At 69.7% G+C, this 40,768-nt stretch carries 49 protein-coding genes and 1 pseudogene; 22 read left to right on the plus strand and 28 right to left on the minus strand.

Annotated elements, in window-relative coordinates:
• Positions 1-504 (plus strand): acetyl-CoA carboxylase biotin carboxyl carrier protein subunit (locus ACWIGU_RS14055; protein ID WP_454400578.1); only part of this gene is annotated, 504 nt, incomplete at its 5' end.
• 120 nt (positions 505-624) lie between these two features.
• Here the strand turns inward: ACWIGU_RS14055 and ACWIGU_RS14060 are convergent.
• A complete protein-coding gene (locus ACWIGU_RS14060) occupies positions 625-1,164 on the minus strand; it encodes a YbhB/YbcL family Raf kinase inhibitor-like protein (RefSeq protein WP_454400580.1) in 540 nt (179 codons plus the stop codon).
• Between the two features lie 246 nt (positions 1,165-1,410).
• Here ACWIGU_RS14060 and ACWIGU_RS14065 point away from each other — a divergent pair, with 246 nt between their 5' ends.
• The 3 genes from ACWIGU_RS14065 (at position 1,411) to ACWIGU_RS14075 (ending at position 4,655) form a co-directional block, all read left to right on the plus strand.
• Positions 1,411-1,869: a MarR family winged helix-turn-helix transcriptional regulator gene (locus ACWIGU_RS14065; RefSeq protein WP_454400582.1), complete on the plus strand. Its 459-nt coding sequence runs from the start codon at positions 1,411-1,413 to the stop codon at positions 1,867-1,869.
• A gap of 79 nt (positions 1,870-1,948) precedes the next feature.
• Positions 1,949-3,673 (plus strand): MFS transporter, encoded by a 1,725-nt coding sequence (locus tag ACWIGU_RS14070; protein ID WP_454400584.1) that lies wholly within the window; start codon positions 1,949-1,951, stop codon positions 3,671-3,673.
• A 394-nt stretch (positions 3,674-4,067) separates the two neighbouring features.
• Entirely contained in the window at positions 4,068-4,655 is a 588-nt protein-coding gene (locus ACWIGU_RS14075) for a TerD family protein (RefSeq protein WP_454400586.1), read from the plus strand.
• A gap of 27 nt (positions 4,656-4,682) precedes the next feature.
• Here ACWIGU_RS14075 and ACWIGU_RS14080 read toward each other — a convergent pair whose 3' ends face one another.
• Positions 4,683-6,005 (minus strand): phosphoribosyltransferase family protein, encoded by a 1,323-nt coding sequence (locus tag ACWIGU_RS14080; RefSeq protein WP_454400587.1) that lies wholly within the window; start codon positions 6,003-6,005, stop codon positions 4,683-4,685.
• A gap of 183 nt (positions 6,006-6,188) precedes the next feature.
• Here ACWIGU_RS14080 and ACWIGU_RS14085 point away from each other — a divergent pair, with 183 nt between their 5' ends.
• Positions 6,189-6,992 carry a PP2C family protein-serine/threonine phosphatase gene (locus ACWIGU_RS14085; protein ID WP_454400589.1) on the plus strand — a complete coding sequence of 268 codons (804 nt, stop codon included), beginning with the start codon at positions 6,189-6,191 and terminating at the stop codon, positions 6,990-6,992.
• 48 nt (positions 6,993-7,040) lie between these two features.
• Here ACWIGU_RS14085 and ACWIGU_RS14090 read toward each other — a convergent pair whose 3' ends face one another.
• From ACWIGU_RS14090 to ACWIGU_RS14100, 3 genes are all read right to left on the minus strand, one after another.
• A complete protein-coding gene (locus ACWIGU_RS14090; protein WP_454400591.1) occupies positions 7,041-7,604 on the minus strand; it encodes a dihydrofolate reductase family protein in 564 nt (187 codons plus the stop codon).
• A gap of 193 nt (positions 7,605-7,797) precedes the next feature.
• On the minus strand, positions 7,798-8,229 hold the full coding sequence (locus ACWIGU_RS14095) for an SRPBCC family protein (RefSeq protein ID WP_454400593.1): 432 nt from the start codon (positions 8,227-8,229) through the stop codon (positions 7,798-7,800).
• Between the two features lie 32 nt (positions 8,230-8,261).
• Complete coding sequence (locus ACWIGU_RS14100; protein ID WP_454400595.1) at positions 8,262-9,272, minus strand: aldo/keto reductase; 1,011 nt, start codon at positions 9,270-9,272, stop codon at positions 8,262-8,264.
• Between the two features lie 144 nt (positions 9,273-9,416).
• Between ACWIGU_RS14100 and ACWIGU_RS14105 the strand changes: the two genes are divergently transcribed.
• Positions 9,417-10,331, plus strand: a complete 915-nt coding sequence (locus tag ACWIGU_RS14105; protein WP_454400597.1) for a LysR substrate-binding domain-containing protein — start codon at positions 9,417-9,419, stop codon at positions 10,329-10,331.
• On the opposite strand, the gene ACWIGU_RS14110 is transcribed toward ACWIGU_RS14105, so the two are convergent.
• Entirely contained in the window at positions 10,324-11,571 is a 1,248-nt protein-coding gene (locus ACWIGU_RS14110) for an MFS transporter (RefSeq protein ID WP_454400599.1), read from the minus strand. The two genes, ACWIGU_RS14105 and ACWIGU_RS14110, sit on opposite strands and share 8 nt — an antisense overlap.
• Before the next feature lie 289 nt (positions 11,572-11,860).
• Complete coding sequence (locus ACWIGU_RS14115) at positions 11,861-12,388, minus strand: DUF1062 domain-containing protein (RefSeq protein ID WP_454401579.1); 528 nt, start codon at positions 12,386-12,388, stop codon at positions 11,861-11,863.
• A 359-nt stretch (positions 12,389-12,747) separates the two neighbouring features.
• Between ACWIGU_RS14115 and ACWIGU_RS14120 the strand changes: the two genes are divergently transcribed.
• The gene (locus tag ACWIGU_RS14120; protein ID WP_454400601.1) at positions 12,748-13,707 is read left to right on the plus strand and encodes an NAD(P)H-dependent flavin oxidoreductase; all 960 of its coding nucleotides are present in this window, start codon (positions 12,748-12,750) and stop codon (positions 13,705-13,707) included.
• Between the two features lie 27 nt (positions 13,708-13,734).
• On the opposite strand, the pseudogene ACWIGU_RS14125 reads toward ACWIGU_RS14120, so the two are convergent.
• The 7 genes and pseudogenes from ACWIGU_RS14125 to ACWIGU_RS14155 all read right to left on the minus strand — a co-directional run.
• A pseudogene (locus ACWIGU_RS14125) lies at positions 13,735-13,995 on the minus strand (SAM-dependent methyltransferase); the annotation flags it as partial.
• 118 nt (positions 13,996-14,113) lie between these two features.
• Entirely contained in the window at positions 14,114-14,740 is a 627-nt protein-coding gene (locus tag ACWIGU_RS14130; protein ID WP_454400603.1) for a glyoxalase, read from the minus strand.
• Between the two features lie 5 nt (positions 14,741-14,745).
• Positions 14,746-15,192 carry a helix-turn-helix transcriptional regulator gene (locus ACWIGU_RS14135; protein ID WP_454400605.1) on the minus strand — a complete coding sequence of 149 codons (447 nt, stop codon included), beginning with the start codon at positions 15,190-15,192 and terminating at the stop codon, positions 14,746-14,748.
• Between the two features lie 67 nt (positions 15,193-15,259).
• Complete coding sequence (locus ACWIGU_RS14140; RefSeq protein WP_454400607.1) at positions 15,260-15,670, minus strand: VOC family protein; 411 nt, start codon at positions 15,668-15,670, stop codon at positions 15,260-15,262.
• Between the two features lie 119 nt (positions 15,671-15,789).
• The gene (locus ACWIGU_RS14145; RefSeq protein ID WP_454400609.1) at positions 15,790-16,845 is read right to left on the minus strand and encodes a chitinase; all 1,056 of its coding nucleotides are present in this window, start codon (positions 16,843-16,845) and stop codon (positions 15,790-15,792) included.
• A 163-nt stretch (positions 16,846-17,008) separates the two neighbouring features.
• A complete protein-coding gene (locus ACWIGU_RS14150) occupies positions 17,009-17,581 on the minus strand; it encodes a hypothetical protein (RefSeq protein ID WP_454400611.1) in 573 nt (190 codons plus the stop codon).
• 121 nt (positions 17,582-17,702) lie between these two features.
• On the minus strand, positions 17,703-18,887 hold the full coding sequence (locus tag ACWIGU_RS14155) for a cytochrome P450 family protein (protein WP_454400612.1): 1,185 nt from the start codon (positions 18,885-18,887) through the stop codon (positions 17,703-17,705).
• Positions 18,888-19,237: 350 nt separating this feature from the next.
• On the opposite strand from ACWIGU_RS14155, the gene ACWIGU_RS14160 reads away from it, so the two are divergent.
• Together ACWIGU_RS14160 and ACWIGU_RS14165 are read left to right on the plus strand one after the other, a co-directional pair.
• The gene (locus tag ACWIGU_RS14160; protein ID WP_454400614.1) at positions 19,238-19,708 is read left to right on the plus strand and encodes a hypothetical protein; all 471 of its coding nucleotides are present in this window, start codon (positions 19,238-19,240) and stop codon (positions 19,706-19,708) included.
• 132 nt (positions 19,709-19,840) lie between these two features.
• Complete coding sequence (locus ACWIGU_RS14165; RefSeq protein ID WP_454400616.1) at positions 19,841-20,209, plus strand: VOC family protein; 369 nt, start codon at positions 19,841-19,843, stop codon at positions 20,207-20,209.
• Positions 20,210-20,340: 131 nt separating this feature from the next.
• Here ACWIGU_RS14165 and ACWIGU_RS14170 read toward each other — a convergent pair whose 3' ends face one another.
• A complete protein-coding gene (locus tag ACWIGU_RS14170) occupies positions 20,341-20,922 on the minus strand; it encodes a cysteine hydrolase family protein (protein ID WP_454400618.1) in 582 nt (193 codons plus the stop codon).
• A gap of 169 nt (positions 20,923-21,091) precedes the next feature.
• On the opposite strand from ACWIGU_RS14170, the gene ACWIGU_RS14175 reads away from it, so the two are divergent.
• The gene (locus ACWIGU_RS14175) at positions 21,092-22,090 is read left to right on the plus strand and encodes a GlxA family transcriptional regulator (RefSeq protein ID WP_454400620.1); all 999 of its coding nucleotides are present in this window, start codon (positions 21,092-21,094) and stop codon (positions 22,088-22,090) included.
• A gap of 70 nt (positions 22,091-22,160) precedes the next feature.
• Positions 22,161-22,805, plus strand: a complete 645-nt coding sequence (locus ACWIGU_RS14180; RefSeq protein ID WP_454400621.1) for a TetR/AcrR family transcriptional regulator — start codon at positions 22,161-22,163, stop codon at positions 22,803-22,805.
• A gap of 201 nt (positions 22,806-23,006) precedes the next feature.
• On the opposite strand, the gene ACWIGU_RS14185 is transcribed toward ACWIGU_RS14180, so the two are convergent.
• The 5 genes from ACWIGU_RS14185 to ACWIGU_RS14205 form a co-directional block, all read right to left on the minus strand.
• Positions 23,007-23,729: a DUF899 family protein gene (locus tag ACWIGU_RS14185; RefSeq protein ID WP_454400623.1), complete on the minus strand. Its 723-nt coding sequence runs from the start codon at positions 23,727-23,729 to the stop codon at positions 23,007-23,009.
• 138 nt (positions 23,730-23,867) lie between these two features.
• On the minus strand, positions 23,868-25,115 hold the full coding sequence (locus tag ACWIGU_RS14190) for an RNA polymerase sigma factor (RefSeq protein ID WP_454400625.1): 1,248 nt from the start codon (positions 25,113-25,115) through the stop codon (positions 23,868-23,870).
• Entirely contained in the window at positions 25,112-25,447 is a 336-nt protein-coding gene (locus tag ACWIGU_RS14195; RefSeq protein ID WP_356290791.1) for a YciI family protein, read from the minus strand. Before ACWIGU_RS14195 ends, ACWIGU_RS14190 begins: the two co-directional genes overlap by 4 nt.
• Before the next feature lie 504 nt (positions 25,448-25,951).
• Positions 25,952-27,256, minus strand: a complete 1,305-nt coding sequence (locus ACWIGU_RS14200; RefSeq protein ID WP_454400627.1) for an MFS transporter — start codon at positions 27,254-27,256, stop codon at positions 25,952-25,954.
• Entirely contained in the window at positions 27,253-27,741 is a 489-nt protein-coding gene (locus ACWIGU_RS14205) for a MarR family winged helix-turn-helix transcriptional regulator (RefSeq protein ID WP_454400629.1), read from the minus strand. The genes ACWIGU_RS14200 and ACWIGU_RS14205 overlap by 4 nt, the downstream gene beginning before the upstream one ends.
• Before the next feature lie 146 nt (positions 27,742-27,887).
• On the opposite strand from ACWIGU_RS14205, the gene ACWIGU_RS14210 reads away from it, so the two are divergent.
• The 3 genes from ACWIGU_RS14210 (at position 27,888) to ACWIGU_RS14220 (ending at position 29,464) form a co-directional block, all read left to right on the plus strand.
• Entirely contained in the window at positions 27,888-28,208 is a 321-nt protein-coding gene (locus ACWIGU_RS14210) for an ArsR/SmtB family transcription factor (RefSeq protein WP_454400631.1), read from the plus strand.
• Positions 28,205-28,597 (plus strand): VOC family protein, encoded by a 393-nt coding sequence (locus tag ACWIGU_RS14215; RefSeq protein ID WP_454400633.1) that lies wholly within the window; start codon positions 28,205-28,207, stop codon positions 28,595-28,597. The genes ACWIGU_RS14210 and ACWIGU_RS14215 overlap by 4 nt, the downstream gene beginning before the upstream one ends.
• A gap of 165 nt (positions 28,598-28,762) precedes the next feature.
• Entirely contained in the window at positions 28,763-29,464 is a 702-nt protein-coding gene (locus ACWIGU_RS14220; protein WP_454400635.1) for a haloacid dehalogenase type II, read from the plus strand.
• Between the two features lie 344 nt (positions 29,465-29,808).
• On the opposite strand, the gene ACWIGU_RS14225 is transcribed toward ACWIGU_RS14220, so the two are convergent.
• The 5 genes from ACWIGU_RS14225 to ACWIGU_RS14245 form a co-directional block, all read right to left on the minus strand.
• Positions 29,809-30,417 (minus strand): MBL fold metallo-hydrolase, encoded by a 609-nt coding sequence (locus tag ACWIGU_RS14225; protein ID WP_454400637.1) that lies wholly within the window; start codon positions 30,415-30,417, stop codon positions 29,809-29,811.
• Between the two features lie 323 nt (positions 30,418-30,740).
• On the minus strand, positions 30,741-31,430 hold the full coding sequence (locus tag ACWIGU_RS14230) for an HAD family hydrolase (protein ID WP_454400639.1): 690 nt from the start codon (positions 31,428-31,430) through the stop codon (positions 30,741-30,743).
• Between the two features lie 82 nt (positions 31,431-31,512).
• On the minus strand, positions 31,513-32,394 hold the full coding sequence (locus tag ACWIGU_RS14235; protein ID WP_454400641.1) for a hypothetical protein: 882 nt from the start codon (positions 32,392-32,394) through the stop codon (positions 31,513-31,515).
• Positions 32,395-32,505: 111 nt separating this feature from the next.
• The gene (locus ACWIGU_RS14240) at positions 32,506-33,054 is read right to left on the minus strand and encodes a YciI family protein (protein ID WP_454401581.1); all 549 of its coding nucleotides are present in this window, start codon (positions 33,052-33,054) and stop codon (positions 32,506-32,508) included.
• Between the two features lie 155 nt (positions 33,055-33,209).
• The gene (locus ACWIGU_RS14245) at positions 33,210-33,683 is read right to left on the minus strand and encodes a carboxymuconolactone decarboxylase family protein (RefSeq protein WP_454400643.1); all 474 of its coding nucleotides are present in this window, start codon (positions 33,681-33,683) and stop codon (positions 33,210-33,212) included.
• Between the two features lie 136 nt (positions 33,684-33,819).
• Between ACWIGU_RS14245 and ACWIGU_RS14250 the strand changes: the two genes are divergently transcribed.
• Together ACWIGU_RS14250 and ACWIGU_RS14255 are read left to right on the plus strand one after the other, a co-directional pair.
• Positions 33,820-33,966, plus strand: a complete 147-nt coding sequence (locus ACWIGU_RS14250) for a hypothetical protein (RefSeq protein WP_454400645.1) — start codon at positions 33,820-33,822, stop codon at positions 33,964-33,966.
• 61 nt (positions 33,967-34,027) lie between these two features.
• Entirely contained in the window at positions 34,028-34,372 is a 345-nt protein-coding gene (locus tag ACWIGU_RS14255) for a VOC family protein (RefSeq protein WP_454400647.1), read from the plus strand.
• A gap of 30 nt (positions 34,373-34,402) precedes the next feature.
• Here ACWIGU_RS14255 and ACWIGU_RS14260 read toward each other — a convergent pair whose 3' ends face one another.
• Both ACWIGU_RS14260 and ACWIGU_RS14265 read right to left on the minus strand, forming a co-directional pair.
• A complete protein-coding gene (locus ACWIGU_RS14260) occupies positions 34,403-34,966 on the minus strand; it encodes a dihydrofolate reductase family protein (RefSeq protein ID WP_454400649.1) in 564 nt (187 codons plus the stop codon).
• A 155-nt stretch (positions 34,967-35,121) separates the two neighbouring features.
• Positions 35,122-36,075, minus strand: coding sequence for a class I SAM-dependent methyltransferase (locus ACWIGU_RS14265; protein WP_454400651.1), 954 nt, complete (start codon positions 36,073-36,075; stop codon positions 35,122-35,124).
• Between the two features lie 324 nt (positions 36,076-36,399).
• Between ACWIGU_RS14265 and ACWIGU_RS14270 the strand changes: the two genes are divergently transcribed.
• Together ACWIGU_RS14270 and ACWIGU_RS14275 are read left to right on the plus strand one after the other, a co-directional pair.
• A complete protein-coding gene (locus tag ACWIGU_RS14270) occupies positions 36,400-36,969 on the plus strand; it encodes a hypothetical protein (protein ID WP_454400652.1) in 570 nt (189 codons plus the stop codon).
• A gap of 305 nt (positions 36,970-37,274) precedes the next feature.
• Positions 37,275-37,691, plus strand: a complete 417-nt coding sequence (locus ACWIGU_RS14275) for a cytidine deaminase (protein WP_454400654.1) — start codon at positions 37,275-37,277, stop codon at positions 37,689-37,691.
• Here the strand turns inward: ACWIGU_RS14275 and ACWIGU_RS14280 are convergent.
• Positions 37,688-38,041, minus strand: coding sequence for a VOC family protein (locus ACWIGU_RS14280; protein ID WP_454400656.1), 354 nt, complete (start codon positions 38,039-38,041; stop codon positions 37,688-37,690). The genes ACWIGU_RS14275 and ACWIGU_RS14280 overlap by 4 nt on opposite strands.
• A gap of 239 nt (positions 38,042-38,280) precedes the next feature.
• On the opposite strand from ACWIGU_RS14280, the gene ACWIGU_RS14285 reads away from it, so the two are divergent.
• The 4 genes from ACWIGU_RS14285 (at position 38,281) to ACWIGU_RS14300 (ending at position 40,671) form a co-directional block, all read left to right on the plus strand.
• Positions 38,281-38,448, plus strand: coding sequence for a hypothetical protein (locus ACWIGU_RS14285; protein ID WP_454400658.1), 168 nt, complete (start codon positions 38,281-38,283; stop codon positions 38,446-38,448).
• Positions 38,445-39,002 (plus strand): phosphotransferase, encoded by a 558-nt coding sequence (locus ACWIGU_RS14290; protein ID WP_454400660.1) that lies wholly within the window; start codon positions 38,445-38,447, stop codon positions 39,000-39,002. Before ACWIGU_RS14285 ends, ACWIGU_RS14290 begins: the two co-directional genes overlap by 4 nt.
• A 131-nt stretch (positions 39,003-39,133) precedes the next feature.
• Positions 39,134-39,877, plus strand: a complete 744-nt coding sequence (locus tag ACWIGU_RS14295; RefSeq protein WP_454400662.1) for an ABC transporter ATP-binding protein — start codon at positions 39,134-39,136, stop codon at positions 39,875-39,877.
• Positions 39,874-40,671 (plus strand): ABC transporter permease, encoded by a 798-nt coding sequence (locus tag ACWIGU_RS14300; protein WP_454400664.1) that lies wholly within the window; start codon positions 39,874-39,876, stop codon positions 40,669-40,671. Before ACWIGU_RS14295 ends, ACWIGU_RS14300 begins: the two co-directional genes overlap by 4 nt.
• Positions 40,672-40,768 lie beyond the last annotated feature (97 nt).

Here is a 40,768-nt window from a genome sequence, read left to right on the forward strand (position 1 = left end):
TTCCACCGCGCCGTCGTCACCGACCCGGCCTTCACCAGCGACCCCTTCACCGTCCACACCCGCTGGATCGAGACCGAGTTCGTCAACGAGATCAAACCCTTCGCCGCCACCCCCGACACCGACCACGACGAGGAAACCGGCCGCGAGACCGTCGTCGTCGAGGTCGGCGGCAAACGCCTCGAGGTCTCCCTGCCCTCCTCCCTCGGCATGTCACTGGCCCGCACCGGCCTCGCCGCCGGCGCCAAGCCCAAACGACGCGCCGCCAAGAAGTCCGGCCCCGCCGCCTCCGGCGACACCCTCGCCTCCCCCATGCAGGGCACCATCGTCAAGATCGCCGTCGAAGAAGGTCAGGAAGTCAAGGAAGGCGACCTCGTCGTCGTCCTCGAAGCCATGAAGATGGAACAACCCCTCAACGCCCACCGCACCGGCACCATCAAGGGCCTCACCGCCGAGATCGGCGCCTCCATCACCTCCGGCGCCACCATCTGCGAGATCAAGGACTGAGCGCTGTCCCTCCCCCGACGACCCGCACCCGAGAGCCCGGGAGGACGACCTCCTGGGCTCTCGGGCTGCTCCTGGCCTGCGCGGCCACTCCTGGGCTTCCGCGCTGTCAGTCGTTGGTGCTCAGGCCGGATTCTCGAAAATCGGGGTGATCACGGCCCGCGCCACCGCGTGGGTGAAGAGCTGGAAGCCCAGCCAGGCCGGGGAAGCCGCCGTCGGCACATCCAGCTCGGGCGTGTCCAGCGCATGGACGGCGTACATGTATCGGTGGGGACCGTGCCCGGGAGGGGGCACCGCGCCGAGGAAGCTGTGCCCGCCCGCGTCGTTGGCCAGCATCTTCGCGCCGGCGGGGAGGTACTTCCCGCCCGGCGCCCCGGCACCGGCCTCCAGTTCGTGCACCGACGCGGGGATGTCGTACACCGCCCAGTGCCAGAAGCCACTCGCCGTCGGCGCGTCCGGGTCGAAGCAGGTCACCGCGAAGCTCTGCGTGTCGACCGGGAAACCCTCCCAGGACAGCTGTGGAGAGCGATCCTCGCCCGGGCCTCCGAAGAGACTGCTGCACTGTGCGACATCGAGGGGCTTCCCGTCCGCGATGTCCGTGCTGTGCAAGCCGAACTCCGGCAATGAGGGCAGGACGCTGTACGGATCGAAGGAGTGGGGCATGTGCTTCTCCTCTGGTCAGGCGGTCAGGTGCGCACGGAAGCGGTCGGTGACCGACCCGCCCTGATCGGTCACACCCTCCGACACTCGCACGACACCCACAGGCGCCGCACGCCGCAAATGGGCGACTTCTGTCCGGACGGCGTCCGTCCCTGTCGATATGCGTCCCGGAAAAGCGTGGCCACCGGAGATGAAACACCCCGCCCACGCGATATTGATTCATACTACAAGTAGATGCATAATGCGCTTATGGATAAGCGGGTTATGGAAGTCGACCCCCGGGCCGAGGGCCTGATGATCGCCGTGGAGCAGTTGGTCCGCTACGTGCGGCAGAGCGCCGTCGCCGGCGGCCTGAGCACGGCGGCCTCGTCCGCGATCGGCCGGCTGGGCCGCGAGGGCTCGTATCGGCTGAGCGAGCTGGCCAGGGCCGAAGGTGTCTCCCAGCCGAACATGACCCAGCTCGTCACCCGCATGGAACGCGCGGGCCTGGTACGCCGAGTGGCTGACCACAACGACGGCCGGGCCGTCCTCGTGGAAGCCACCGAGAGCGGCCTCGAGGTCTTCCGGCAGCGGCGCGCCGAGCGGACCCAGGCCCTCGATCTGCTCATCGGGGAGCTGACCGAGCCGGAGCAGCAGGCGGTGCGGACCGCGTTGCCCGCCCTGGCCCGCGCCATCCAGGACCGCCAGACCCGTACGGCCCACGACTGACCCGTCCCTCCGCAACCTGTCCGCTCCCCGCACCCCCTCCTCCCCACTCCTCTTCTCGACACTTTGGAGAGAACCGCGCATGAGTGCACCGCATGGAAAGGCCGCCAGTCCCTTCAAGCAGCCAAAAGCCGTCTGGGCCGTGGCGTTCGCCTGCGTGATCTCGTTCATGGGCATCGGCCTGGTCGACCCGATCCTGCCCGCCCTGGCCGAGAACCTGCACGCCTCACCGAGCCAGGTCTCCCTGCTCTTCAGCAGCTACCTGATCGTGACGGCGGTCGCCATGCTCTTCGTCGGCTGGATATCCAGCCGTATCGGCGCCAAGCGCACCCTGGTCGTGGGCCTGGTCGTCATCGTCGTCTTCGCCGCACTCGCCGGCACGGCCGGTTCCGTCAACGGCATCGTCGGCATGCGCGCCGGCTGGGGCCTGGGCAACGCGATGTTCATCGCCACCTCCCTCGCCGTCATCGTCGCCTCCGCGAGCGGCGGTTTCGGCGGCGCGATCATCCTGTACGAGGCCGCGCTCGGCCTCGGGATCGCCGTCGGCCCGCTGCTGGGCGGGGAGTTGGGCGGCATCAGCTGGCGCGGACCGTTCTTCGGCGTCGCCGTGCTGATGGCGATCGCACTGGTCGCGACCCTCGCCTTCGTGCCCTCGCTGCCCAAGCCGAAGCGCCCCACCTCGCCGATCGCGCCGCTCAAGGCGCTGCGCCACCGCGGTCTGCTGACCATGGGCATCATGGCCCTGCTGTACAACTGGGGCTTCTTCACGATGCTCGGCTACGCCCCGTACCCGATGAAGCTGAGCGCGCACGAGCTCGGTCTGGTCTTCACGGGCTGGGGACTGCTGGTGGCCGCCTTCAGCGTCTTCTTCGCCCCGCGTCTTCAGGCCCGCTTCGGCACCGCTCCCGTCCTGTACGCCAACCTGCTCGGCCTCGGCATCGTGATGGCGCTCATCGCCGCCGGCGTCGACAACCCCACGGTCGTCATCGTGGCCGTCATCGTCAGCGGCGCCTTCATCGGCATCAACAACACCCTCACCACCCAGGCCGTCATGCTCGTCTCCCCCGTCGAGCGCCCCGTGGCCTCATCCGCCTACGGGTTCCTGCGCTTCATCGGCGGTGGCCTCGCCCCCTTCGTCGCGGGCAAGCTCGCCGACGCCACGGACCTGAGCGTGCCCTTCTATCTGGGCGCCGCCACCTTCCTCCTGGCCATCCCCGTACTGGCCAGCGGCCATGGTCTGTTGCGCAAGGCCGAGGCGGATCCGGTCGGGAGTGAAGCCGTCAGCCCGTCGCTCACGCCTGTCGGCAAGACAGCCGCCGCGACCGACGCGCCGCCCGTCATCGTCGCCGTGGGCGCCCACGACAAGGCGGCCCGCATCGTCGACGCCGCGGCGCGGCTCGCTCGCGACACGGGCAGCCCGCTGGAGGTCGTCCACGTCCAGCAGACCGCGGTCGTCGAGGAACAGGCCGTCGACACCGAGACGGACGAACAGGCCCGCGCCGCCGTGACCGCCCACCTCGACCGCCTCAGCGCCGACGGCATCACCGCCACCGGCCAGATCCTGACGAGCGTCGGAGACCACGCCGCCGCAGGCCGTGCCCTCGCCCACCACGCGGCGGACGTACACGCCCGCGCCGTGGCCATCGGACACTCACCGCGCGGCCCCCTCGCCCAGTTCGCCGACGGCAGTCTCACGACCGCACTCACCCACTCCGCCACGTGCACGGTCGTCCTCGTCGACGCCGACAGCACGCCCAGGCACCTGACCAAGGACAGCCTCGCGGAGCTGCGCGACAGCGTGGCCTGAGCGATTACCCTCCGGGCTGCGGTGCCTTTCCGCACCGCGGCCCGGAGCCGTCTCCACCCACGGAGGCCGCACAGACGAGGTCGCCGTCGAACTCGCCCATGCGTCCGGCAGCGGAGACCAGGCTCGCGAAGACCCGCTCCCTGCACGAGGTTCGCCCGGGGCCAGGGGCCCGACTTCTCGTTCTCGCGAACGCACGTGTATGCGCGGGCCAGTTGCAGCGCGACGCGTCGTGCGCCGCGCGACCGCTCCGCAACGGTTCCGTCGATCCTGATCCCGGGCCAGGCCATAGGAACGACGCAGGACCGACCAGCACCAATTTCGGACCTGGTGTATCAAGCGGCGAGCGATATCGGCAGACTTCATGCATAGCACTCCACCATCACGAGGGATTCACATGATCACGCTCACCAAGGAAGACGGACCGGCTGATCTCGACGGTGTGACCCACCTGTCGATCGGCGTGTCCTGGGACCCCACCGCCGGAAGCAGCGGCGGGCTGATGGGCAAGCTCCGCCGGAACGTCGGCACGGACCTCGACCTCATCGCCATCGCGCTGCAGGGCACGGACCCGGTACGGCTCGCAGGCCTCGACTCCCTGGACCCGCTGGGCAACGGCTCCCTGGTGCACAGCGGCGACAACCAGACGGGGCGCGGCGACGGGGACGACGAGACGGTGACCGTCGAGTTCGGCCGCGTCCCGGCCAACATCACGTCGATCGTCTTCGTGGCCGCCGCCTACAAGAAGTCCAGCTCCTTCACGAAGGCGCGGAACATCAGCTTCAAGGTGTACGACGCAACCGGCGGCACCTCCCAGCAGGTCGCCGACATCTGGCCGAGCCTGCTCACCAACGACAACGGCTGCCGTGTCGCCAAGGCGATCCGGGTCAACGGCAGTTGGAAGCTCGAGGTGCTGAACGAGACGGGGAAGATCAAGCAGGGCGACGAGCGGGCGCTGATGCGTTTCGCGGTGAGCAACCGGTAGGCCCTGAGGCGCCCGGCCCCGAACCGGTCAGTGATGTGGCTCCCGGCGCGCCGACGTCGAAGGGTCGCTGCCTGCCGTCAGGTGCGTGGTGAACCACGACCTCGCGAGGCCGGCCACCCGGTCGAGCGCTCCGGGTTCCTCGAAGAGATGCGTTGCTCCGGGCACGATCTCCAGCCGGTTCTCGCAACGGAGTTGAGCCTGGGCGGCACGGTTCAGGTCGAGCACCATCAGGTCGGCCCCGCCGACGATGAGCAGGGTCGGCGCCCGCACGTCGTCGAGGCGGGGTCCGGCCAGGTCGGGCCGTCCGCCGCGGGACACCACCGCGCCGATGTCCGGGTCGTCGGCGGCCGCCCGGAGCGCCGCCGCGGCGCCGGTGCTGGCACCGAAGTACCCGATCGGCGCCGACTCGCGGTCGCGCAGCCAGCGGGTGGCTCCGGCCAGCCTGCCGGCAAGCGTGCCGATGTCGAAGACGTTGTCCCGGTCGGCTTCCTCGGCGGGCGTGAGCAGGTCGAACAGCAGCGTGCCGAGGCCCGCTTCCTGCAACACCTCCGCCACCGCACGATTACGCGGGCTGTGCCGGCTGCTGCCGGAGCCATGGGCGAACATCACCAGCCCCGCGGCCCTTTCCGGCCGTGCCAGGTCTCCGGCCAGCCGGACTCCGGCGGCCTCCACCTCCACGCCGGTCGTGGCCGGTGCCTGCCGTACGCGTGCGGGGTCCGCCACGGCCCGTGCCAGACACGCGGCCACTTCCTCGTCCGTGGTCTGCGAGAAGTCGCTGTACCACTCACCGACGGCACCGAACAGGGGCGGTACGGAGAGGCACACCACGTCGTCGGCCACCACGCTCAGTCTGCGCACGGCGTCCGGCGGCGCGACCGGCACGGCGAGGATCACGCGGGCCGCGCCCTGGGCCCGTACGACCTGGCACGCCGCCGCCGCCGTGGCACCGGTGGCGATCCCGTCGTCCACGACGATCACGGTGCGGGCCTCGCCGGTTGCCGGAGGCCGCCCGCCGCGGTACCTCCGTGCCCGCCGCTCCAGCTCCTGTCGCTCCGCGCGCTCGACGGCCGCGATGTGGTCGGGGCCGATCCCGCAGTGGCGCACGACGTCGTCGTTGAGGACCCGCACGCCGCCCTCGCCGATCGCGCCGAACGCCAGTTCCGGCTGGTAGGGGACGCCGAGCTTGCGGACCACGATCACGTCGAGCGGGGCGCCGAGCGCACGCGCCACTTCGAAAGCCACCGGAACCCCGCCACGGGGCAGCCCGAGGACGACAGGCTCCTCGTCACGCAGATGTTGGACCGCTGCGGCCAGCCGCCGCCCGGCATCAGTACGATCCGTGAACCGCACAGCGCTCGCCCCTCTCGGAGGCCTCGCAGGTAAGGGCAGGCACCTCCTGCCCTTACCTCCGGGCTAACCCCGTTCGCGGCGCCGCGCAACTCGGGGCGTGCGCACCGCGCGACCCGGGCCGCACTCCGGCGCGACAATGGTGGTGCGGATGATGCGCTCCTTCGCGGAAGGGCGGCACCCCCTATGCCGTACATATCGGTCACGGCGCTGAGCCACCCCGGACTCAGGCGCGAGCACAACGAGGACAGCCTGGTCGTCGGCCCATGGACGCTGTGCGGATCGGTGACGGAGAATCCGCAGACGATGGCGTTCCCGCTCGGCCATCCACTCGTGGTCGCTGTCGCCGACGGCATCGGCGGGCAGCCGGCCGGCGAGGTCGCCAGCAGCCTCGTCGTCCGCCGGCTCGCCTTGTTCGGGCCGGCGCTGGACGGCGAGGAAGCGGTTCGTGACGCGCTGGCGATGTGCAATCACGCCGTGTACGCGGCGGCCGACCGCGCCCCGGAGCTGGCCACGATGGGGACGACCGTCGCGGGTGTCGTGATCCTCGAACACGAACTGCTCGTATTCAACGTCGGCGACAGCAGGGTGATCGAAGTGGGCCCGGCCGGTGACGGCATCGAGACGAGCGGCGACGGCGGTCTCACCGGTGCCCGGGCCGCCACGGACGACACGCTCCACCAGGTGAGCGTGGACGACAGCCCACCGCCTCCGCAGGGCCGGCGCACCACGTCGATCGTCACGCAGGCGCTCGGTGGCGCACAGGCGTTCAGCGCGATCACGCCGCACGTCAGCACGTCCACGCTCACCCCGGGTACGCGCATGCTGGTGTGCAGTGACGGCTTGACCGATCCCGTACTCGAGAGCGAGATCGACGATGTGCTGCGGGCGCACGACGGCGGCCGGGCCGTCTTCGAGCTGTGGAAGGCCGCCATGGCCGCGGGCGGTCCGGACAACGTCACGATCGCGCTGGTCTCCGTTGCCGGCTGACCCGGCAACGGCCGACGAGCCGACCGCCCCAGCCACTGGCCGGCCCCGTCAGGCCGGGACGTAGCGCAGCAGCACGATCCCGCTCCGGAAGGACTTCGAGTCCACGAGCCGCAGTCGCGGCACCTCGTACCCATCGGGGAAGAGGCGCCTGCCCCGGCCTTGGACGACGGGGTACACGAAGAGGCGGTACTCGTCGACGAGGCCCGCCTCGATCAACGTGTGGGCCAGGCTGATGCTGCCGGTGAGCACGATGTCCTTGCCGCCCTCCAGCGCCTTCAGGGCGGTGACCTCCTTGACCGCGCCGCCGGACAGGACGGTCGAGTTCTCCCACTGCGGGTCCTCGATCGAGCCGGACACGACGTACTTCCGCACCTGGTTGAGGTAGTCGGAGATGCCCGTGGTGTCGTCGGTCAGGCCGGGCCAGTAGCCGCGGAAGTCCTCGAAGGTTCGCCGGCCCACGAGCAGCGCATCTGCCTCGCTGTCCTGACGGTGGCCCTCCTCCAGCACATCGGCCATGTCCGCGTTGCCCTGGGCCTGCGGTTCGAACCAATCGGTGAGCATCTCGACGCAACCGTCGACGGTGATGTTCTGGGTGATCGCCAGAGTGCGCATCCCGCGCCTCCTCCTGAGCCGTGGCTGGTCCACCCTTCATGACCGCGCCCGCCCCGGAAAATCATCGGCGGCCCTCATCCGGCCGGCGCCGTGACGAGGCCGGGGTGTCGGAGGGCCATGCACGTGGGGTGCCGACAGTGTCACAAGTCGGCACCCGGAGCATGGCGTGACCGGTCCAACACCGGTGTCTTCCTCAGGTGTTGAGGGCGTTGAGGGTGTTGAGCAGTGCGGCGAGGCCGTCCGCGTAGATGCCGTGGAAGAGCTCCTCGGCGTCGGCCTCGCTGACGCCGACGGGCGTGAACGAGCCCGTCCATTCCACCTGCGACGTTCCGGGTGCGCCGGGTATGTCGCGCACCGTCAGCGTGGAGAGGTAGTCGGTGACGGGGAAGGGCGCCTGCTCGATGGCGTAGGAGTAGGTGCGCTTGTGGTGGTCGAAGGCCTTGAGGCGTTCGACGATGACGCCGCCGTCCTGGTTGGTCAGGCGGCGAACGCGACCGCCTTCGCTCAGTTCGCTCTCGGGGATGTACGGGAGCCAGTCGGGCAGGGAGTCGAAGCCGCCGATGAGCTGCCAGACGTCGTCGGCGGATCGGGGGAGATCGATGGTGGCGGTGGCGGTGGTGGCCATGTACTGCTCCTTGCGTGTGCCGTGGAGTCGGGTCAGGCAGTGGGGGTGGGGGCGTCGGCGGCGATGAGCCGCTCGTCGCGGAGCGCGGTCCAGAAGGCGGCCGGGACGTTCTCGTCGAGGGCGGCGACGTCCTCGGCGATGCGGCTGGGCCGGGTCGCGCCGGGGACGACGGCAGCCGTCGCCGGGTGCGCCAGGGCGAACTGCAGGGCGGCGGCCTTGATGCTGACACCGTGCGCGGCGGCGAGCGCCTTGATCCGCTCGACCTTGGCGACGATGTCGGCCGGGGCCTTCTGGTACTCGAAGTGCCGGCCGCCGGCGAGGATGCCGGAGCTGTAGGGTCCGCCGACGACCATGTCGACGTTCTGCTCGGTGGCGGCGGGCAGCAGGCGCTGCAGGGACCGGTTGTGGTCGAGCAGGGTGTAGCGGCCGGCCAGGAGGAACGCGTCGGGCTCGGGCTCGTCCAGGCCGAGGGTGAGCTCGATCGGCTCCACGCGGTTGACGCCCAGGCCCCAGGCCTTGATGACGCCCTCGTCGCGGAGGTTCTGCAGGACGCGGAAGGCGCCGGTGCGCGCCGACTCGTAGACGGCGAGCCAGTCGTCGCCGTGGAAGTCCTGGGCGACGTCGTGCACCCAGACGATGTCGAGCCGGTCCGTCCGCAGGCGCTTGAGGCTGTCCTCGATGGAGCGCAGGGTGGCGTCCGCGGTGTAGAGGTCGACCATCTTGTTCGCGCGGCCGTGCTCGAACAGGCCGCCCTTCTCGCCCAGGTCGCGGTCGGCGGGGTCCTCCAGCTCGTCGAGGATGACGCGGCCGACCTTGGTGCTGAGCACGTACTCGTCGCGCGGCCGGCCGGCCAGCACCTCGCCCAGGCGCAGCTCGGACAGGCCCGCGCCGTAGAAGGGCGCGGTGTCGAAGTAGCGAATGCCCTGGTCCCAGGCGGCTTCGACGGTGGCCGCGGCTTCCTCGTCCGGGATGCTGCGGAACATGTTGCCGAGCGGGGCGGTGCCGAAGCCGAGGGATCCCGGCAGGAGGGACTTGATACCCATGGTGGGAAACTTTCTGTTCGAGGTGTAATGCGGCTATCAGGACGTTTTCCCCTGTTCCGCGGCTCTTGCTCTGTCGAGGTTAGGATCGAGAGGTCAGACTGTCCAAGACTTGCTTGGACACACTTGAGTCCCCCGAGGTCTTACATGCTTGACCTGCGACAACTTCGCTATTTCGTGGCCGTGGCCGAGGAGGAACACGTCGGCCGCGCCGCCGATCGCCTGCACATTTCCCAGTCACCGCTGAGCCGGCAGATCGCCCAGCTGGAGAAGAACCTGGGCCTGACCCTGTTCGAGCGCAGCCAGCAGCGCCTCCGCCTCACCTCCGACGGCCGCGTCTTCCTCACGGAGGCCACGGCCCTGCTGCGGCACGCGGACCGGCTCGAGAACCTCGGCCGCCGCCTGGGCCGCGGCGAGGAAGGCGGCCTGTGCGTGGGATACGTCGGCGATGCCATGCACACCGGGATCCTGCCCCAGGCGCTGCGCGCCCTGCACGACGAGCGCCCCGGCATCCACGTGGCCCTCTACGACCTCACCGCGGCCCAGCAGTTCGAGGGCCTGCGCCAACGCAGCCTGGACATCGCCCTCGTGCCGGAGGCGCCCCCCGAGACGGACCCCGACCTGCGCAGCGCCCTCCTGCTCGAAGACCCCCTGCTCCTGGCCGTGCCGAGCAGCCACGCACTTGCGGGGCGGGCGGAAATCCTGCCCGAAGACCTCGACGATCAGCCGTGGATCGCCATCGAGAACAGCCAACAGCCCGCCTGGCGCGACGACTTCGTCGCCTCCTGCGCGGCGGCCGGGTTCACGCCCGACATCCGGCTCGAAGCCCCCGAGCCTCTCACCGCTCTCGGCCTGGCCGCGTCCGGCCTCGGCATGACGCTCGTCCAGGAGAGCATGCTGCGAGGCGACACCCCAGGGGTCACCGTCCGTGAACTCCCCTGGTTCCAGAGGTCAGTACGCCTGTGGGCAGCATGGCACCAGATCGATCTGCGCCCGGTCGTCACGTCCTTCCGCGCGACCGTACTCAACACCAAGGACACCGCGGACGAACCCGTCAGGTGAGGCCGGCGGCGGCCCGCTCCTCCGTGCTCCGGGGCGCCTTCTCGCGGCGCGGGAGCAGCAGCGGAGTGGCCAGGAGCACGACTCCGGCGAGCGCGATCGCGATGCGCGGGCCGGTGACGGCGGCGACGACACCCCACAGGGCGGTCAGAGCCGCGATCGAGAGGCTGCTGCTGACCGACCACGCGGACAGCGTGCGGGCGACCCGGTCGGGGTCGGCGTGTTCGAGCCGGTAGGTGGCAAGCACCGGATTGAACAGGCCGCAGCACGTCACCAGGCCGAGCTGGACCGCGATGACGAGCACGATTCCGGGTACTCCGGGCTGGACGAACGCCAGTCCGATGGGCCAGCACGCACGCAGCGCCCCGACGACGAGCATCACCTTGTGCTGCCCGAACCGTGCCACGAGCGGGTGCGCCACGCGTGAGCCGATGAGTCCACCGATGCAGGGGACCGCGAACGCAAGACCGTACTGCCAGGGTGCGAAGCCGAGTCGGCTCAGCATGAGCACGGCGATCAGCGGCTCGGAGGCCATGATGAGGCCGTTGACAACGATCGAGTTGAGGAACAGCGGGCGCAGCGTGCGGTGGCTGAGGATGTAGCGCCAGCCTTCGAGCAGATCACCGGCGCGCAGCCGCGGTGCGGCGGCCCGCGCGGGGCGCGTTTCCGTCCCTCCGATGGCGCGGATGCCGAGCGCCGAGAGCAGGTAGCTGACCGCGTCGGCAACCACGGTCGTCACGGGTCCGAACATGCCGATCGCGGCCCCGCCGAGCGGCGGCCCGACCACGATCGAGGTCCATGTCGTCGACTCGAACCTGCCGTTCGCGACGAGCAGGTCCTCCGGCCGCACGAGCGACTTCAGATACGCGCCGCCGGCCGCCTTGAAGGCGATGTCGGCCGCGGCGGCGACGACGGACACGACGAGGAGCTGGGCGAAGCTGAGCCGGCCGAGCGCGAACGCGGCGGGGACGCTCATCAGCGCCGCGAACCGGATCAGATCCATCGCGATCATGACGGGCCGCTTACGCCGGAACTCCATCCACGGCCCGAGGGGCACCGCGACCACGGCCCCCACGGCCCGCCCCGCGGCGGCCAGCGCCGCCACCTGGGTCGGCCCGGAGTGCAGTACGAGGATCGCGATCAAGGGAAACGCGCCGAACCCGAACCCCGTGCCGTACGAGCTGACCGCGAACGCCGCCCACAACCACCCGAACCGCCGCCCCAGCGCCCGCCTGCCCTTCACGCCCACCGCACCTCTCGCCGCCCCGATCACCCACACGTTGACCACCGACATCAAAGCGAGGAGCAGACGACGAGATCAAACAACCGACCCGCCATGAGAACACAACCCGTCGTTGTACCCAGCACGAGGCCTTGCACCCGGCACGCCGAGAGCACGCACCAAACGCCGTGGGGCCGCCCTTCGGGCGACGGCGGGGGTTTGGAGACAGGCCTGGGTCGCCACTACTGGCCTGGCGGCTTCCCCCACTCCAAGGAGCGAGGGAAGCGACCCGACCTGTCGAGAGGAGAGCTCAGCGCTTGAGCGTGAAGGTGAAGTCGCCGGAGAGCTTGCCGCTCAGCCGGACGGCCGAAACGAGCTTCCCCTCCTCGATCAGTCTCTCGGCCTCGGTCCGCGACAGACCGCACCCTTCAGCGATCAGTCGCACCGGCCGGACAGGGATCCGCGCCGCGAAGCGGACCAGGACGTCGATCACCTCGCGGTCCAGGTGGTCCGGTCCGCCGGTGTCGAGGCGCCAGGCGTTGTCCCAGTCGAGGGCGATGCGATTGCGGCGCCGCACGACCGGGTCCTGGAGCAACTCAGCTGCCAGGCCAGGGTCGTTGTCATGCATCCGGTCCAGCAGCTCGGGCCGTACGGAGCGCACATTCATCCGCTCCAGGACCGTGAGCTTTGTGGTTCCCCCGCAAGCGGTACAGAGCGCGAGGAGCCAGGCGTCGATGAGCTTGTGGTTGGCGTTGACGCGGAATTTGCCGTTCGCCCGGAAGCGGCCGGACGCGCACGCGTGGCAACGGCGGAGAACGAGCGGCAGGCAGGTGGGCATGACCACCCAGCTATTGAGCACAGAAGTACACCGGTTTCAGTGAGAAGTCCGCAGCAAAAAGGAGCGCGGCGCGTATGCGCGACGCGCGACAGATCAGCGCTCGGGAGGTCTCACAGGGTGTACAACGGCACGTCCTTGCCTGGGCGACTTGGTTCGGCAGCACGGTAATGGCCCGCAGCGGCGCTGTTCCAGTGGTTTTCGGATCCCGCCGGCGCACTCCGGTCCGCCGGACAGGCACTGGCGCACCAGACGGCCGCACGGCCGCCGTCCACAGGCACGACGGCACGGTGCAGGAAGCCGGCGCTGCCGGTGACGACATTTGTGCGCCCGCCCGTTGGGCGAGGAGTCATGATGTGGCCATGGCGTTCTCGACGGCGTTCACAGAGATGTTCGACGTGCGGTACCCGATCGCACTTGCGCCGATGGGTGGGTCGGCCGGCGGCGCACTGGCCGCGGCGGTCTCGCGCGGCGGCGGTTTCGGGATCCTCGGCAGCGGGTCCGGGGACCCGGAGTGGCTGGCACGTGAGGTGCCCGTCGTGGCGGGCACGGGAAGTCCGTGGGGCGTCGGATTCCTGACCTGGGGAATCGACGTCGGCGTGGTGGAGCGTGCGCTGGAGTACGGGCCGAGGGCTGTGATGCTGTCGTTCGGCGATCCGAGCCCCTATGCGGAGCGTGTCCGCCGGGCAGGAGCTCTGCTGATCCTTCAGGTCACCGACCTGGACGAGGCCAGGCAGGCCGCGGACCTGGGCGCCGATGTGATCGTGGCTCAGGGAACCGAGAGCGGCGGGCACGGAGCCGCGCGCGGGCGCTCCACGTTGCCGTTCGTGCCCGCGGTCGTGGATCTCGTGGATCCGGTGCCGGTACTGGCGGCCGGCGGGATCGCCGATGGCCGTGGCGTGGCGGCCGCACTCGTGCTGGGCGCGGCCGGAGCGGTCATCGGAACCCGCTTCCAGGCCACCGCAGAGTCCCTGGCCGATCCCTCGATCACCAAGGCCATCGTCGAAGGACGCGGGCAGGACACCGAGCGGAGCACGCTACTGGACATTACCCGCGGCTCCCGATGGCCCGCAAAGTACCCCGCCCGAACCCTCGGCCACCCCTACCTCGACACCTGGCGCGGCCGGGAGGCCGAACTCGCCGCCGACCCCCAAGCCCGTCAGGACTACCAGGACGACGTGGCCCGCGGCACCATCCCCCCACTGCCGGTCTGGGCCGGCGAAGCTGTCGACCTCATCACCGACCTCCCCTCGGCAGCCGACCTCGTCACCACCCTGGCCACGCAGGCCGAGGAGTCGCTGGCCCGCGCGTACCCCCGCTGACACACCAACTGCCCACGCGGCTACGGCCTACCCCTTCCGCCCGACCCCGCCGAACATCGCCACTTCATCAGGCACCGCGGCGATGGCACCCTCCGGCCGCCAGCGTGAGCAGGAGACCACGCCCGGCTCAAGCAGTTCCAGGCCGTCGAAGAACCGGGCGACCTGCTCCGGGGTGCGCTGGTTCAGCTTGGGTGTGCCGTGTCCGTTCCAGAACGCCACGGCCGCGTCCGCGTCCGGCATGGCCGGGCTGGTGATGGTGTGAGACAGGACGAGATGGCTGCCGGAGGGACTCCCGGAGACGGCGGGAGCGACCGCTCAGGAATCAACTGCCGTACAGAGAAGGGTGATTGAGGGAGGCAAAGGAGAGGGGGATCGGGCGGGTGACCCATGGGGGAGCGGTGTCAGGTCAGGCCGCTGTGGTGACCGTGGTGGCCTGCCAGGCGAAGTCGTCCGGGTCGGTGAAGGTCCCGGCGTCGCCGCCGAGCACGAGCCGGTGCGATCCGCTGCCGTCGACGGGCACGCCGACATCCTTGGCCAGCGCGCGGCGCCCGTAGAGAGCCAGCTTGACCGGGCTCGAGGGCGTATCGAACTCGACGTACTTGCGGCCGAAGCTCTTCGCCACGGTGAGACCGCGGTCGACGTAGAACTGCCTGCTCGCGGCGACGTCCGCCACGCCCAGCAGGAGCACGATGCTGTCGATCTGCCGGGTCGCCGGGCCTTTGTCCTTCCGCGCGGACGTGGCGACCTTCCAGATCGTCCCGTCCGGTGCCTGGACGACGCCGCCGTATCCCCACAGGGACTTCGTGACGGGCTTGAGAGGCGTGGCGCCGGCGTCGAGGGCCGTGCCGATGAGCGCTTTGACGTCGGCCGGCTGGGACACCGTGAGCGACAAGGAGAACCCGCGGAAGCCGGTCGTCGGCGCCTCCGAGGCGCTCAGTCCGACCTGAGTGTCCAGGCCGAACGCGGCGGTGTAGAAGCGCTGGGCGGCCGTGGGATCGGCCACCTGGAGGGTGATGGATTCGATGGAGGTCATGGGCATCACGCTAGTTGCGGCTCGGTGAGGAATGCTTCTCCATTCCTGACCGGTATCGACGGCGACGCCCTCGTCATGGCAACCGTCACCCCGCGCTGGTACGCGCTGGGCGTCATGCCGACCAGCTCGGTGAAGCGGGTACGGAAGACGCCCTGCGACGTGTATCCGACCAGGAAACCGACCTCGGTGACCGTGAGTTCGTCACCGCGCAGCAACGCCTTCGCCCGCTCGACACGACGCGTCATCAAAAAAGCGTACGGCGACTGACCGTACGCGAGCCGGAACTGCCGGCTGAGGTGCCCGGCCGGCCAGTTCACGCCGCGGGCGAGCGCCTCCATGTTCAGCGGCTGCGCGTACGCCCGGTCGATCCGGTCACGGACGCGGCGCAGTCGCACCAGGTCCTTCAGCCGCTGGTCCTGGGCGAGCGCGCGCCCCCAGGCGGGATGGCACATACGACACCTACCTTCATGGGTATCCGCGCGCGCCAGGGGACCCTGGGGCCACCTGGCGCGGCAGGGCTCAGCGAAGCTCCTGGATGCGGACCATGTTGCCCGCGGGGTCACGGAAGGCGCAGTCACGGACGCCGTACGGCTGCTCGGTCGGCTCCTGGACGACCTCGGCGTCGGCCGCCTGCACCTTCTCGAACGTGCCGTCGAGGTCCCGGGTGGCCAGCAGGATCCAGCCGTAGGTGCCCTTGGCCATCATCTCTGCGATGGTGCGGCGCTCGTCCTCGCTGATGCTGGGGTCCGCGGCCGGCGGCGCGAGCAGGATGGACGTGCCGGGCTGGCCGACGGGGCCGACCGTGATCCAGCGCATCTTGCCCTGGCCCACGTCGCTGCGGACCTCGAAACCGAGGGCGTCGCGGTAGAAGGCCAGGGAAGCGTCCGGGTCGTCGTGCGGGAGCGCGGTGGTGTGAATGGTGATGTCCATGAACCCACGTTAGTAGCAGCCCGGCGATCCGCGCTTCTCCGATCCTGACCGGTCGGGCCGTCTGTTCACCCCATCCGCACACCCCCGTGGGGTGAAGGGCCATCCACGACTCGGTGCGGCTACTGCTCCAGGCTCTTCACGTTGTCCCCGAACGTCCATCCCTTCGACCCGTCCCAGTTGATCGACCAGGTCATCAGCCCTTTGAGGCCACCGCCGTACGTGTTCCATGCCTGCGAGACCAGACTCGGTGCCATGTAGCCTCCGCCCGCGCCGGGCTGGGCGGGCAGGCCGGAAACCTGCTTGTCGTAGGGGACCTTGATCGTGGTGCCCTGGACTACGAGCCCCTTGTTCAGGCAGTCGGTCTGGGCAGTGAAGCCCTGGACGGTGCCGGCCTCGTAGGAGTCGCCGGAGCAGCCGTACATGCTGCCGTTGTAGTACTGCATGTTGAGCCACCACAGGCGGCCGTTGTCGGCGTACTTCTTGATGACCGGGAGGTACGCGCCCCAGATCGAGCCGTACGTGACGCTGCCGCCGGTGACATACGCCGTCTCGGGGGCCATCGTCAGGCCGAACCCGGCGGGCATCTGGGCGAGGATGCCGTCGATGATACGGATCAAGTTCGCCTGTGATGTGGAGAGTTGGCCGATGTTCCCGCTTCCGGTGAGGCCCGTCTCGATGTCGATGTCGATGCCGTCGAAGTTGTATTTCTTCAGGATCGGGACGATCGTCTCGACGAAGTGGTCCGCGACGGCGGTCGAGTTGAGGTCGATGCCCGCTGCCGCACCGCCGATGGACATCAGGATGGTCTGACCCGAGGCCTTGGCCTGACACATCTCGGCCGGGCTCGCGACCTTCACGTTCGTGTCCATGCCGTCCTCCCACAGCGCGGTGCCGTCGGAGCGGATCACGGGGAAGGCCGCGTTGATGACGTTGTAGCCGTGCTGTGCCATCTCGGGATTGGTGATGGGGGTCCAGCCGAACGGCGGGTGCACGCCGTTGGACGCGCCGTCCCAGTTCTCCCAGTAGCCCTGGAGGACCTTGCCGGCCGGTCGCGGCTTGGTCTGGCAGGTATCGGCGGCGGGGGCGGCAGGTGCCGCGACCAGGACGGTGGAGAGGGACGCGGCCGCCGCGAGGGCGGCGCCGAGGAGACGGGACGTACGACTGCGACGGGACATGGGGGGCCTCCGCAGGGTCACCGGGCGGGTGGGGGTTGGCGTGAGCACGACGCACGGTAGAGAGGTCCAGACCTTTCGTCAATGGGTATGGACCAATGGGGAGTTGGGGGCGAGTCGGGGTCGAGTTTGGGGTCGAGTCGCGGATCAGGCTGGTCGATCGGAGCTAAGAGGTCGCGCGCCGTGGCTGTGGCCGGGCCGCGCTTCCGTCGGCGGTGTCGGGGCGGTCCTCGGGCGCCGAGCGCCCGGCCTGGGCCCGCAGTGCGGCGAGCCCCGCGAGGACCGTGCTGCGCTTGGCGGCCGAGCTCATCCAGTCGGGCAGCCTCGGGATCACCGCCAAGGACGACGACGGACTCCCCCGCTCCCGCAGACGCGCGCCGACGTATGCGGTGAGCGCGTCGACGTGCTCGATGTCGTACGCCCACAGCAGCCGGCCCGCGCAGCGCGTCTGCAGCCACAGCGGCCTGCCGAAGAACGGCTCGGCCGGACCGCCGAGCGTCACGCCGACGCGGGCGTTGCCGCGCCGCTCCGGCTCCCACTCGGCCGTGGCCCCGCATCGCGCACAGGTCAGCCGCCTGGGCAGGAACAACAGGTCTACGGAACAACGGAGTTCGGGCCCTCCCGGGCGCGGAACGACCACGGCACGCGCGGAGCAGCGGGGGCACACCACGAGGATGCGGGCCGCGAAACGGGCCAGCATGACGCCTGCGTCGACGTGCCGGTGCCCAGCGGCATCCACAAGGCCTCCCCTGTCTGTCTCGGCTGTCTGTCTCGGCGCACCGACCGACCCTGGGCCGGCCTCAGCGGCAACCACGTAGGGGCGTCCTGACCCTCCGCCCCGTCCGGCTCACCTCGCTCCGTCAGCCGCTGTAGGTCACCGGAAGTGTGAGCAGGCCGCGGGCGCGCATGGATGGCCGCCACTGCGGGTCGTCCCGGGCCGGCTCGATCTCCTTGAACCTGTCGAGCAGGGCCGCCAGAGCGATCTCGGTCTCGGCGCGGGCCAACGGCGCGCCGAGGCAGTAGTGGATGCCGTGCCCGAGTGCCAGGTGGCCGCCGGCATCGCGGTCCAGGTCGAGGCGATCCGGATCGGCGAAGCGGGCCGGGTCTCGGTTGGCGGCGGACAGCGAAAGCAGGACCGTCTCGCCTGCGGGGACCGGGACTCCCCCGATGGTCATGTTCTCGGTCGGGAAACGCCGGACGGCGAGAAGAGCCGGCCCTTCGTACCGTGCGAACTCCTCTACTGCATAGGGGAGTTGTGATCGGTCCTTGCGCAGGGCAGCCAGCTGCTCCGGATGGCGCAAGAGGGCGAAAACGGCGTTGCCGATGAGTTGCACCGTGTTCTCGTACCCGGCGAAGAGAATCAGGAAGGCGAGCGAGGTCAGTTCGTCCTCGCTGAGGCGGTCGCCGTCGGTGTCGCGGACCGCGATCAGGTCGGAGAGCAAGTCGGCACCGGGTTGCTCGCGTTTGTGAGCGAGGAGTTCGGCGAAGAAGCCGAGAAGCGCCGGCACCGCCTCCTTCGCCGCCTGGGGGTGGCCGGGATCCGGGGCGACGAGCGCGTCGGTCCAGGTGCGGAAGTCCGGGCGGCGGTCGTCCGGGACACCGAGCAGCTCGCAGATCACGGCGATCGGCAGAGGTGCGGCGTAGGAAGCGATGAGGTCCGTACTGCCTTGGGAGCCAAGGGCGTCGAGGAGTCGGTCCGCAGTTTCCCGTATGGGCGTACGGAGTTGCTCGACACGACGAGCGTTGAAGGCGCGGCCGACCAGCTGACGGATGCGGGTGTGGTCGGGGGGATCCATGTTCAGCAGGTTGGCATCAAGGGCCGGTGGCAGCGAAAAACCACGATAGGCCCCGTCCAGGGCGTGCTTCTTGTCCAAGGAGAGCCGGGGATCGGCGAGGGCGGCGCGTACGTCGGCGTACCGCGTGACAATCCAGGCGGAGTCACCGTCCGGCCCGGCGATGCGATGCACCGGCGAGGTGTCACGCAGGCGGCCGTAGACGTCGTATGGGCTGTCGATGAGCTCGTCCAACTCGTCCTGGAGATCCATATGTCCCACCCTAGGGTGTCCCTGCCACGCCGATCCGGCCACCGCCGACGGCGCCCAAGTCACGTACTGGCGACGAGTTCCGTGTGGGCTGCCGCCGTGGAGGTGGGCGTCGCGTCATTTCCGGCACGCGTGCGCCACGTTCACCTGTCGGGCGGCGGACGGCGTTCGCCGATCTAGGCCGGTTCCGGCCGTCGCACGTCAACAATCATGGGATCGGTCTTGCTGCCTCACGCGGCCTGTGTCTCAATGGGCGACGATTTCAGCACGTCACTCCCGCAACTGCATCCGCACCTGCACCGGGATCCGCACCTGCACCTTCCCCCCACTCGCACAGTGAAGGCAGGCTTCCCATGAGGTATGGAAGAGGGCTCGGTATCGGTTCGGCACTGGGTGTCGGCGTCGTCGTCGTGAGCGCGCTCGCGCTCGCACCCATGGCGACCGCGGTGACCCCCGACACCGCCACCATCTCGTTCGACTGCGGAATCTACGGGTCGGGCACGGCGACCCTCACGGCCACCCAGGACGGCACGGCCGCGACGATCAGCGTGTCGACCTCGGCCATCTCGGCGCCCGTCGACGTCGCGGCCGGCTCGGTCAACTCGACGCTCACGCTGACGAACAACGGCTCCGGCACGTCCACGTTCACCGGCAACTCCAACCCGGCGATCCCCGCCGGCAGCCCCGTGTCCACCGGGCCGCTGAACGGGTCCGTCGCCGCCGGGGACAGCCTGGAGGCCAAGTCCCTGAAGGTCGTGGTCATGGGTATCACCGTGACGTGTAACGCCACATCCGCCCAAGCACCCGGTCCGTTCGTCTTCTGACGCGCAGGGCCGACGTCGCCGGGCGGTGCCTCCCCGTCTTCATGGGCGGACGGCACCGCCCGGCTCCCGCGCGAACGGACTCCCGCGCGTCGTCCCTACCGCGGGTGTGCCGTAGTCCGCCAGAATTTGCACATGCTGAGGATCGGATCGGTTGTGCTGGGTGTCTCGGATGTGCCGCGTGCGGCAGCGTTCTGGGCGGAGGCCCTGGGATACGTACCGCGCGAGGAGATGGAAGACGACTGGGTGGTGTTGGTGCCGGCGGAAGGCGCCGGGGTTCAGCTGTCGCTCGGTCTCAGCGAGACGCCGGTCCAGGAGCATCCGCGGATCCATCTGGATCTGTACGCCGGGGACTCGGCCGATCAGGCCACCGAGGTCGAGCGGTTGGTGTCCCTGGGCGCACAGCGGGTCGCCTGGGACCTGTACCCGGCCGACGCCGACTTCATCGTGCTCGCCGACCTCGACGGCAACCGCTTCTGTGTCATCGACACCGGTCACGGCTGAGGGGCGCGAGGCAGAGGCCGTAGTGCTGCTGTCCGCGGAGCGGACCTGGGCCGTGAGCGGCGGCTCCTCATTGCATGTCCCTTCCCCCTCCGAAAGCGGCGACTACCGGACGGCTGCCTGACCAGTGCCGGCTACGTGAGCGAGCTCTGCTTGGGCACCACGACTCCGTAGAGGTCCTGAACCGTGGCGAGCGCGGCTTCATGAACCTGCTGCGCGGGGATGCCGTTCGGGTTGCCCTTGAGCGGCAGCGGCCGGGTCGCGGACGCGTCGCCGACCACGGTCGGATGGTTGCCGTTGAGGAACGCGCCCTGGCTCGTGAACAGGGTGCACATGTTCGTCATGAATCCGGCGATGATGACGTTCTTGCGCCCGGCCTTCTCGACCTCTTCGGCGAGGTTGGTGTGGTGGAAGCCGTTGGGGACGGTCTTCTCGACGACGGGCTCGCCCTTCGCCGGCTTCAGCGCCGGAATGATCTGACCCGCCTTCGACTTCAGGTCGTAACCCTTGTCGACGATGTGGATGACCGGTGTGCCCGCCTCACGGGCGCGCTTCAGCAGAGCTTCGGCGTTGTCCACCGCGGAGTGCCACCCGTCGAGTTCCATCACGCCCTGGGTGTAGGTGTTCTGGAAGTCGATCAGGATCAGCGTCGAGTCGGCCAGCTTCGCGGGCGTCTCGTCGAAGCCGTTGAGCTCGCGCAGCGTGGTTCTGAACATGGGTGTACCGCCTTCGGTCTTCGCGTGAGGTTGGCAGCCCGAGCGATGCGGTGGGCTGCGACCTGAACGCTATGACCCAGCAGGCGTGTCCACAATGACGTCTAACATGCAGATACCGACATGCCACTCGCGCACCACCGATGGCACGGCAGACCGGCCAGGGGGACTCATGCACGACATCGCCAGACGCCTCGTCGTCATCGTGCTCTTCGAAGGCGTCGACCTGCTCGACGTCACCGGGCCACCGGAAGTGTTCTCACTGGCCCGACGCGAGACGGAGGACGCGGCGGGATATCACGTCGTCCTCGCCGCCGAGAGCATGGATCCGGTCACCACCTCCGCCGGAGTCCGCATCCTCCCGGACATCACCTTCCGGGAGGCCGCCGAGGGGAGCATCGACACGCTCATCGTGCCCGGCTCGGTGGAGGTCGACAGCGAGCGCCGGGTACGCGCGCTGGTGGACCCCGAGCTGGTCGGCTGGGTGAAGAGACTCGCCGACCGCACCCACCGGGTCACGTCCGTGTGCGTCGGAGCACACCTCCTCGCCGCGGCCGGCCTCCTCGACGGCAAGCGGGCCACCACCCACTGGTCGACGGCGCCCCAACTGGCCGCGGACCACCCGGCCGTGGAGGTCGACGCCGACCCGATCTTCATCCGCGAGGGGAACGTGTGGACCGGAGCGGGCATCAGCGCCTGCCTCGATCTGTCGCTCGCGCTGATCGCCGATGACCTGGGCGAAGCCATCGCGCTGCGCGTCGCCCGGCAGCTCGTCATGTACTTGAAGCGGCCGAGCGGACAGAGCCAGTTCAGCGTTCCTCTGGAACAGCTCTCCACGACACGACGCATCGAGGATCTCCGCCACCACATCATGCGCAACATCAGCCGGCCGCTGACCGTCGTGGAGCTCGCCGAGTACGCGCACGTCAGCGACCGGCATCTCACCCGGCTCTTCAAGACCGAACTGGGCATGACCCCGCACACCTACATCGAATCCGTCCGCGTCGAGAAGGCACGCCACGACCTCGAATCCTCCGACGCCACCCTCGAACGCATCGCGTCCGCCTGCGGATTCGGCACGACGGACACCCTGGTGCGGGCGTTCCGACGACGGCTGAACACCACACCGACGGAGTACCGCCGCAGATTCCGGGTGCCCCGGACCCGCTGATGCCTGAGACCCCGCCACCCCTCTCCCACCGAGGTAGACACTGTCTAATCCCCAATGGTGGACAGTGTCCATGACTGATGAGAGCTCCCTTCGCGAGCGGCTGATCGACGTCGGTGTGGACCTGGTCCTCACCGAGGGCTCCGCGTCGGTGGGGCTGCGGGAGATCGCCCGGCGGGCCGGGCTCTCGCACGGGGCCCCGAGCCTGCACTTCGCCACGCACCACGCCCTGCTCGCGGCCATTGCCCAGCGCGGCTTCGAGGACCTCGCGGCCCGATTCGAGGCCGCCGCCGACCGCGAGGCGCCACCACGCGCTCAGCTGGAGCGACTTGCCGGGGCGTACGTCGGGTCCGCGCTGGAGCGCCGCGACATGTTCGAGCTGATGTTCCGTCACGATCTGCTCGGCGGGGCACAACAGGAGGCAGGCCGGTTTCAGTTGCGGACCTCCACGCTTCCGCTCTTCCTGCGGATGGTCGAGTTGGTCGGCCTGTGCAGGGAGGATCCGGACGCCGTGCACCGGCCCGGGTCGCCCATCCGTTCGGCCGTATCGCCCGCGGTGACCGCCGCCGCCCTGTGGTCCGGGCTGCACGGCATCGCCCAGCTGTGGACCTGGGGAAGCCTGCACCTGGCCCTCGGCACTCCCCCGCCGGCCGATCAGGAACGCGAACAGCTCGTCACGGCAGTCCTGGACGCTCATCTTGGGCCGGTGACGGCGTGAGCACTGCCGCGAGGCGACCCTTCGCTCTTCTGGCCTTCCTCCCCCTCCTCGGCCTGATTCCCGTCTTCCTGCTGCCTGGGCACGGGGACGGCGATGCCAATGCCACTCCCCCATGACAACTGGCCCTGGAGCCAGGCGGGAGTGATCGCGGCGCGCCGGGGGAGGGTCTGAATTCCCGTCAGCCGTAAGCCGGTTGAACGACTAGGGGGTGTCCAGTTCGTCGGAGCGTCCGGCGTCCAGGCAGGGCCACTGGGCGGTGGGGCGTCCGTCGGTGCGCATGTAGTTGCCGCTGATCTGCGGCCAGCCGACGGGCGAGTCCTCCCACGGCTCCTGCCGCCCGTACACCGTCCGGTCCAGCAGGCTGTACGTCTGGTCCATGGCCTCGACGCCGCGGCCTGTGGTCCAGTACGTCTCGAACACGCGGTCTCCCTGGCGCAGATAACACGCCAGCATGAACGGGCCACGCCCCGCCATCAGCGTGTCGATCGACTCCTCGGCCGAGTACCAGGGCACGTCCCAGCCCATGAAGTCGCGGTAGCGGACGCTCACCTCGTACGGGCCCTGGCACAGCGTCGCGTAGGTGACGTCACGGGAGTGCAGGTAGGACAGCTCGCGGACCTGACTGTTGAAGAACGTGCAGCCCTCGCACTGGTCGGCGGCGGGGTGGTCGGCGTGCCACATCTGGAAGTACGCGATGAGCTGCGTGCGGCCCTCGAACGCGTCCAGCAGCGTGACCTGACCGGACGGGCCGGTCAGCGGGGCGCCGGCGTCCACTTCCACCATGGGCAGCCGGCGGCGGGCCGCAGCGATCGCGTCGCCTTCACGGGTGTACGCCTTCTCCCGGATCCGCAGCGCGTCCAGTTCGGCCTGGTAGGCGGCTCGGTCGACGGCCTTGGGTGCGGGTGCGCTCGTTTCGGTGCTCATGAGAACTCATCCCTTCATGTCCTTGTCCGGAGGGCCTTCTCTGCCTCGCTCCAGAGCGACTGTCACCCCACCGACGAAGACGGACCTCCCCTATCGACACCGGCAGAGAAAAAGTTCGCCGGATGTGCACGACGTTAGTCACAGCTCGCCGTTTCCGCTGGTCAGCTCCCGGATCCGGCGTGTCAGATAGCGGCGCTCGGCCTCCGTCGGCGCCAGTTTCACCGCTTCCTCGTACGCGAGCCTGGCCTCGGCCCTCCGGCCGGAGCGGCGGAGCAGGTCGGCCCGGGTCGCGGGCAGCAGGTGGTAGCCGTCGAGCCGCCCGGATGCGGCCAGCTCGTCGACCAGCGCCAGACCGGCCGGGATGCCGTCCGCCATCGCGACCGCCACCGCCCGGTTCAGCTCGACCACCGGGGACGGGGCCAACCGGGCCAGCTCCGCGTACAGCACCGCGATCTGCGGCCAGTCCGTGCTCGCCGCATCGGGCGCGGTGGCATGACAGGCGGCGATCGCGGCCTGTACCTGGTACGGCCCGCTGCGCCTCGTGGCCAGCGCCTCGTCAAGGGTCTTCACCCCCTCGGCGATCAGCCCCTGATCCCACCGGCTCCGGTCCTGCTTCTCCAGCGTGACGAGCATGCCGTCGGACGTACGGGTCATGCGCCGCGCCTCATGCAGCAGCATCAGGGCGAGCAGCCCGCGCGGCTCGGGTTCGCCGGGCATCAGCCGGTTCAGGACCCGGGCCAGCCGGATCGCTTCGGCGGTCAGCGCCCGGCGGTCGTCCGCGCCCTCGTCGTCGTACCCCTCGTTGAAGATCAGGTAGAGCACGGCGAGGACGGCGGCGAGTCGCTGCGGGAGCAGGTCGGCGGGTGGCACGCGGTACGGGATGCCGGCCTCGGCGATCTTGCGTTTGGCGCGGACCAGGCGCTGCGCCATCGTCGGCTCGGTCGTCAGGAAGGCGCGGGCGATCTCGGCGGTGCTCAGCCCGGCCAGCGTACGCAGGGTGAGCGCGACCCGTGCGGGGAAGGGCAGCGCCGGGTGGCAGCAGGTGAAGATCAGCCGCAACCGCTCGTCCGGGATGTCCTCCACCTGCGGTTCATCCGGGCCGCGGGTGATCACGGCGAGCTGGCGCAGCTTGGCCGCACCCGCGGCGTCGCGCCGCAGCCGGTCGGTGGCGCGGTTGCGGGCGGTGGTGGTGAGCCATGCGCCGGGGCGGCGCGGCACGCCGTCGCGCGCCCAGGTCGTCAGCGCTGCGGCGAACGCGTCCTGCGCGCAGTCCTCGGCCAGGTCCCAGTCGCCCGTCGTCCCGATCAGGGTCGCGACCACCTGGCCCCACTCGTCCCGGAACGCCTCGTCGACGGCCGTCCGGACCCGGTCCTCCGGCGCGGTCATTCCCAGACCGGGCGGATCTCGACGCCGCCCCAGCGCGCGTAGGGATGGCCTTCGGCGATCGCGATCGCCTCGTCCAGGTCGGCGCACTCGACGATCACGAAGCCGCCGACGAAGTCCTTGGTCTCCGCGAACGGGCCGTCCGACACCAGGGTTTCGCCGTCCCGGACCCGGACCGTGGTCGCGTCCACCACCGGACGCAGCCGCGCGCCGACGAGCATGCCGCCCCGCCGGTCGAGATCCGCGAGCCAGGCCTGGTGTGTCGGGTCCGCCTCGAGCTCCTCGTTACTGGGCGAAACCTTCTCGTCGTCGCAGATAAGCAGCACGTACTTCACCCTGTTCATTCTGCCCCCGCTACCCCCGTCGTGAGGGCTTCGCCTCACGACGCAGGGCGCCATGAGGGTCGTGCACCGGGATCGGAAGCCGGCGAACCTGTTCGTGCAGCCCGGAGACCAGGCCAATCCCGCGTACGCGGGCAGCGGCGGTACCCGGGCCTGCGGATGGGTCGTCAGTCCTGGTGGACGACGTTCGTGCCGGGTCCGCCGGAGAGGGCTCGGGTACGTGCAGCCGTCGCCCGCTGATCGTGACCGCGTCGTCGATGACGTACGTGATGTCAGCTCCGTTCTTCGACGCTGTGACGGTCACGTTGTTGGTCTGACCGGGGGCGGCGGTGTAGACGACCGCACGGCCGTCGATCGCGGCGGTGGCGGGCGACGTCGCGGCAACGGCCGTACCGGCCGGCAGGCGGGACCTGTAAGGCGATCGATAATGGGCCAATTCATTCCTCAATGGCGGTCCAACTCGGGTTCACTCATGGGCCTCATCGTGTTTCTGAGCCGTCATACTTCAGCGGCTTCTGCAGTTCCGGACGACGGGCCTCCGTAAGGCTCCTCGCGCCGGCGATTGTCGGCGGTGCGCGGTGTGCGGTAGGCGCGGAGGGAAGCGTTCGTCGCTGCCACCGCCGCGACCGCCAGTGTGGCGGACAGGCCGCCGACGACCAGGGCGAAGGGGGCGGAGGTCGCCGATGCCATCAACCCGCCCCGGAAATTGCCGAGTTCGGGGCCCGCGACACCGATGACATGTTCCACGGAGGAGACTCTCCCCCGGTACGGGTCCGGGGTCTCCAACTGAACCAGCGCACTGCGGGTGACGACCGAGACGGTGTCGGCGGCACCGGCCACGGCCAGGCAGCCGAGGGCCGGCCACAGCGGCCCGGAGAGACCGAAGCCGGCCAGCGCCAGGCCCCAGACGGCAGCCGCGCCCAGCTGGACCAGCCCTCCGCGGGGCCAGCGGGTCACCGTGCCGGAGAGGAGGCCCGCCGTGATCCCGCCGACCGCGACGGCCGAGAGGAACAGGCCGAGGGTCTGCGGGTTGCCGCCGAAGCGGACCTCATTGACCAGCGGGAACAGCGCGATCGGCATGGCGAGGAGCGTCGCGGACAGGTCGGTGACCATCGAGCCCCACAGTGTCGGGCGGCGCAGGACGATCCACCAACCGCCATGCCTCGACCGCCGCTTGGCGACAGCTGTATCCGCGCCCTCGGGTCTCATGGCCGGAAGGCGGATCACCGCGAGCATCGAGACCGACGCGGACACTGTCTGGGCGGCGTACGCGGCAGGGAGGTCCCAGCGGGCGATGATCAGCCCGGCCAGCGCGGGCCCGGCCAGCATCGCCACCTGGAAGGAGATGTTGGTCAGCGCGAGACCGGCCGCGACCTGGTCGGCCGGCAGCAGACGGACCGGGAACGTGCGCCGGGCCGGGGCACCCAGCGCGCCACAGGCGGTCCCGGCAGCAACCAGGGCGAGCAGCAGGTACACGTTCCGGTTGCCCGCCAGGGCCTGGGTCGACAGCCCTGCGGCGACCAGCAGTTGGCCTGCCGTAGTGGCCCGCACCAGAGCCCGGCGGTCGACACTGTCGGCCAGCGTGCCGCCGATCAGCCCGAACAGCACCATCGGCAGGCCGGTGGCGAGCCCGATGGCGCCGGTGCCCACGGTGCTGCCGGTCAGGTCCCAGACCTGGGCGAGCACCGCCACGGTCGTTATCTGGCCACCGAGCTGGGAGGCCGAGGTGCCGATCCACACGTCGCGGAACGGTCGGCTGCGACACAGCGGACGGGTGTCGAGGAACCGGACCCGCCCCTTCATTTCGGAGGCCCGGCAAGGTGGTGGAGGATTCGCTCCCGCATCGACCGCTGCTCAAGGGCCCGCCGCACCTCCTCGACGACGGCGGTCATCGCGTGCGGGATCTCGCCGTCCAGCTCGGCGACCGTCGCGTGCGTGGCGCGCCACTCGGCCTCCAGGAACGGCACCAGGGAACGCCCGCGCTCGGTCAGGTTGATCCGCCGGGTACGGGCGTCGGGTCCCGGTTCGGACGTGACCAGATCCTCCTTGCGCATGGCGGCGATGGTCTGGCTGATCGCGGAGTGCGAGCGGTTCAGGGACTCCGCGAGCTCGCGGATGGTGAGTGGTCCGGTGTGGGCCAGCCGGATCAGCGGGTACGCGAACCGCGGCCGCACCCCTTTGATGCCACGCTCGACGTAGACCTGCTCGATGTCGGCATCCATGGCGGCCAGCAGCTCGTGCAGCGAGTGCCAGGGGTCGGGGAGCGCGGTGGGGTCAGGAGATGTCACAGCACTAATATAACAGCGCTGTTATAACAGCGCCCGGGCCTTCCCGGCCTGCACGAGTCTTTGCGTCATCGCACCATCGGCCAGACGGAGCCGGGGTCGGACGCCTCGACTTGATAGGCAAGCGAGCAGTTGCCTATGCTGTGGTCATGGCCGACGATCTCTTCAAAGCCTTGGCCGACCCCACCCGCCGCACCATCCTCGACGAGCTCACGGAGAAGTCCGGACAGACGCTGTTCGAGATCTGCGGGCGGCTGAGCATGAAGCATCAGCTCGGCATCTCGCGCCAGGGTGTCTCCCAGCACCTCGCCGTGCTGGAGGCCGCCGGACTCGTCGAGACCAGGCGAGAGGGCCGATACAAGTTCCACGACCTGAACACGGAGCCGCTGCGGCAGATCACCGAGCGATGGCCCGTGCGCACGCCCACGCCCACAACCCACACATCAGGACCGGAGGACAGCACCTCATGAAGATCCACCTGACCAGCGTCTTCGTCGACGACCAGGCCAAGGCCGAGCACTTCTACACCGAGATCCTCGGCTTCGTGAAGAAGCACGACGTCCCGGTCGGCCCGGGGGCCCGGTGGCTGACCGTCGTCTCGCCCGACGAGCCCGGCGGCACCGAACTCCTCCTGGAGCCCGCCGGCCACCCGGCCGTCAAGCCCTACCGCGACACGCTCGTCGCGGACGGCATCCCGCTCGCCCAGTTCGCCGTCGAGGACGTACAGGCAGAGTACGAGCGCCTGAGCGGGCTCGGAGTCACCTTCACCCAGGAGCCCCTGGAAATGGGCCCCGTCACCACGGCAGTCTTCGACGACACGTGCGGCAACCTGATCCAGATCGCAACAAGCCCGGAGTAGGCGTCGGACGGCGGCGCGGGCCTGACGCCGGAACTTCCCGAAACCCTCGCCGCCGTCGTCGCCGCCGCTCAGACGTCAGCCCCCAGAGCGACTTGCACCCTTTACGGCCCTCCCCCTACGTTCGATCATCCGGCGCTTCGCCCCCCTTGCATGGAGACCTCTCCGATGTCAGAGCTGCAGATCGATGCCCTCGTCTTCGACGTACTCGGCACACTCGTCGACGAGCCCGCCGGTATCCGCGCCGGCATACGTGAACTGGACCCGTCGCTCGACAGCCCGGCGCAGATCGAAGAGCTGCTGTCGATGTGGCAGCAGCACATCGACCGCGAGCAGCGGCGCATCGTCGACGGCGGGCGACCCTACGTCACCAGCGACGCGCTCGACCTGGAAGCCGCCCGGCTCGTCGCCGACGCCGCCGGGGTCGACGACCCGACGGCTGCAGCGGCGCTGGCCCTGTCAGGTCGCCGGCTCCCGCCGTGGCCCGACACTGCGTCAGGTCTCGCCCGACTCGCGGAACAGCACCCGCTGATCGGCCTCTCCAACGCGAGCCGGACGGCGCTGCTCGAAGTCAACGCCCACGCCGGCCTGCGCTGGCACCAGGCGCTGTCGGCCGAGGACGCCCTGACGTACAAGCCGGATCCAGCGGTCTACCGACTGGCTGTCACCGTCTCCGGACGACCGCCGGAGCGCCTGCTGATGGTCGCCACCCACGCCTGGGACCTGCGCGCGGCACAGAACGCGGGCCTGCGCACCGCCTACGTCACCCGACCGGTCGGCGACCCGCCCACCGCTGCGGATCAATTCGACCTGTACGCCGACGACTTGAGCGACTTGGCCGACCACATCGAGTCCGGCCGCGGGAGGTGACCGTCCTCGTCACATGACGCTCGTGCGAGGGCTCACGATCGAGTCCGGGTCCCCCGACGTCCATACCGTGTCGCAGGAAGTGCAGGCGAACCTGTTGGACAGGCCGTCGGTGTGGCAACCGCAGCTGGGGCACTGTTCCGTCGTGAAGTAGGCGTTCACGACATCCGAGCGTAGTCGGGAAAGCCGTTGGGGCTCCTGACAGTGCGTTCGTTTCATGGCGTCGGACGACTCCGTTGCCGGGCGGATACCGAGTCCTCGGCGGGACACATGGCGGGTCCCGTCAGCCCAGGCGAACGGGTCCTGCGTCCGCGTCCGGGTGGGTGATCCTGGGTCACATACACCTTCTATGAGCCGTCGTCCCGCACGAAACGCAGATAGCGATCCGCGGAACGCCGGACCGCGCCCGCCCCGTCGGCGCTGACCACGCGCCCCCAGAAGGCCCCGTAGATACGCTCGAAAGCGAAGGGTTCGACCAGCGCGAGCGCGCGGCGGATCGTACTCGGGCGCTCCGGAATGAAGTTGGGAATGCTGTACATGAAGCTGACCCAGCGCCGGTCCATGACGACCATGAAGATGTCGCCGCTGAACAGCGCGCCGTCGCCCTCCGGATCGTCGGCCCAGTGCAGCACCGTGCCTCCGGCGAAGTGCGTGCCCGCATTGATCAGCGTCATGCCGGGCGTGATGTCGTGGGTGTCGCCGGTCCAGTATTCGATCACCGGATCGGGCCGCCCTACCCACTCACGGTCCGCGGCATGGACGTACACCGGCGCGCCGAACACCTTTCCCCACTCGGTCATCACGCCGTAGAAGTGCGGATGGCTGACGGCGATCGCGCTGATCCCGCCCAGATCCTCGATCTCGGCGGCGAGTTCGTCGTCGAGGTAGCCCACGCAATCCCACAACACGTTCCCGTGCGGCGATCGGATCAGCAGTGCACGCTGGCCGACAGCCACCGACGGCTCCGCGCCCACTCCGATGACACCGGGCCCCTCCTCGACGAGCCGCCCGCGTCGGCCACCGGCGCGCAACTCCCCGAGTGACGTCCACCGCTGGCCCTCCCAGCCCACGTACTGCCGCTCGTCCAGACAGACCGGGCAGTCAGCGCGCTGTGCCCGGTACTGCACACCGCACGTGCGACAGATCGGGAGTCGTAACCCCCCGACCGCCGCGACCCTCTTCGAAGAAGACACCACAACTCCCCTCTCCACACGGGCTATAGGAGCGATACGAGCTATAGGAGCTATAGGAGCGCGACAAGCTAGAGCAGCTAGAGGATTCAGATGAGGTCAAGAACCGCCCGCAGTGCGTTCGGGCGCCGATCGACGGGCAGGTGGTCGACCAGATGAACCGGACATCCGAGCGCAGCGGCCCCGGCGTCCGCGATGCGATCGTCGCCGACCATGAGGACCTCGCCGGGTGGCAGTCCGAGCTTGTCGCAGGCCGCTTGGAAGAGCCCCGGATCCGGCTTCTGCACGCCGTGCTCGAAAGAGAGGGCGTACGCGTCGATGAGGCCGTCGACACCGTGGTCGCGGAAGAGAGGCCGCAGGTCCCAGCCGATATTGCTCACCACAGCGATCGAAACGCCCCGCCCACGCAGAGCACGAAGAGTCGCCTCGGTGTCGGGATAGGGGCGCCATGCGGCGGAAGTACGTTGCCGGTCATACAGAGATTCGGCCAGCTCCGCCGACGGGAGGGCCGCCTCGCGGGCGAGAGCGGTATACGCGGCTCGGTGTTGCTCGGCGCTGAGGTCCCGTGCACGCCACAGCCCCTCGAGGTGCGGCGGCAGCACGCGAGGCGGAGCCCCTCCGGGCAAAGCCCCCGCCTCGGTCAACCGACCGGCACACGCGGCGATTTCGTCCTCGCCCATATCGAGTCCGGCCTCGGCAACAACCGCTCCCAGCCATTCCGAAACGGACTCGATACGGAAGAGGGTCCCGGAAAAGTCGAACATCACACCTTTGACCATGCCGGCGATCCTCGCCTCCCCCGTCACCGGTGCGCAAGCCGGGGAGCGGGCAAGGAAACGGACCACTCCCCTGGCAACTGCGTCACGGCTTCCGGTACGTCACGAGTGGCGTGGCGTCACCAAGGTTCCTGAGCTCCATCGGCCCGTGGGCAGTCGCCACCACGTACTCGGAGTTGAACTCCTCGGGTGGGCAGTACGTGGTTTTCTCGCCCTCCAGGATTTTGGCTCCCCTGGGCTGTACGCGGTCCTCCCAGATGTTGATCAGGTCCATGCGGACCCTGCACGTGGGGCCCTTGAGCAACTCGACGGTGGCCGAGGCGGGCACGTTGAGCTCGCTCTGCCGGAAGGTCACCCGGTGACTGCCGTCCTCGGCGCGCCAGGTGCCGAGGAACCGTTCACCGAGCCTCTTGTACGTGGTCGCGATCTCGCCGAAGCCCTTGCCTGCGCGCCAGGCGAGAGTCGTCGTGCCGGCCGATGACCTGGACGAGAACTTCGCCGACTTCCCGTCACGGGCGATGTCGACCCGGTCCCAGCCGTCCCAGTTCCTGGCGATGTGGGTGTCCCACTTCCTCAGTCCACCGGTGCCGACGGCGGCGACGCTCTCCGTCGGAGGCTCGCCGTCCCGGCAGTACTGTCCGAAGCCGGCGCGCACGGTGACGGTGGCGCGGTATGCCTTCAGGTCGATGCCCCGGCAGGGGTCGGTCTTGGTGGCGTAGACGGTCTTCGACGTGGACCAGGGCTTGCCGACGGCGCTCCGGTGCCGTTCGAGCAGGCCCGTACCGGCCTGGTAGCGCAGGGAGACCCGGGGTCCGTCGGACAGTTCGACGACGGCCTCGTCATCAGTGTCCTTGACGACCCGCGCCGCGCCGGGCGGCGCAGCCGAGACGTCGCCCTGACAGGCGGTGATGCCGGCTGTGGCCAACAGCACGGCCCCGGCGATCCCGAAGACACACTCGCGTTGCATTTAACGTCCCTCGAGCATCGAAGTGATCTCTCGGACAACTGACGCACGGCGGGCCGGAATCGTTGCACGGCTCGCTCGTCTTCGGCCCTTATGGCGGGGTGACGGCCGTCATCACCTCCTGCCGCCGAACTGCCAGTCGTGGACCTCGATCTCGGCGTAGAGACCCACGGTCAGAACGGCACATGCCGTGTCCGGGTCCGGCGCCCGGACCAGCGCCGCCGTACCCAGCCAGGTGGCGCCGTCGTCGGACAGCAGAGGCCCGTACGCGATCAGGTCGTCCTGATCGCCGGGCACATCGAGGTCGGCAGTGTGCCCCGCGCCAAGGCCGAGCACCAGGTATCGGTTCCCTTCGGTGGGGCCACCGGGGTAGTCCCACATGGTGCGCCCGAGCTTGTTGTGCCAACGGCGCAGCATCACGTCCCGGTACACGCCGGCCTGATAGCCGGGTTCGTCGAACGCGAACGCACGTGCCGCGGCGGTGTCCGGCAGGTCGACGATGTGCACACTCCCCGTTGGCTCCTCACCGTCGCTGCTGAGCGTCGGGCCGCGAGCGATCAGCTCTTTGCCGTACCGGTCCATGTAGGACCAGTGGTCTTCCAGCAACTCATGGCGTAGCGCCAGGGAGTCGAGACGATCGCGGTGGTAGCAGAAGAACTCCATGCGCACACTCTCTACCACCACGTCCTGCGTCATCTCGCAGATGTCCTCATTCGGCCTGCGCGCATGGCCATCTGGACGGGCAGGTCAGCCGCGGCCCGGCGGTCGTCCGGACAGCACCGCCGGGCACAGCTCTTTGTCTGCCCGTCCGGTACGAGCTATCCGAACTGGCCGGGCTGGTAGTCGCCGGCCGGCGTCTGGATGATGACGTTCCCGCGGTTGAACGCGTTGATGAGGGCGATCTGCGAGACCAGGGCCGCGAGCTGATCCTCGTCGTAGTACTTGGCGGCATTCGCCCAGACCTCGTCCGGGACACCACCGGCCGCGTCGGCAAGCCGGGTGCCCTGCTCCGTCAGCTCCAGCGCCGCGCGCTCGGCCTCGGTGTAGACCGTGGCCTCCCTCCACGCCGCGACGAGGTTGAGGCGCGTAGAGGTCTCACCGGCGGCAGCGGCGTCCTTGGTGTGCATGTCGAGGCAGCCGCCGCACCCATTGATCTGGCTGGCGCGGATCTTCACCAGCTCCAGCGTCGCGTGCGGCACCGACGACTCGGCGAGCACCTTGTTCGCCGCGATGATGTGCTTCCAGACCTTCATGGCCGTCGGGTTGCCGAACATGTTCAAACGGGCGTCCATCGTGAACTCCTCCGTCGTTGCCGATGCCTACACCCCTATGACGAAACGGCTCCGCGCGCTGTGACATCGCCGCATGTGACGTGCGTCTCCATGTCCGGCATTGCGGGAGCGGTCACCGACGACGAGGTTTCACGGCATGAGCGTCCGCGATACCGGCGCAGACCAGGTCCAGGCCGCGGGTGAACTTCTCGTCCGGGTGGTGGGCCCCCGCGGCGGCAGACGTCCGGGGAAGACGCTGGGTGAGGGCGGCGACGTCCTCACCGGCTACTGCACGGCGGGCTGAACAGGCGTCCGGCACGGCGTCATATCCGGGCTCCGCCCCCAGCGGTCAGTACCCTGCACGCATGATTAACGGCGCTCACGTCATCATCTACAGCCACGACGCGGAGGCGGACCGCGCCTTCTTCAGGGACGTCCTGGAGTATCCGCACATCGATGCCGGCGACGGCTGGCTCATCTTCAAGCTGCCTCCGGCCGAGGTGGCGGTCCACCCCGCCGACGCACCGTCACACGAGTTGTACCTGATGTGCGACGACGTCAGCGCGACGGTCGACGAGCTCTCGGCGAAGGGGGTCGAGTGCACCCCGGTCACGAACGCCGGGTGGGGTCTCAAGACCGGGATCCGGCTGCCTGGCGGTGGCGAGCTGGGGCTCTACCAACCACGCCACGAAACGGCGCACAACCTCTGACGGCCTCCCCAGGCGCCGGGTGTCCAGCTCTCAGCCCTGCGGAATCGCGCGTCCCGTGGGCCGGTACTCGATCATCAGCACCCTGTTGTCCAGATCGTGATGGGCGATCAGCTCGAGTTCTGTCGAGCTCACACCGGCGAAGAACGGCTCGCGGCCCGACTCCCCCACGAGCAGCGGAAAGGTCATCAGCCTCAGCCGGTCCACGAGGCCCGCGTCGAGGAGCTGCCGGGCCAGGGACAGACTGCCCATGGTCCGCAGCGGCACATGACCTTCGCTCTTGAGCCGGGTGACCTCGGCGATCAGGTCGTCCTGGCACACGCGCGTGTTCTGCCAGGCGACCGTCTTCAGCGTCGACGAGAAGACGACCTTGTTCACTCCGGGCATCGGGTCCGCACCGGGGCCCCCCGACTCCCCGGGGAGACCCGCGAGGGCCTCGTAGGTGCGCCGCCCCATGAGCACCAGCTGCGGCCCCGCCATCTCCTCGTGGATCCACTCCTCGAGCATGGGCCCGAAGTAGCCGAAGTAGGCGGGCGATGTCGCGCTGCCGGCATACCCGTCAACCGAGACGAACACATCGACGGTGAGTGTCTGCATGGCAATTCCTCCGAATGTCTCGCACCTGCCGTGCCATGCCCGCTCGCATGGGGCCTGGCACCTTCCAGTAGAGACGTCGGAGCGGCATCGCGTGAATCGACACCCTCAACCAGCCATCGCGTCAGCCCCTCGGCCGGTCGCCCCTCGGCCGGTCGCTACGAGCCGCTGTCCGTGGGGCGGCGTGCGATCCAGAGCTGGCGCGTGGAGCGCACCACCAGGTCGTCACGGTGGCGTACGTCCGCCGGGCCGCCGTTCACGAGCGTGTCGAGCGCTTCCAGGTCGGCCGGGTCGACGCGGCCGTCCAGGGCGCCGCGGATGCGGCTGAGCGTGCCGTGCGCGTAGAGCCCGGCGCTGCCGCCCGACGGCGGGCGCAGTTCGAGATTCTCCGTGCGTTCATCCTCAAGGGTGAAGCCGGCCGAAGCCAGCAGCGCGCCCCAGTCGGCTCCCATGTGGGGCACCTCTTCGGCGTGCAGCGTCGTGAGTGCCTCGCGGAAGCGGCCTTCGAGGCCGGGGCGCTCCGGCACCGCGTCGTCGGCGAGGAATCGCGGCATCCCGTCCAGTTCGGCGACGGCCAGGAGCCCACCCGGGCGCAGGGCCTTGAAGATGATGCCGAGGGTCGCGGCCGGGTCGTCCATGTGGTGCATGGAGGCCGAGGCCCAGACGAGGTCCGCGTCAGTGACGCCCGGCAGGCCCGTACCGGCGTCCGCTTCCAGCGGGTGGACGCGCGCGTCCAGGTTCTTGGCGGCAGCGGTTCGGGCGAGCTGTTCCAGCATGTGGGAGGAGCTGTCCACGGCCGTCACCTGCGCGGAGGGGAACTGCTTGAGCAGGGCGAACGTTCCGGTGCCGCTTCCGGCACCAAGGTCCACGATCCGCTCGACATCCTCTCCGGCCAGCTCCGCGATGGAACGCATCGCGGCGGCGAGCTGGGGCGCGAACAGGTCGGCATCGAGGTCGAGCAGCTCCGCCAGGCCGTCCTGCTCATGCGAATGTGTGCCGTGGGCGTGGGCGTCGTGGGCGCCATGGCCGGCCTCATGGGACCCATGTCCGTGCAGCTCGGAGCGTGCGGGAGAACCGTGCGGTGCAGGCGTGGGGTGCGTGGGGTGCGTCATGACATCGACCGTACGTGCCATTTCGTTCAGCGCATGAGTTATTGCCTATGACGCAAGAAGATCCCGCACTCGACGGCCTCGTGCGCAAGGGACCACGGCCTTGCGCGCCGCGCACGCCGGGTCACCCGACGACCTGGCCTCCCCAGCCACCTGACACACCGCGCCACACGACACCCAAGGCTCAGACCTGGTACCGATCCGTCGCGAACAGCGCGATGTTGAGGGCGGGTGGCCGGCGTGGCCTTCCGCGGCATGGCGACGGCGGCAAGGGGGAAGACTGGCTGCCGGACACCGAACCACGCAGGCTGGAACACGGGGGACGTCATGGCCGCGACCGAATCGGCATGGGGGCTGCGAGAAGGGGGTTCGCGGCATCGGCGGGTGGCGGGCGTCGTGCTCGCCGCGCTGGTCGCGCTGACGGTGGGTGGCTGCGGCAGCACAGACAAGGCCGACCACGAGGCTTCACCCAGTCATCGGACCTCGAAAGCCCCTTCCTCGAAGGACCCGTCCCCGCGGCCCTCGTCGGGGCAGCCGTCCGTCTCGGCGGCGGACGGGCGTGATGTCGGCGCCTGCGCGGACGGCAACTGCGAGATCGCGGTAACCGGCCCGGTGACGATCCGTTTCAAGGGCCCGGCCGGTCCGGCGACCCTGTCCGTCACCGAGGTCGGCCGGAACAAGGTCGAGTACACGGTCAAGTCGGGCAACGGCCAGTCCAAGGGCGGCGCGACCGGCCCGGGCCAAGGGTGCATCACGGTCCTTCGCAGCAACGGCGGAGGCAACTCCTGCGGTGGTCTGGACGGCTCCACCCGGCCGAGCCCTCAGCCCGATGCGGTGGTGATCCAGGCGGCCACCGGCGAGGACGGCACGGCTCTCCTCCACATCGTGTCCGGCTGACGGCACGAAGTCCTGGAGCCGTCGCTCACCGGGTCACGTCACCAGCAGCCCGGCTCCCCGCCACCCCTGTGGGCGGAGAGCCGGACACGACTCCGGCGGCGCCCCGGCCCCCCGGTCGGACCGCCAAGCCCCATGACGTACGGCACAGCACGGCACGCTTCGCGCGCCCGCTCCTCTCCCCCGCCTCGTGCCCCTCTGCCTCCAGACTCTCCTACGGGTCATGTAGCGACCTTGATATTTTCTTGCAATCGCAAGGAGAGCAGCTCGGCGGCGCTATGGGCCAACACCTCACGAAGGCAGGACAGATGACCACGCAGACCGATCGCGTCGACCACGAGCTCATCGAGGCCGCGGCCCGTGTCGCGCGCACCCGCTGCCGGGGCGACAACCACACCATGGCGGCCGCGGCCCGCGACCGGGACGGCCGGATCGTCACCGCGGTGAACGCCTACCACTTCACCGGAGGCCCCTGTGCCGAGCTGGTCGTCATCGGCGCGGCAGCCGGCCAGGGCGCCTACGAGCTGGACACGATCGTCGCCGTGGGCGACCGCGACCGCGGAGTCGTCCCCCCGTGCGGCCGGTGCCGCCAGGTCCTCCTCGACTACTTCCCGGACCTCAAGGTCATCGTCGGTGCGGGCGACCGCCTCCGGACGGTCCCTGTCGCCGACCTGCTGCCCGAAACGTACGTGTGGGCCGACCACCAGCTCGACGCGGAAAGCTAGTAGAACTGGGACAGGCAGAACTCGTGCCCCTCGGGGTCGGCCATGACGACGACCACGCCCTCGTCGTAGTCGTGCCGCTCGCCGGTGAACCGGCCGCCAAGGCCTATGACTTGGGCGATGCCCTGATCGATGTCGTCGACGGAGACGTCCAGGTGCAGGCGCACTTTTCCGGACCTCGGCTCGGCGACAGGCTGGAAGACCAGGCGCGGCTGCGGGTCGTCTCGATGGCCGAGATAGACCCAGCCGGGCTCGGACGGCCCCGGCGGGCGGTCCAGCAGCACGCTCCAGAACGCTGACACCCGCTCGACGTCGATGCAGTCCACGGTCACTCCGACCCAACGGTTCGTCATGCAGCGAGCATGCCTCGGTCGTGGGTCCCGCGTCCGGCGGGCCGGGGAATTCCCCGTCCCTCCACGCCGGCCGGATCCGACCGCAGACACAGCCGGGGTCAGACGCTTCCCAGGGGTAACCCCCCGCCCGCTCCCAGGAGGCGCCCTTCTCTCACTCGCCAAAAGTTGGTGCGCTTCGGGGACGCCCCACGTAGTGTCCCCTGCGCACGTTCGGCATTCGGCTTGCCCAGGAGGGTCCCGTGCCCCGGAACACCACGTCTGACGAAGCCGGCACGCGCACCGCCCGGGCGGTCCTGCGCGAGGCCAACCACGCGCATGACGAGCAGTTCCGACTGCTGCACCGGTTCGACGACGGAGTCCAGTCAGGAGCCTGGAACTCGCACCTGGTCGGACAAGACAGCAAGTGACGGCGAGCGAGGCCCGGTTGCTGATCGGGGTCCTGGAGATGCACGCCGGTCTCGACCCCGACCCGCAGCGATGCTGGTCGGAGTTCGTGACCGCCCGCATGACCGGTGAGGACCTCTGGCGGCAGACGGCGCAGACCGGTGCGACCGGACGGGACCTCGTCAACGCCTGCGAGCGGCTTCTCGCCGCTCACGGACCCGTCACCTTGCCCACCGGGGACCTTGTCCACGGCGACTTCCGGCCCGGCAACATCCTGTTCCACGGGGGCCGCGTCAGTGGTGTCATCGACATCGAGGCACTGGGCAGCGGAACCAGAGTCTTCGACTACGCGACGCTTCTGAGCGCCCACGACTTCACTCCCGAGGCTCTTGAGATGCTCTGCGACGCCGGCGAGCAGGTGGCCGGACCCGCTGTCCTGGCCTACTGTTTCGCCCAGGTCGCGCTCGACCTCACCGTCTTCGTCCACCAGAGGAACCTTCAGCCGGGCATGCGGAACGTGGACAGGCTCCTCGAGCGCACACTGATCCTTCTGAGCCGCGCGGACGGGGAGGGCTGACGCCCCTGCCCGCGTGGGGCACCGCTCCCCTGGGGGAAAACCCCCAGCTCAAGACGGAGGTCAGCCTCGTTCCGGGGCGGCGCGGGCGCGCCTAGCGTCGGGGGCATGAACGCAGCCACCTGGGAGCAGCCATGATCGAGGTCCGCGGTCTCACCAAACGTTACGGCCCCACTGTCGCCGTGGACGGCCTCGGCTTCGAGGTCCGCCCGGGCGCGGTGACCGGCTTCCTCGGCCCGAACGGGTCCGGGAAGTCCACCACCATGCGCATGATCACGGGCCTGGACCGCCCGGACGCGGGCACCGCCCGTATCAACGGCACACCGTACGAGGAGCTGCGCTGGCCGTTGCGCGAGGTCGGCGCGCTGCTTGAGGCCCGTACGTACCACCCGGGCCGCAGCGCGGCGAACCACCTGGCCGCGCTGGCAGCCGCCAACGGCATTCCCCGCGCCCGGGTCCACGTCGTCCTGGACACCGTCGGTCTCGCCGACGTGGCGGACAAGCGCGCGGGCGGCTTCTCGCTGGGCATGTCGCAGCGGCTCGGTATCGCCGCCGCCCTGCTCGGTGACCCGGGGGTGCTGCTCTTCGACGAGCCCGTCAATGGGCTCGACCCCGAGGGCGTGCGCTGGATCCGCAACCTGATGAAGTCCCTCGCCGCCGAGGGCCGCACCGTGCTGCTGTCCAGTCACCTGATCAGCGAAATGGCGCTCACCGCCGACCACTTGATCGTGATCGGCCAGGGCCGGCTGCTCGCCGACACCAGCGTGGCCGGGCTGACGGCCGACGGACGTTCGCTCGAGGAGGCGTTCTTCGCCCTCACCGGGGACAGCGCCGAGTACCGGGGCACCGCCCCCGCACAGCCGAGGAGGCAGTCGTGACCGCCCTGCAGACGACACCGGCACTGCCCGCGGGCCGCTACGGGTTCGCCCACGCTGCGCGGATGGAGTGGATCAAACTGCGCAGCCTGCGCTCCACGCTGTGGGCGCTCGTGGCCACCGTCGTCGGGATGCTCGTCATCGGCGTCGTGACCATGGCCAACACCCATGCCCCCAGCCCGGACAAGGCCGACACGTTCGACCCGGTGAACAACGTGCTCGCCGGCATCGCCCTCGGCCAGCTCATCGTCGGCGTACTCGGCGTGCTCGTGGTCACCGGCGAGTACTCCTCCGGCGCGATGCGCTCCACGCTCGCTGCGATCCCCAACCGGCCGCTGCTGCTCGCCGCCAAGGCGGGCGTCTTCGGCGCGGTGACGTCGGCCGTCGGCGAAGTGGTCGCGTTCGCGACGTTCTTCGCCGGGCGGCTCGCGCTCGGAGCAGGAGTGCCGGTGCCCGCCCTCGGGGACCCGGGTGTGCTGCGCGCGGTGGTCCTTTCGGGCGCGTATCTCGCCATGGTCGGGCTGCTCGGCATCGCTCTGGGCGCCGTCGTCCGGCACACGGCCGCGGCCATCGGGGCACTGGTCGGGCTGCTGTACGTGCTGCCCGGGGCGCTGGCCGGGCTCACCGGGGTCACGGTGGCGAAGTACTTCCCGACCATGATCGCCGGGAACTCGCTCGCCGTCTCCAAGCCGGTGGCCGACGTGCTCTCACCGTGGGCCGGCTTCGGGACGCTGTGCCTGTACGTGGTGGCGGCGCTCGGCGCGGGCGGCTGGCTGCTGACGCGCCGGGACGCCTAGGGGTGTGGGGGGGGGCCGGGCCGCGGCCCCCCCGGGAGCCCCCCCCCCCCCCCCCGCCGCGCCCCCCCACGAGCGGAACCCCCCCCAACAAGGCAAA

Source organism: Streptomyces sp. NPDC055400 (genome assembly GCF_053644375.1).

Coding starts and splice junctions, on each gene's coding strand:
- ACWIGU_RS14060 (WP_454400580.1), bottom strand. CDS start 1,164: ATGCCCCACTCCTTCGATCCGTACAGCGTCCTGCCCTCATTGCCGGAG.
- ACWIGU_RS14065 (WP_454400582.1), top strand. CDS start 1,411: ATGGATAAGCGGGTTATGGAAGTCGACCCCCGGGCCGAGGGCCTGATG.
- ACWIGU_RS14070 (WP_454400584.1), top strand. CDS start 1,949: ATGAGTGCACCGCATGGAAAGGCCGCCAGTCCCTTCAAGCAGCCAAAA.
- ACWIGU_RS14075 (WP_454400586.1), top strand. CDS start 4,068: ATGATCACGCTCACCAAGGAAGACGGACCGGCTGATCTCGACGGTGTG.
- ACWIGU_RS14085 (WP_454400589.1), top strand. CDS start 6,189: ATGCCGTACATATCGGTCACGGCGCTGAGCCACCCCGGACTCAGGCGC.
- ACWIGU_RS14090 (WP_454400591.1), bottom strand. CDS start 7,604: ATGCGCACTCTGGCGATCACCCAGAACATCACCGTCGACGGTTGCGTC.
- ACWIGU_RS14095 (WP_454400593.1), bottom strand. CDS start 8,229: ATGGCCACCACCGCCACCGCCACCATCGATCTCCCCCGATCCGCCGAC.
- ACWIGU_RS14100 (WP_454400595.1), bottom strand. CDS start 9,272: ATGGGTATCAAGTCCCTCCTGCCGGGATCCCTCGGCTTCGGCACCGCC.
- ACWIGU_RS14105 (WP_454400597.1), top strand. CDS start 9,417: ATGCTTGACCTGCGACAACTTCGCTATTTCGTGGCCGTGGCCGAGGAG.
- ACWIGU_RS14115 (WP_454401579.1), bottom strand. CDS start 12,388: ATGCCCACCTGCCTGCCGCTCGTTCTCCGCCGTTGCCACGCGTGCGCG.
- ACWIGU_RS14120 (WP_454400601.1), top strand. CDS start 12,748: ATGGCGTTCTCGACGGCGTTCACAGAGATGTTCGACGTGCGGTACCCG.
- ACWIGU_RS14130 (WP_454400603.1), bottom strand. CDS start 14,740: ATGACCTCCATCGAATCCATCACCCTCCAGGTGGCCGATCCCACGGCC.
- ACWIGU_RS14135 (WP_454400605.1), bottom strand. CDS start 15,192: ATGTGCCATCCCGCCTGGGGGCGCGCGCTCGCCCAGGACCAGCGGCTG.
- ACWIGU_RS14140 (WP_454400607.1), bottom strand. CDS start 15,670: ATGGACATCACCATTCACACCACCGCGCTCCCGCACGACGACCCGGAC.
- ACWIGU_RS14145 (WP_454400609.1), bottom strand. CDS start 16,845: ATGTCCCGTCGCAGTCGTACGTCCCGTCTCCTCGGCGCCGCCCTCGCG.
- ACWIGU_RS14155 (WP_454400612.1), bottom strand. CDS start 18,887: ATGGATCTCCAGGACGAGTTGGACGAGCTCATCGACAGCCCATACGAC.
- ACWIGU_RS14160 (WP_454400614.1), top strand. CDS start 19,238: ATGAGGTATGGAAGAGGGCTCGGTATCGGTTCGGCACTGGGTGTCGGC.
- ACWIGU_RS14165 (WP_454400616.1), top strand. CDS start 19,841: ATGCTGAGGATCGGATCGGTTGTGCTGGGTGTCTCGGATGTGCCGCGT.
- ACWIGU_RS14170 (WP_454400618.1), bottom strand. CDS start 20,922: ATGTTCAGAACCACGCTGCGCGAGCTCAACGGCTTCGACGAGACGCCC.
- ACWIGU_RS14175 (WP_454400620.1), top strand. CDS start 21,092: ATGCACGACATCGCCAGACGCCTCGTCGTCATCGTGCTCTTCGAAGGC.
- ACWIGU_RS14180 (WP_454400621.1), top strand. CDS start 22,161: ATGACTGATGAGAGCTCCCTTCGCGAGCGGCTGATCGACGTCGGTGTG.
- ACWIGU_RS14185 (WP_454400623.1), bottom strand. CDS start 23,729: ATGAGCACCGAAACGAGCGCACCCGCACCCAAGGCCGTCGACCGAGCC.
- ACWIGU_RS14190 (WP_454400625.1), bottom strand. CDS start 25,115: ATGACCGCGCCGGAGGACCGGGTCCGGACGGCCGTCGACGAGGCGTTC.
- ACWIGU_RS14200 (WP_454400627.1), bottom strand. CDS start 27,256: ATGAAGGGGCGGGTCCGGTTCCTCGACACCCGTCCGCTGTGTCGCAGC.
- ACWIGU_RS14210 (WP_454400631.1), top strand. CDS start 27,888: ATGGCCGACGATCTCTTCAAAGCCTTGGCCGACCCCACCCGCCGCACC.
- ACWIGU_RS14215 (WP_454400633.1), top strand. CDS start 28,205: ATGAAGATCCACCTGACCAGCGTCTTCGTCGACGACCAGGCCAAGGCC.
- ACWIGU_RS14220 (WP_454400635.1), top strand. CDS start 28,763: ATGTCAGAGCTGCAGATCGATGCCCTCGTCTTCGACGTACTCGGCACA.
- ACWIGU_RS14230 (WP_454400639.1), bottom strand. CDS start 31,430: ATGGTCAAAGGTGTGATGTTCGACTTTTCCGGGACCCTCTTCCGTATC.
- ACWIGU_RS14235 (WP_454400641.1), bottom strand. CDS start 32,394: ATGCAACGCGAGTGTGTCTTCGGGATCGCCGGGGCCGTGCTGTTGGCC.
- ACWIGU_RS14240 (WP_454401581.1), bottom strand. CDS start 33,054: ATGGAGTTCTTCTGCTACCACCGCGATCGTCTCGACTCCCTGGCGCTA.
- ACWIGU_RS14245 (WP_454400643.1), bottom strand. CDS start 33,683: ATGGACGCCCGTTTGAACATGTTCGGCAACCCGACGGCCATGAAGGTC.
- ACWIGU_RS14250 (WP_454400645.1), top strand. CDS start 33,820: ATGAGCGTCCGCGATACCGGCGCAGACCAGGTCCAGGCCGCGGGTGAA.
- ACWIGU_RS14255 (WP_454400647.1), top strand. CDS start 34,028: ATGATTAACGGCGCTCACGTCATCATCTACAGCCACGACGCGGAGGCG.
- ACWIGU_RS14260 (WP_454400649.1), bottom strand. CDS start 34,966: ATGCAGACACTCACCGTCGATGTGTTCGTCTCGGTTGACGGGTATGCC.
- ACWIGU_RS14265 (WP_454400651.1), bottom strand. CDS start 36,075: ATGACGCACCCCACGCACCCCACGCCTGCACCGCACGGTTCTCCCGCA.
- ACWIGU_RS14270 (WP_454400652.1), top strand. CDS start 36,400: ATGGCCGCGACCGAATCGGCATGGGGGCTGCGAGAAGGGGGTTCGCGG.
- ACWIGU_RS14275 (WP_454400654.1), top strand. CDS start 37,275: ATGACCACGCAGACCGATCGCGTCGACCACGAGCTCATCGAGGCCGCG.
- ACWIGU_RS14280 (WP_454400656.1), bottom strand. CDS start 38,041: ATGACGAACCGTTGGGTCGGAGTGACCGTGGACTGCATCGACGTCGAG.
- ACWIGU_RS14295 (WP_454400662.1), top strand. CDS start 39,134: ATGATCGAGGTCCGCGGTCTCACCAAACGTTACGGCCCCACTGTCGCC.